We start from the raw sequence: 56907 nt of genomic DNA on the forward strand, positions 1-56907 counted from the left end.
CAGCGACTTCGAGAGCGAGAGCCCTGCGTTGTTGACCACGAGGTCGAGCCCGCCGAACGCGAGCAGTGTGGCCTCGACAGCGGCGGCGACTGCGCGCTCATCGGTGACGTCTGCTTTGATGCCGATCGCCACATCCGTGTTGCCCAGTTCGGCGGCAGCGGCCTGCGCCTTCTCGAGGTCGAGGTCGGCGATGACGACGCACGCGCCCTCGGCGGCGAGTCGGGTGGCGATCGCCTTGCCGATTCCGGATGCCGCACCAGTGACGAGCGCGATGCGTGAGGCGAGCGGCTTCGGCTTGGGTAGCCGCTGCAGCTTGGCCTCCTCGAGTGCCCAGTACTCGATGCGGAACTTCTCCGCCTCGTCGATCGGGGCGTACGTCGAGAGGGCTTCCGCCCCGCGCATCACGTTGATGGCGTTGATGTAGAACTCGCCGGCGACTCGGGCGGTCTGCTTGTTCGCGCCGTAGGAGAACATCCCGACGCCGGGGATCAGCACGATGGCCGGGTCCGCACCGCGGATGGCGGGGGAGTCGGGTGTCGCGTGGCGGTCGTAGTACGCCTGGTAGTCGGCCCGGTACTGCTCGTGCAGCTCCTCGAGTCGCGCGACTGAGTCCTCGATCGATGCGTCCGCGGGGAGGTCGAGCACGAGCGGCTTGATCTTGGTGCGCAGGAAGTGGTCGGGGCAGCTGGTGCCGAGGGCGGCGAGCCGGGGTGCTCCGCGGCGGCCAGGAAGTCGAGCACGACGTCCGCATCGCTGAAGTGGCCGACCTGCGGGCGATCGGTCGACGCGATTGCGCGCAGGTGCGGAGCGAGGGCGGCCGCTTTCGCGCGCCGCTCATCCTGAGGCAGAGGCTCGCAACCGGCCAAGCCGGGACCGAAAGGTTCGGGGCGCCCGTGCTCGGCGATGTACGCGGCGGCGGTCTCGATGATCCACAGCGAGTTGGCCTCGGCCTCCTCGCTGGTGTCGCCCCACGCGGTGATGCCGTGGCCGCCGAGGACGGTGCCGATGGCATCCGGATTCGCCGCCTTGATCGCAGCGATGTCGAGGCCGAGCTGGAAGCCGGGGCGACGCCATGGAACCCAGACGACCTTGCCGCCGAACGCCTCAGCGGTCAAACGCTCGCCGTCGGCTGCCGTCGCAATCGCGATGCCGGAGTCGGGATGCAGGTGGTCGACGTGGGCCGCATCCACCAGGCCGTGCATGGCCGTGTCGATCGACGGAGCCGCACCGCCCTTGCCGTGCAGGGTGTAGTCGAAGGCAGCCACCATCTCGTCTTCGCGGTCGACGCCCGGATAGACGTCAACGAGTGCACGGAGGCGGTCGAGACGGAGCACGGCCAGGCCGCCCTCCTTCAGCGTGCCGAGGTCGCCGCCGGAGCCCTTGACCCACAGCAGTTCGACCGGCTCACCGGTGACCGGGTCGGTCTCGGAGCCCTTGGCCGACGTGTTGCCGCCGGCGTAGTTCGTGTTCTTCGGGTCTGCGCCCAGGCGGTTGGAGCGCGCGATCAGCGCGGCAACGGTCGGGTTGGTCATCAGGCTCCCCATCCGGCTTGGGTTCCGCCGACGCGGTCGGCTTCGATCTTCTCCTGGTATCCCGAGGCCTTGTACGAGGCCATCGGGTCGGCGGGCAGGCCGCGCGACTCACGCCAGGCGGCGAGGTCGGGGCGAACGTCGGTGTAGAACGCGTCCATCAGGATGCCGTTGGCGCCGAGAACGTCGCCTTCGGCCTGGGCGGCGGCCAGCGCATCCTGGTCGATCAGCAGTGCACGGGCGGTCATCTCCTGAACGTTCAGCACCGAGCGGATCTGGCCCGGGATCTTCTTCTCGATGTTGTGGCACTGGTCGAGCATGAAGGCGACGCCCGAGTCGGGGCCGTAGCCGCCGCCGCGGATCACCTCGCTCAGGATGCGGAACAGCTGGAACGGGTCGGCCGCGCCCACGATGAGGTCGTCGTCGGCATAGAACCGCGAGTTGAAGTCGAAGGAGCCGAGCTTTCCGAGGCGCAGCAGCTGCATCACGATGAACTCGATGTTCGTGCCTGGGGCGTGGTGTCCGGTGTCGAGGCAGACCATCGCCTTGTCGCCGAGCGCGGCGACCTGGGCGTAGCTGGTTCCCCAGTCGGGAACATCCGTGTGGTAGAACGCCGGCTCGAAGAACTTGTACTCGAGCACGAGCCGCTGGTCGTCGCCGAGGCGGGCGTAGATCTGCTGCAGCGAGTCGGTGAGGCGGTCCTGCCGGGCGCGCATGTCATCCTGCCCCGGGTAGTTCGTGCCGTCGGCGAGCCAGATCTTGAGGTCGCGCGAGCCGGTCTCGTTCATTACGTCGATGCACGCGAAGTGGTGGTCGATCGCCTTCTGACGGATGCGCGGGTCGGAGTGCGTGACCGAGCCCAGCTTGTAGTCGTCGTCCTGGAACGTGTTCGAGTTGATCGTCCCGAGCTCGACGCCGTTGTCTTCGGCGTGCTTCTTCAGATCGGAGTACGAGTCGACCAGGTCCCACGGGATGTGCAGGGCGACGGACGGGGCGAGGCCGGTGTGCTTCTGCACCTGGGCGGCATCCGAGATCTTCTCGTAGGGATCGCGCGGGGTCCCGGCCGAGCCGAACACCTTGAAGCGGGTTCCGGAGTTTCCGAACGCCCAGGAGGGGAGTTCGATCGCCTGCTGTTCGAGCAGAGGGGCGATGGATGAGAAGGCAGTCATGATTCGTCCGTCATTCGTTTCGTGGTGGTGAGCTGGTCCTCGAGATGGAAGATCTCGGGGAGGAGATCGAAGCCCTCGTCGGGTGCCGACCCGTCGAGCCCTTCGAAGAACTGGTTCATCTCGGCCTGCCAGCGGGCGTTCACATCGGTGAGCGCCATCCGGGCCTGCGCCTCGGCGATGCTGTCGGTGGCCTCGACGTAGCCGATGAGCAGGCCGTCATCGGCGAGGAAGAGGGAGTAGTTGTCCCAGCCCGTCCCTTCAAGGGCAGCGAGCATCTCGGGCCAGACGGCGGCGTGACGCTCGCGGTACTCGGCGAGGCGGTCTGGCCGCACCTGTAGCCGGAAGCACGCGCGTTGCATGGGATGTCCTTAGGGGGTCGGTGTCGGTCGGGCAGGTTCTGGCTAGAAGTTGAACTTGTCGATGTTGTCCTTGTTGAAGACGAACGGGTCGCCGAGGAGGACGGTGGCGTTGTCGCCGACCTTGAAGGTGCCGAGCTTGCCTGCTTCGAAGGAGTCGCCCTTCTTTCCGGTGATGGTTCCGTCGATCAGAGCCTTGGCCGTGAACGCGGCCAGGTAGCCGAGGTCTTCGGGGTTCCACAGGGCGAACTCGTCGACCGTTCCGTCTTTGACGAATTCACGCATCTGGTTCGGCGTGCCGAGACCGGTGAGCTTGACCTTGCCCTTGAACGCCGAGGTCGACAGATATCGCGCGGCGGCGGCGATACCGACCGTCGTCGGCGACACGATGCCCTTGAGGTCCGGGTGGGACTGGAGCAGCGCCGCCGTCTTGTCGAACGAGGTCTGGTCGTCGTCGTTGCCGTACACGGTGTCGACGAGCTTGACGTTCGGGTGGTTCGCCTCGAGGTCCTTCTTCATCAGGTCGATCCAGGCGTTCTGGTTGGTCGCATTGGCGGAGGCCGACAGGATGGCGATCTCGCCGCTGTCGCCGATCTCCTTGGTGATCGTGTCGACCTGCACCTTGGCGATGCCCTCCGCGGTCGCCTGGTTGACGAACACGTCGCGGAACTTCGGGTCGGTGTCTGAGTCGAAGGTGACGATCTTGACGTTGGAGGCCTTGGCTTGAGTCAGGGCGCTGCCGAGAGCGGTCGGGTCGTTGGCCGAGAGCACGATCGCACCGACGCCCTGCTGGGTGAGTGTGTTGATGTAGCTCACCTGAGCGTCGGCGGTGGCGGTCGATGGGCCGACCTGGTTGTACGTGCCACCGAACGATTTGACGGCCGTCTGGCCACCCTTGTCCGAGGTGTCGAAGTACGGGTTGCCGAGGTTCTTGGGCAGGAAGGTGATCTTGTAGTTCTTGTCTCCGCCGGAGGTCGATCCGCCGCCGGAGCCGCTGCTCGAGCACCCCGTCGCGACGAGGGCGAGGGCGACGATGCCGGCGCCGATTCCGAGGGCGCGTTTGAGCGCCTTCCGGCTGGTGGTGTGAGGCAACATCTTTGTTCCTTTCGATGGATGACTGCTGGTGCTGCTTGTGGTGCTGAGTCGTGGTGGGACTGCTTGCGGAGGGCCCCGAGCCGGTCAGGTTCGAGATCGCCGACGGGATGCGCGACTCGCACGTATCCAGCCGACGACGCGGGGGGACAGGACGGACACGATGAGGAGCACGCCCGTGATGATGTTGATGGCGTCCGAGCTCACGTTGGCGAGCCGGAGCGCGCTCTGCAGCACTCCGATGAGCAGCACGCCCGCGATGACCCCGTGCAGCGCGCCCTTGCCGCCGAAGATCGAGACACCGCCGAGCAGGACTGCCGCGATCACGGAGAGCTCCAGGCCGATCGCGTTGTCGCCGCGGGCGCTGCCGTAGCGCAGCGTCCAATAGATTCCTGCGAGCGCCGAGACGAGTCCGGTGAGCAAGAAGGCGATGAACTTCGTGCGGTTGACGTTGACGCCCGAGAACGCAGCCGTGTCCTTGCTCAGGCCGAGCGCGAACAAGCCGCGTCCGTACGGCGTGAAGTGGAGGAGAACCGCGAAGACGATGATCAGCACCAGGACGAGGACCATCACGAGGGGTATGCCGGTCTGGCCTATCCGCGACTGCACGAGCGTCTGCCAGAAGAGCGGGAAGTCGGTGATCGCCGTCGTGCCGAGCAGCCCGACGGCAATGCCGCGATAGAGGGCGAGTGTGCCGATGGTCACCGCGAGCGATGGGAGACCGACGACTGTGACGAGGAATCCGTTGATCGCTCCCGCGACAAGCCCGACGACGAGGCAGACGACCATCGCCGCCTCGATCGGCCAGCCTGCTTTGGTGAGCACACCCAGGGTCACGCTGCTGAGACCGAGCGTGCTGGCGACCGAGAGGTCGATCTCGCCGCTCACGATCACGAGCGTCATCGGCAACGCGATGAGCAGGATGGGCGTGGCGTCGAGCAGCAGGAATCCGAGCGTCGTCGTCGTGCCGAAGTTGGGAACGACAAGACTGGCGACGATGGCCACGACGATGAGCCCGGCGATCACGGCGGACTCGCGGGAGAGCAGCCAGCGCTGCCAGGCCGGCCGCCCGTAGTCCACGTAGACGCGAGCCGCCGCGGGGCTTACTTCTTTGGAGACGTCGATGCTGGTCACTTCTCGACCTCCCTCTCGGCCACGAGCCTTCTGGACAGCCGGAGCGCTAGTACGCGGTCGAGCACGATGGCGCCGATGATGAGCACGCCGACCACGGCCTGCTGCCAGAAGTCCTGGATGCCGAGGATGGGCAGCGCCCGGTTGATCGTGAGCAACAGCATCGCGCCGATCGCGGCGCCGTACACCGAACCGCTGCCGCCGAAGATGGCGACACCACCGATCACGGCCGCGCCGACGGCCTGTAGTTCGAGGCCGGTTCCGGTCTGCGAGTTGGTGGTTCCGTAGCGGGCCGAGAACAGCACGCCGGCAAGACCTGCGAGGGCTCCGCAGAGCACGAAGGCGACCAGGATGCGCTGGGTCACCTTCAAGCCGTACAGCTCGGCCGCCTCCGGGTCGGACCCGATCGCATACAGTTCGCGGCCGCCGCGCTTGTTGCGCATGTACCAGCCCGCGATGAGCACGACGACGAGCGCCAAGATCGTGAGGTACGGGATGCCCAGGAACGAGTTGGTGCCGAGGTTGAGGAAGTCGCTCGGCAGATCGCTGGCGTTGATCCTGTTTCCTCCCGCCCAGAGCACGTTGATCCCTCGATACACGTACAGGGTTCCGAGGGTGATGACGAGAGCGGGCACCTTGCCGAAGGCGACGAGCGCACCGTTGATCAGGCCGAGGAAACCTCCTGCGAGAGCGCCGATGAGGAAGACGGCGATGATCGGGATGCCCGGCACGTCGATGAAGAGGCGTCCCGTCAAGTAGGCCGTGAGCCCGACGACCGAGCCGACGGACAGGTCGACGCTCCGGGTGATGATCACCATCGCCTGCCCGACGGCGACGAGCACCAGGATCGACGGCGTCAGCAGCAGATCGCGCCAGCCGTCGGTGCTGAACAAGAAGCTCGGGTTCACCGCCGTGGTGATCGCGATGACCGCGATCAGCGCGATCAGGATGCCGGTCTCCCTCGCCCCGAAGAACGTGCGGAGGCCGCGGGCGACGACGTTCGTGCGCGGGTCGTCGGTCTGGAGCGTGGTCATTTCGTCGCTCCTTCCGCCTCATGGGTGGCGGCGTACATGACGTTCTCCGCCGTCGCCTCCGCTCGGCTGAACTCCGCGGTGATGCGGCCCTCACGCACCACGAGGATGCGGTCGGCCATGCCGAGCACTTCCGGCAGCTCCGAGGAGATCATGAGGATGCCGATCCCGCGGCCCGCCAGCTCGGACGTGAGGCGGTGCACTTCTGCTTTCGTGCCGACATCGATACCTCGAGTGGGCTCGTCGATGATGAGTACGCGCGGGTCCGTGGCGAGCCACTTGCCTAACACGACCTTCTGCTGATTGCCGCCGCTCAGCGTGCCTGCGAGCGTGTCGAGTGCAGCAGTCTTCACCTGCAGTCGTGCAGACCATTCCCGTGCGGCACTGTTCTCGCTCGCATTTCGGATGAACCCGAACTTCGCCAGCTTCTTGCGGATCGCGAGGGTGGTGTTGCGGGCGACAGACGTCTCGAGGATGAGTCCCTGGCGCCTGCGATCCTCGGGAACGAGCGCGAGCCCGGCTGACATGGCCGCGGCCGGGTTGCGTTTCGGGATGCTCCTCCCGTCGACGCGCACGGAACCGGTCTGGTATCCGTCGACGCCGAAGACGGCGCGAGCGATCTCGCTGCGGCCCGCGCCCACCAGTCCGGCCAGGGCGACGATCTCGCCGGACCGCACCGAGAAGCTGATGTCGTGGAACACGCCCGACAACGAGATTCCTTCGACGACGAGCAGCTCTTCGCCGATCGTGGCTTCCTGCTTGGGAAAGAGGTCCGTGACGTCACGGCCGACCATGCGCCGGACGATCTCGTCCTCGGAGACGTCGCGTGTGGCATCCGTGGAGATGTATGCCCCGTCGCGCATGACCGTGATGGTGTCGCAGAGCGCGAACACCTCGTCGAACCGGTGCGAGATGAAGACGATGCCGCGACCTTCGTCGCGCAGGCTGCGCGCCACCGAGAACAAGCGATCGACCTCGACGCCGGAGAGAGCGGCGGTCGGCTCGTCCATGATCAGAAGGCGCGCATCAAGGGAGATGGCCTTGGCGATCTCGATGATCTGCTGATCGGCGATCGACAGGCCCTCCGCGAGACGATCCGGATCGATGGAGACGGCCAGGCGGGAGAAGATCGCGCGGGCCTCGGCCTTCATCTTCTTGCGATCGATGCGTCCGAGACGATCGGTGGGCTGCCGGCCCATGAAGATGTTCTCGGTGACCGAGAGGTCGGGGAACAACGTGGGCTCCTGGTAGATCACGGCGATCCCGGCGGCCTTCGCAGCGGCGGTGCTCGAGAAGTCGACGGATTCGCCGCGAAAGAGCAGCTCCCCGGAGTCGCGTTGGTAGAGCCCGGCGACGATCTTGACGAGAGTGGATTTACCGGCGCCGTTCTCGCCGACCAGCGCGTGGATCGACGCCTGGCGCACCGTGAGATCGGCCGACTTGAGCGCGACGACGCTGCCGAAGGACTTGGCCACCTTGCGGAGCTCGAGCACCGCTGGCGAGAGCGCTGTCGAGGGGGCTTCGGGCGGCTCCGCCTTGCTTCCACCGATGGGTGTTTGGTCTGTCGACATTGACGAAACCTGAGCCTCCCCGTCGAGGGCCGTCGCATGCCGGCCGTGCTGAAACGTTTTAATTGAACTGACCTGCCAGCACTCTATGACCGACGATCGCTGCCGTCAAGACTGCATTAAAACGATTCAGATATCAATTCTTGACGTACACTGTCGTTCATGCGGCGGCCCTGCCGCGACCAGAACCTGGAAGGTGGTGGCCATGCCCTCGGTGAGCGTACGCGACGTCGCTGCTCTTGCAGGCGTATCGGTCGGCACCGTCTCGAATGTGCTCAACCGGCCCGAGAAAGTCGCAGAGACCACGGTCGACAAGGTGCATTCCGCCATCGAGAAACTCGGGTTCGTGCGCAATGATGCAGCCCGCCAACTGCGAGCCGGCCGGAGCCGCGCCCTCGGTCTCATCATCCTCGATGTCGCCAACCCCTTCTTCACCGACCTCGCTCGCGGCGCGGAGGCGAGGGCCGCTGCCGAGGGCCTGTCGATCATCCTGGGCAACAGTGACGAGAAAGCGGAGCGGGAGTCCGCCTATCTCGACCTCTTCGAGGAACAGCGGATGCACGGCGTGCTCGTGTCCCCGTTCGGCAACATCATCCCGAGGTTGCGTCGATTGCGCGAGCGGGGCATCCCTGCCGTCCTGGTCGACCGCACGAGCGCGGACTCGACCTTCAGCTCGGTGTCCGTCGACGACGAGGCCGGCGGGGAACTGGCGGCCGCACACCTGCTCGACACCGGCCGCCGCCGCATCGCCTACGTCGGTGGACCGACCGAGATCCGCCAGGTCGTCGACCGGTTGGAGGGTGCCCGCCGGGCCGTGGCCGCGCATCCGGGAGCCACGCTCGAAGTGGTGCCTGTGGGAGCCCTCACGGTCGCCGAAGGGCGCGAAGCCGGACGCTCGCTCGCCGCCCGGCCGCCCGAGTCGCGCCCCGACGGGATCTTCGCAGCGAACGACCTGCTCGCCATGGGACTGCTGCAGGCGATGGAGCAGGCGTCGATGCACGTTCCCGACGAGGTCGGGTTGATCGGCTACGACGACATCGGGTTCGCGAGCGCGGCTGTCGTGCCGCTCTCGTCCATCCGGCAGCCCAGCGTGCTCATCGGCGAGACGGCGGTGGAGATCCTGCTCGAAGAGGCCGAGGACCCAACGCTGCCCCCGCGCCAGATCGTCTACCAGCCCGAGCTCGTCGTGCGTCAGAGCACCGGCGCGGCAGTGTCCGCGGGCGTCACGACTTTATAACCGGCTCCGGATCAGAGGGCCGTGACATCCACGAAGCGGGTCAGTTTCGCCGGTCCCTCCAGATAAGTGCCCAAGTGCGAGGCTCCGTCCCCGGCACGCCAGGCGCGGTAGGCGTTGTCGTGCTCGATGGACTCCCAGTGCTCGATCGCGATGGCGTGGGCGGGGTCGTCGACATCGGTGATGATCTCGACCCCGATGCATCCGTCGAAGGTGCGGGTCTGCTTCAGCACTTCGACGAGAGCGGTCGGTCCGTCTTCGAGATGATCCGGTGCGAACCGCAGGTCGAACAGTGAGGTGACGGACATCCGTCTCTCCTTCCGCGTCGACTCCGTCACCGGGCGGCGGCGGACGTCATCGGCACCGTAGCACCCGCATCCGGGTTCAGGATGCGCGGGCCGCTGTCGCCTCGGTGTCTGCGAGCTCTTCGCGCACCTCTTCGCGGGCGTCGAAGGTCAGTCGTGGCCGCCAGGCCTGCATACGGAAGCGGAGGTTGCGGTACTTGATGAGGTAGAAGACGCCGACCAGTGCAGCAGCGAAGCCCGAGGCGGCCCCGACGCCGAGCGCCCAGCGCGGGCCGAACGTGTCGGCCACCCAACCGACGATCGGAGCGCCGATCGGGGTTCCGCCCATGAAGATCGCCATGTAGATGGCCATCACGCGGCCGCGGAGCTGCGGGTCGGTGCTCATTTGCACGGTTCCGTTCGCCGTGGTCATGAGCGTCTGCGAGGAGACGCCGATGATGATCAGCGCGAGGGCGAACAGCCAGTACTCGGGCATGACGGCGGCGATCGCGCATCCCACACCGAAGAAGGCAGCGCCGGCGAACAGCAAGGCGACTCGAGGTCGCTCTCTGCGTGCCGAGAGCAGCGCGCCGACCACTGAGCCGATGGCCATGATCGAGGAGAGCAGCCCGAACTCGCCCGCGCCCTTGTGGAAGACGCTGACCGACATCGTCGAGATGAAGATCGGGAAGTTGAGGCCGAAGGTGCCGATGAGGAACACCATCACCAGGATGACCATGATGTCGGGGCGGCGCCGAACGTAGCGGAAGCCCTCGACCAGGCCGCCGCGCTTCTTGCTCGCGCGCTCCGAACGGTAGAGCTTCTCGGTGCGCAGGAACTTGAGCGAGAGCAGCACCGCGCCGAAGGTCGCCGCGTTGATGAGGAACACCCAACCGGCGCCGACCACCGCGACGAGCAGACCGGCCACGGCGGGCCCGATCAGGCGCGCGGCGTTGAACGAAGCCGAGTTGAGCGCGACGGCGTTCGAGAGATTGGGGCCGGCGACGAGTTCGGAGACGAACGTCTGGCGGGCAGGCGCGTCGAAGGCGGCGACGCAACCGAGCAACAGCGCGAACACGTAGACGTGCCAGAGCTGGACGACCCCCGTGACGGTCAGGATCCCGAGGCCGAGACCCAAGGCGCCCATGGCCCCCTGGGTGAACATCAGCAACTTGCGGCGATCGAGGCGGTCGGCGGCCCAGCCGGTGACCGGAAGGAGCAGAAGGGCAGGCGCGAACTGGAGCGCCATCACGAAACCGACCGCAGCCGCGTTGTTGTGGGTGAGCTGGGTGAGCACGATCCAGTCCTGGGCCGTGCGCTGCATCCAGGTGCCGACATTGGAGACGATCGCACCGCCCGCCCAGATGCGGTAGTTCACTCCGGAGAGCGACCGGAACATCGCGCTCAAGAGTCGGCCAGCTCTCGCATGATCGCCGCGGCCTCGGCGAGCGTGTCGCGCTGCTCCTTGGTGAGCGTGCGGAGGCGCTTGTGCAGCCACGCGTCTCTGCGACGGCGAGTTTCGGCGATCAGCTCTCGCCCCGCATCCGTCGCGACCACCACGACCTTGCGGCCGTCGTCGGGGTCGGGGGTGCGCTGCACATAGCCGGCGGCCTCGAGGTGGTTGACCGTGCGGTTCATCGACGGCGGCTTGACCCGCTCGTGGTCGCTGAGCTGCCCGATGGTGCCGGCGCCCTCGCGCACGACGAAGGCGAGGGCCGAGGTCTGGGTGTCGCTGAGCTCGTGGTCGGCCTTCTCGGCGCGCAAGCGGCGCGAGAGGCGGGCGACGGCGATCCTGAGCGTTGTGCTGAGATCGTGAGTGGTGAGCTGTGGCATACATAGTTAGCCTATCAAATTAGCCACGCTAAATAAATCCCGGTGAGCGATGCGGTGGGCCAGAATGAGCGCGTGCCTACCTTCACGGACGCCCAGGGAATCGCGATCACCTACGACCACTGGCCGGTGGACACTCCGCGGGCCGTCGTCCAGGTCGCGCACGGCGTCGGCGAACACGGTGGCCGGTACCGTGCGCTCGTCGATCACCTCAACGCCGCGGGATACACGGTGTACGTCGACGACCACCGCGGGCACGGCAGAACGGGCATGGCGCAGTGGAGCGATGCCGAGAAACTCGGCCGGCTCGGCGAGGGCGGTGTGCGTGCGGCTGTGGCCGGGATGCACGAGTTCAGCCGCCTGATCCGGCGCGAGAATGCCGACCTCCCGCTCGTGCTCTTCGGTCACAGCTGGGGTTCGCTCGCCGCGCAGATGATCCTCAACGAGCACTCGGACGAGTACGACGCCGCGGTGCCTTCGGGCACGGCTTACCGGATGCTCGGCTCGATGAACAGCGGCTACAACCTCAACAAGCGCTTCGCACACCTCGGCACAACCGGCGCGGAATGGCTGAGCCGCGACCCGGCCGTCGCGCAGGCGTTCGTCGACGACCCGCTCACGACCCTCACCCCGCTGCCGAAACTGTTCGGGCCGGTCGACGCCGCCCGCCTGCTCGGGCGGCCCGCCCGACGGCTCGCCCGCGATCTGCCGTTGCTGATCCAGGTCGGCGGAGACGATCCGCTCGGCGGTGAGGCCAGTGCTCGGCGGCTCGAGCGCGCGTATCGGGAACGGTCGGGGCTGACGGATGTGACGACGATCGTGTATCCGGGTGCCCGGCATGAGGTCTACAACGAGACCAATCGGGCGGAGGTCATGGCCGATCTGACGGACTGGTTGGGGCGGAGGATCGCGGAGCGCGTCTGAGTTTGCGCTGGGTGACCCGGCGTCAGTGCAGCCGGCCGTCGTACGCGACCCGGTTGCGTTCGATCGACGGGTAGTGCTCGATCGCCCAGGTGGCGAGGGCGAGGGAGGGTTCGATCAGGGTCGCCCCGACCGTGGTGAGTTCGTACTGAACCCGGGGCGGAACCTCTGCGTGCACGGTCCTCGTGACCAGGCCGTCGCGCTCGAGCTGACGCAGAGTCAGCGTCAGCATCCGCTGTGAGATGCCCGGGATGTGCTGCTGCAGCTCGCCGAAGCGCAGCGTGCCGTGCTGCAGGGTCACGATCACGAGCAGCGACCACTTGTCGCCGATGCGGGTGAGCACGTCGCGCACGGCGCGGCCGTGATCGGCGTCGGCGTGGGACTCGCACGCGCGCTCGTACGGGCTCGCGGTCAGGGGGTCGTGCGCATCCGTCGACGTGGTCATCGTGGCTCCCGTGTGGTTCCCGTCGTGCTTCCCGCGGTGATTCGCGTGGTGGTTACGAACACCGATGTGCCTTTTGTGCGAGTCGTCTGAGTGACGCATCATGTGGTTACGAACAAATCGTAACCATCGCACCTGGGAGAGTCCACCGTCATGCTCATCGCCTTCTGGATCGTCACCGGTCTCGCCGCACTCGTCTTCCTCGCCGCGGGGCTGACCAAGCTGGCGCGCCCCCAGGAGGCGCTCGCCGCATCCGGAATGGCCTGGGCAGGCGACTTCTCCGGCCCGAGCGTGAAGCTCATCGGGTTGGCCGAGGTGCTGGGCGGGCTGGGGCTCGTGCTGCCGCCGCTCACCGGGATTGCGCCCATCCTGAGCCCGATCGCCGCCGTGGCGCTCGTGATCGTGATGATCGGGGCCGTGGTCGTGCACGTGCGTCGCAAGGAGGCAGCTGTTCCCGCGATCGTGCTCGGAGTGCTCGCGCTCACTGCGGCCGTGCTCGGCTTCGTGGCCCTTCTCGGCTGAAACCTGCGGCGGGCGAATTAGGCTGGAGTCATGCACGGTGAATACAAGGTGCCCGGCGGCAAACTGGTCGTCGTAGACCTCGACGTCGTCGACGGCAAGCTGGCTGACTTCCACCTCGCGGGAGACTTCTTCCTCGAACCCGACTCGGCTCTCGAAGCGATCGACGGGGCCGTCAACGGGCTCTCGGCCGAGTCGAGTGCAGCGGACATCGCCGCGGCTGTCAGGGGCGCGCTGCCCGAGGGCGCGATCCTGCTCGGGTTCTCGCCGGAGGGGGTGGCGGTCGCGATCCGGCGATCGCTGGCGCGGGCGACCAGCTGGCGCGACTACGACTGGCAGATCGTGCACTCGAAGGCCGTGCATCCGGTGCAGCAGATGGCTCTGGACGAGGTGCTCGCGACCGAGGTCGGCGAGGGGCGCCGCCAGCCCACCCTGCGCATCTGGGAGTGGGATGAGCCGGCCGTCGTGATCGGCAGCTTCCAGTCGCGCAAGAACGAGGTCGACGCGGAGAACGCGAAGAAGTACGGCTTCGACGTCGTGCGCCGCATCTCGGGCGGCGGGGCGATGTTCATGGAGGCGGGATCCGTCATCACGTACTCGATCTACGCACCGTCGGACCTCGTGCAGGGGATGAGCTTCGCCGACAGCTATGCGTTTCTCGACGAGTGGGTACTCGTCGCCCTCAAGTCGCTCGGCATCGACGCGTTCTATCAGCCTCTCAACGACATCACGAGTCCGAAGGGCAAGATCGGCGGTGCGGCGCAGAAGCGACTCGGCTCCGGCGCTGTGCTGCATCACGTGACCATGAGCTACGACATGGACGGCGAGAAGATGACGGAGGTGCTCCGGATCGGCCGCGAGAAGATCAGCGACAAGGGCATCGCCAGCGCCGCCAAGCGCGTGGACCCGCTGCGCAGCCAGACCGGCCTCACCCGCGCGGAGATCATCGACCGGATGAAGCAGACCTTCACCCAACTCTACGGAGCGACCCCCGGCGACATCACCCCCGAGGAGTACGCCGCCGCCGACAAACTCGTAGCCGAAAAGTTCGGCACCGAGGAGTGGCTCAACCGCGTCCCTTAGCGCTCCGCGCCCACGCGCTCTCGCTTCGCTCGCTCGCGCATAACGCAATCGACTCCGGCCAAAATCCCGCTTCAGCGCTCGTCGAAGCGGCATTTTGACCGGAGTCGATTGCGTTATGCGCGAGCGCGGGCGCGAGCGAGCAGCGAGCGGCGCGAGCGGCGCGAGGGGCTTGCGCGAGGGGCGGGGGCGGCTGATAGGTTAGGGGAGGCTTACTAAGGTAAGCCTTACCTAATCCATTGGACCAATTCAGCGGGACGGCGCCTAGGCCGGTCCGCTCACAGGAGCGCCCATGAGACCATCGAGTCCGCCGTCAGAAACCCGTTCATCACCGACCCGCGGCATCAGGATGCTCGCAGCCGTGTTGGCCACGGCTCTCGTCAGCCTCGGCCTCACCGCCGTCGCGGCGACCCCAGCAATGGCGGCAGGCCTGGCGGTCTCCGCACCCGAGGTTCCGGCAGCCGGCGGCACGATCACCGTGACCGGAAGCGGTCTCGCGGCGGACGGCGTCGGCATCTATATCGGCCTCGGCCCGGCCGGACTCCCGGGCTTCTACATGGGCTCGGCAAGCCTGATCCCGTCCGAGACGGTATGGATCGCGACCGGCGTAACCGAGGTCTCCAGCGGGAGCGCACGCCAAACGCCGATGAACCCTGACGGCACCTTCTCGGTGTCGATCACCGTCCCCGCCTCGACGGGCGCCTCGTATGCGCTGTACACGTCCAAGGCGCACGGCCAGGGTTTCAGCGACCCGTCCCAGAACACGACCACCGCGCTGAGCTACGCAGCTCCGGAGCCTCCGGCGCCCGCCGCGACGACTACGACGCTCGCCGCATCGCCCGCGACCGCGGAGGAGGGCACATCCGTCACGCTGACCGCCACGGTCTCACCGAACGCCGCCGGAACAGTCGTCTTCACCGATGGAGCAACAACTCTCGGCAGCGCCGCGGTATCCAACCGCACGGCCGTGCTGTCGACATCGACTCTGAGCGTCGGCGCGCATCCTGTGATCGCCACGTTCACGCCCGATGACACGGTCGCGTTCGACGGCAGCGCTTCCTCCGCGACCACCGTCACCATCACCGCGAAAGCAGTCGAGCCCGCCCACGCCTCGGTCTCGGTCTCGCCGGCCACCGGCATCGACCCGGCCGGCGCATCCCTCACCGTGAGCGGGTCATCGTTCAAGCAGACCGGCGCCGCCGTCTTCGGTGTCTATGTCGGGATCGGCCCGAAGTCGGTTCTCGACGATCCGACCTGGTTCGTGAACGCGGGCTACTTCGCCAACGTCAAGTGGGTGAGCACGATCGGAGCAGACGGCACGTTCTCGAGTACGCTCACGGGCGTGAAGGCCGTGTTCACCTCGAACGGCACCCAGGTCGACTGCACCGTCGTCGAGTGCGGAATCTTCACGATGGCCGCCCACGGCTCTGCCGACCGAACGCAGGACACCTTCACCCCGGTCTCCTTCGCGACGGCTAACACCGGTCCCGTCTCGACCCTGCTCACCGTGAAGACCTCCGCGCCGTCCGCCACACCGGGCGCGGGCGTCGACGTGACTGTCACGGTCTCCCCGGCGGCGGCCGGAACGGTGACGATCTACGACGGTGTCGCATCCGTCGCACCCTCGGCTTCGGCGCGTCTGGTCTCAGCCTTCGCCGCACCGACCCCGCTCGCGTCGAACCTGCGCCTCGTGAACGGGTCGGTCACCACCCACCTCGACGGATTCGAGCTCGGCTCCCGCACGCTCACGGCCAGCTTCACGCCGGATGACCCCACCGCGTTCGCGCCGGCCGTCGCCGCGCCCGTCGTGCTGACCGTGACCCCGGACGCAGTCGTCGACCCCGGCACCAGCACCACGGCGCCCGCCGTCAGCCCGGTCGCCGCGACGACGGAGCCGGTCTGCGTCGCCCGTTCGGTGAGCGGCGCGACGCTCGCCTGGGGCGTCAAGTCGAGCTTCCGCAACTACATCTCCGGCGGCATCGCCAACGGGTCGTGGACGCTCGCCGGCGTCACCTACGCCAACGGCGCATACTCGTGGAGCAGCGGAAAGGGCAGCTACAACACCACCGCCGACAAGGGCACAATCCGGTTCCCCGGAAGCGTCTCGTTCACGGGACACGAGGGCGTGCTCAACCTGGCGATCTCGAACATCGCGCTCCGGATCTCCAGCGCGACCAGCGCGACGATCGTGGCCGATGTGCACTCGACCGACATGAGCGGCACTCCGAGCGATTTCAAGGGCGTCTCCTTCGCCACGGTCGCGCTGAGCGGCGGATCCTCGGGTAGCACGCTCCGCGCATCCGGTGCCCCGGTCACGCTCACGGCCGACGGGGCCAAGGCATTCGCCGGCTTCTACAACGCCGGTGACGCGCTCGATCCCGTGTCCTTCTCGGCTCCGCTCGGCGCCGAGGTCGAGTGCGACAGCACCACGGCGACGGGTCTCGCGACCACCGGCGGCGGTGACGTCGGCGGCTGGCCGCTGGTCGGCGGCCTGCTGATCCTGGTCGGAATCGCGGCCGTCGTCGTGCGCCGTCGGGGCACCGCCGAGGTCGCGAGCGTCGTCGCACGGTGACCGAGTCCACATCCACCCGGCCCGCGGGCGGCGCGAACAGCGCTGTCCGCGGGCCGCGGCGTGCCCGCTTCACCGCATTCGCAGCCGTGGTCGCCGCGTCGCTTCTGCTCTCCGGATGCGGCATCGGCGTCGAGAACGCCACAGCGCCCACCGCGTCGAGCTCCTCCTCGACTTCGGTGGCTCCGGATGCGCGCGCCGGTCTCGAGAACCCGCGCACGATCGCCGGTCCCTCCACCGCGGCCACGGTTGCCGACGTCGCACCGATCGCGAAGGACCCGACCCCGAAGCTGCCGGTCACGATGACGGATGCCGGTGGCGCGAGCGTCACGGTCACCGACGCATCCCGCATCCTGGCGCTCGACATCTACGGCACGCTCGCCGAGACCGTCGTCGGCCTCGGTCTGGGCGATCGGCTGGTCGGCCGGGGCTCCTCGAACACGCTCGACTCGATGAAGGATCTGCCGCTCGTCACCCAGAACGGACACGAGCTGAACGGCGAGGCGATTCTCGCGCTGCGGCCGACGCTCGTGCTCACCGACACAACGCTGGGGCCGCGTGAGGTGCAGGATCAGCTGCGCGCATCCGGAGTCACCGTCGTGTTCTTCGACCCGAAACGCAGCATCTCGACCATCGGCAGCCAGGTCGAGACCGTTGCCCAGGCCGTGGGGCTCGACGCGCTCGGGCGCAAGCTCGCGGCGCGCATCGCGACCGAGCTCGACGCGGCGAAGGCGAAGATCGCCGAGGTCGCTCCGGCAGACGAAGCCGAGAAGCCGCGCATCGCATTCCTCTATGTCCGGGGAACGGCGGGCGTCTTCTTCCTCTTCGGCAAGGGGATGGGGCCGGACGACCTGATCGACGCGGTCGGCGGTGTCGACGTGGCGACCGCCGCAGGCATTACGGGCAGCAAACCGGCGAACAGCGAAGCGCTGCTGGCGACGAATCCGGATGTGTTCCTGATGATGACCGACGGCCTCGCCTCGACCGGTGGAATCGACGGGCTGCTCAAGCGACCGGGCGTCGCCGACACCGCTGCGGGTCAGCACCGCCGCATCGTCGACATGGCCGACGGTCAGGTGCTGTCGTTCGGTCCGGCCACCCCGGCCGTGCTGCTCTCGCTCGCCGACGCGATCTACCGCGCGGGTGTCGCGCGATGACCGCGCGTGCCGAGACGGAGGCGTCGCAACGCACCGCCCGACCCAGACCGGTCGTGCTCGGCGGTTCCGCCGTGATCCGCGCACACCGCCGTCGCATCCCGGTGATCCTCGGGATGCTCGCACTGCTCGCCGCCGTGCTGCTCACCTCATCCGCCCTCGGCCAGTTCTCGGTCCCGCCCGCGGAGATCCTCGCCTCGTTCGCGCGCAAGCTCGGACTCGCCCCTGCCGCCTCGGGCGCTGCCGCATATGCAGACGGCGCGCTGTGGAATATCCGGTTCCCCCGGCTGGTGCTCGGTGTCGTGGTCGGGGCGGCGCTGGGCGTGGCCGGCGCGCTCATGCAGGGTGTCTTCGCGAATCCGCTCGCTGAGCCGGCGGTCGTCGGTGTGTCGGCGGGATGCGCTGTCGGCGCGTGCACGGTGATCGTGTTCGACCTGCAGTGGCTCGGCCCGGCCACGGTTCCCGCCGCCGCGTTCGTGATGGGCGTGCTCACGACCATCCTCGTCTACGCGCTGTCCCGCGCCCGCGGCCGAACCCAGGTGCTGATGCTGGTGCTCACCGGCATCGCGGTGAACGCCGTCGCCAACGCGATCATCGCGTTCCTCGTCTTCAGCGCCGACACCGCGAGCCGCGAGCAGGTCACGTTCTGGCAGCTCGGCTCCCTCAACGGAGCGACCTGGACGGCCGTCGCCGTCACCGTTCCGCTGCTGGTGGTCGGCGTCTCGGGGGCCTGGATGCTCGCCCGCCGCCTCGACGCTCTCGCACTCGGTGAGCGCAGCGCCCGGCATCTCGGGGTCGACGTCGAACGTGTGCGACTCTGGGCGGTGCTCATCGTCGCGCTGCTCACCGCTGCGGCGGTCAGCTACGCGGGCATCATCGCGTTCGTCGGCCTGATCATCCCGCACCTGCTGCGGCTGCTGATCGGCCCCGCGCACGGCGCGCTCATCCCTGCCAGTGCGATCGGCGGCGCACTGCTCATCAGCGGTTCCGATCTTGTCGCCCGAACCGCCATCCCTTTCGCCGACCTCCCGATCGGGACGTTCACGGCCCTGGTCGGCGGCCCGGTGTTCTTCGTGCTGCTGCGGCGGACCGTCGGCGCCAAGGACGGTCGCGCATGAGCGAGACGACAACGCGCACCCGCGGCGCCCGGATGCGCGGTGTCGACCTCAGCATCGGCGGCAGCAGGCTACTCCACGGCGTCGATCTGGCCGTCGAGCCCGGCGAATTGGTTGCCCTGATCGGCCCGAACGGCGCGGGTAAGTCCACGGCGCTCTCCGTGCTGGCTGGGGATGTGCGCCCTGACGCGGGCGAGGTGCAGCTCGACGACAGGGATGCGTCGAGCATCCGGATCTCCGAGCTCGGACGCCTGCGCAGCGTACTGCTTCAACAGAAGGGCGTCGCATTCTCTTACCCGGTCCGCGATGTCGTCGCCATGGGCAGGATGCCCTGGGCGCGCACCCCGCAGAGCGCAGTGGACGACCAGATCGTCGCCGATGCTCTCGCCCGCACCGACGTCGAGCACCTGGCCGACCGTGACGTGACGACGCTGTCGGGGGCGAGCTCGCGCGCGTCGCGCTCGCGCGCGTCATCGCGCAGCAGTGCCGTGTCGTGCTGCTCGACGAGCCGACGGATGCGCTCGACATCGGCCACCAGGAGCAGGTGCTGACGCTCGCAGCCGGTCTCGCGGCCGACGGATGCGCGGTGCTGGCCGTGCTGCACGACCTCGGCCTGGCCGCCGCGTACGCCGACCGCGTCGTGCTCGTCGCGGACGGGCGCGTGGTCGCCGACGGTGCGCCGCGGGAGGTGCTCACCGGCGAGCGGCTGACCGAGGTCTACGCGCATCCCATCGAGGTCTTCGACCACCCTCGCACTGGCGCCCTGCTCGTGCTCCCGGTGCGGTCATCAGCCGAGTCGCGTACCCTTTACCCGTGAATTGGTGGATCGTCGGCGGCATCGTGGCGTTCGTCGTGCTCGCTATCGTGGCGACGAAACTCGGCTGGGTCGACCTCTCGAACAAGACGAAGCGCACGGGCGGCTCATCAGGCGGCGTCGTCGGCATTCTCGACGAAGTGTTCGCTCCGACACGTCACGAGGCCCAGGTCGAGCTCGACCGGCAGACGATGCTGCCGGCGCCCGCACCGCTCGCGGGCGACGGCGACAAGGGCATCTGGGACGGCAAGATCCAGATCGATGTCGGCTCCGCCGGACGCGGTCAGCGGGTCGAGGGGCGCGAGGACTCGCTTGCCGAATGGTCCGATCCCGACCGCGCTTCCAAGTCCTGATAGTCAGGATGCTCGCCCAGCCAATGCCGCACGTACGGGCATGACGCCACCACGCGCAGGTCGGTGTTGTCCCGGATGTCGTCGAGCGCCTGCTGCACGAGGGTCGAGGCGAGCCCGTGCTCACGCTCGTCCGTGTCGACCTCCGTGTGGATGAAGTCGATCGCGCCGTTGCCCAGCTCGTACTGCGCGATGCCGATCCGTTCTCCGTCGCGGAGCAACGCGTAGCGGGAGGCGTCCGGTTCTTTCACCACGGTGAGACTCATCCCGCCAGGGTAACCCGGCGCACGCGAACACCCGTGCGCCGCGCACCCGGCGCACAAACGCCGCCCTCCCGCACTGCGAGAATAGAAGCATGCCCGACGACGCCACAGCAGCGGATGCTGTCCCCGCTGCCCTCTGGCATCCGGATGCCCCGAGTCAGGTCGTGCACGCCGACAACCTGGAGGTGGTTGCGGCGCTGCCTGACGCATCCTTCACCCTGATCTACCTCGACCCGCCGTTCAACACGGGACGCTCGCAGGCGCGGCGGAGCACCACCTCGGTGCGGTCGGAGGGCGGCGCAGGATCGGTCACCGGATTCAAGGGCCGCAGCTACGAGCGGATCAAGGGCGACCTGCTCAGCTACGACGACCGGTTCGACGACTATTGGGAGTTCCTCGAGCCGCGGCTCATCGAGGCCTGGCGCGTGCTCGCCGACGACGGAACGCTGTATCTCCACCTCGACTACCGCGAGGCGCACTACGCCAAAGTGCTTCTGGATGCGCTGTTCGGCCGTGAGTGCTTTCTCAACGAGCTGATCTGGGCGTACGACTACGGCGCGAAGTCGAAGAACCGCTGGCCGACCAAGCACGACACGATCCTGGTCTACGTGAAGAACCCCGATCGGTACTTCTTCGACTCGTCAGCTGTCGACCGCGAGCCGTACATGGCACCGGGACTGGTCACCGCCGAGAAGGCCGAGCTCGGCAAGCTGCCGACGGACGTGTGGTGGCACACCATCGTGTCGCCGACCGGCCGCGAGAAGACGGGCTATCCCACGCAGAAGCCCGAGGGAATCCTGCGCCGCATCGTGCAGGCTTCGAGTCGCGAAGGGGACTGGGTGCTCGACTTCTTCGCGGGCAGCGGCACGACCGGCGCGGTCGCGGCGGCCCTCGGGAGGCGATTCCTGCTCGTCGACCGGAATCCTGAGGCGATCGCCGTGATGCGCTCGCGGTTCGCGGACTCGGCGGTCGACTTCGTCGACTGAGTCGGCTGAGCCCACCTGAGCGGGGCATGCGGCCTTTCCCAGGTGCCGTGTGGAAGGGTTGGTGCTTATGCGAACCGCTCCCGCATCCGCACTCCGAGCATTGCCCTTCCTGTGGGGCGCGCTCGGGTCCGCGCTTGCTTTCGTGGTGATCTACCTGGTGTTCGTGCGCAGCTACATGGGCCAGGTCGTCGACGAGACCGCCTTCACCGGCGCCGATCGGTGGAAGGGCGACTCACTTGCCTTCGCCCATGCCTTCCTGAACGCGCTCCCCGTCGTCTCGGTCGTTCTCGCGTGCATCGTGGCCGTCGTGATCGTGCTGGTGCGTCGCAACTGGCGGGTGTTCTTCGTCGCCGTCGCCGCCGCCGCCCTGGCCAACGGCAGCACGCAGCTGCTCAAGTACACCATCCTGAGCAGGCCGGAGAAGGGGGTGGATGCGGGGCTCAGCAACTCGCTCCCGTCCGGTCATACGACCGTCGCCGCCTCTGCCGCTCTTGTCGTGTTCCTTCTGGCCAGTCCGCGCCTGCGTCCACTCGCCGCGGTCGTCGGTTCGCTCTTCGCGATCGCCGCGGGCGCTTCCACGCTTGTCGAGCAGTGGCACCGGCCGAGCGATGTGATCGCCGGTCTGCTCGTCGTCTCGTTCTGGGGATCCCTGGCGGGCGTCGTCTTGGCGTGGATCCGCGCACGCACGGTGTCCGACCCGCCCAACTCCCGGCTGTGGGCGCTCGTCTGCATCGCCGTCGTCTGCGGAATCGGGGGAGCCGCTGCTCTCGCCGTCACCTACTTCGCAGCCACAAACGGCACGACGCACTTCTTCATCGCCTACGCCGGAGGCATCGCCGCGATCGCGGCCGTCGGCTTCACTCTCGCCGTGGTCGGAAACCGGCTGTTCCGCGCGCTCGCGTAGCGCCCCGTGCGCTTCCGAGCTGGTCGGATGGCGAGATCCTTGCGGTCGGCGTCCTCCCTCCCGCTGGTGACCCCTGGACATTCCCCGTTGAGTTGCTTCATGGACGATCACACGAACATCCCTCACCGTTCGTCAGACGGCAGCGCCGGCGATGCGGACTACGGGTCGATCGGCGCCGGCTACTCGAAGTACCGGCAACCCGAACCGGCCTTCGCCGAAGCGATCGATGCTGCGCTCGGCGACGTGGCGACGCTTCTGAATGTCGGCGCGGGTTCAGGCTCGTATGAGCCCATCGGTCTCGATGTCACACCCGTGGAACCCAGTGCTGCCATGCGCGCGCAACGCCCGCCGAATGCGGCCCCCGCGATCGACGCCGTCGCAGAGCACCTGCCGTTCCCGGACCTCGCTTTCGACGCGTCGCTCGCATCCTTCACCGTGCATCAGTGGCAGGACCTCGGGGCAGGTCTCCGCGAGATGAGGCGGGTCACACGTGGCCCCGTCGTGATCTTGACCTGCGACCCCGCGGCGCTCAGCCGATCTTGGCTCAACGAGTACGCTCCCGAGGTCATCGAGACCGAAGCCCAGCGTTACCCGGCCATCACCGACATCCAGGATGCACTCGGCGGCACCGTGCGCGTGACCACCCTGCCTATTCCGTTGCACTGCGTGGACGGCTTCTCAGAGGCGTACTACGGCCGACCCGAAGCACTCCTCGACCCCGGCGCGCGACGGGCGAACTCGGCGTGGAGCTTCGTCGACACGCGCGTCGAGGAACGGTTCACGCGCGCACTCCGCGCCGATCTCGAAACGGGATCCTGGGATGCGCGACACGGCCATCTGCGAACTCAGGCGACCTTCGACGGATCGCTGCGGATCATCGTGGCTACGAGCTCTGGCGAACGATCAACTCGGTCGGGAGAAGCGTGACGCGGTCGACGGGCTCGCCCTCGATCCGCTTCACCAGCACCTGCGCCATCCGCTCGCCCATGCCGATCGACGGCTGGTGCACGGTGGTGAGCGGCGGGGTGGCGGTGATGCCGAAGTAGTCGTCGTCGTAGCCGACGACGGCGATGTCGCCGGGGATGCTGCGCCCCGTCTCGAGGATCGCCGAGTAAGCGCCCGCTGCCATCTGGTCGTTGGTCGCGAAGAGGCCGTCGATCAGGCGGCCGGTGGCGAGCAGGCGACGCATGGCCTCCATCCCGGAGAGGGGCGAGAAGTCGCCGTACTCGATGAGGCTGCAGTCGAGACCGTGGGCCTCCATGGCCCGGCGCCATCCCGTCAACCGGTCGACGCCGGCGGGCATGTCCTGGGGGCCGGTGATGAGGGCGATGTTGTGGCGGCCGCGCTCGATGAGGTGCTCGGTGGCTCCGGCGGCGCCGGAGATGTTGTCCACATCCACGAAGTACGAGTTGTGCTCGGCGTCGCTGAGCGGCCGCCCGCCGAAGACCATCGGCAGCGAGCTGCCGAGCTGCGCGTATGAGTGGTCGCCCGAGTGGTGCGAGACCACGAGCGCACCGTCGACGTTGCCGCCCATCAGATAGCGACGCGTCTTGTCGGGGTTGATCTCCGACGAGATCACCATGTTGAGCGTGTAGTCGGTGTCTGCGAGGTGCAGGGCGACGCCTTGGACGATGGATGCGAAGAACGGGTCGGCGAAGACCTTCGCCGTCGACTCGGGAACGACCAGGGCGATCACGAGCGTGCGCCGCGACGCCAGTGAGCGGGCAGCACGGTTCGGCACGTAGTTCAGGTCGGCGATCGCCTTGGTGACGTTCTCGATGACCTCCGGCGTAACCTTGGTGGAGCCGTTGACGACGCGTGAGACCGTCGCCCGGGACACGCCCGCCAGCGCCGCGACCGCCTCGAGGGTGGGCACGGGCGGATGCGCCGACTGCTCCGTCGTCATCGCCTCACCTTTCTCACGGTCGTCCCATGCTAAACGCGCCCGGCGGACGCGATTTCCGCCGGCTCGAGCGATGAGTCGGCGTCGGCCTCGACGGCCTCCGAGATCAACCGCGCGAAGGCCCGGCCGCTCTCCTTCACAATCCGCTCCTGCGTCGAGTAGTCAACCCGCACGATCCCGAACCGCTTCTCGTAGCCCCAGGCCCACTCGAAGTTGTCGAGGAACGACCAGACGAAGTATCCCCGCACATCGGCGCCCTCGGTGATCGCCTCGCGCACCGCGTTCACATGATTCAGGATGTAGCGCTCGCGTTCAGGATCCCGCACGCGTCCATCCGAGTCGACCGTGTCATCGTAGGCCGCACCGTTCTCGGTGATGTAGAGCGGCGGCAGCGTCGGGTACTCCTCGCTGAGGCGCACCAGGAGGGAGCGCAGGCCGTCGGGGTTCACTTCCCACCCCATCGACGTGACCGGAAGATGCCGCGACGGGAATGTGACGTATTCGCTCCCCACGAACGGCGAAGCCTTCGGGCGGTCGGTGGGCGTCAGCCCCGGCGGAGTGTCAGCCGGCAGCGGATGCGCGCTGACGTTGTCGTCGTGGTAGTGGTTCACGCCGAGGAAGTCGATCGGCTGAGCGATCGTCGCCAGGTCGCCATCGTGCACGAGCGACTCGAAGTCGTAGGCCGCGACATCCTGAAGTACGTCGGCGGGGTAGCTGCCGAGAAGGAGGGGCTCGAGGAACATCCTGTTCCACAGGCCGTCGATGCGGCGGGCGGCCTCGCGGTCGGCTGCGTCGGACGGGTCGTTCGGCACCGCGTTGGTCAGGTTCAGCGTGATGCCGAACCTGAGCGGAGCCGATTCGGTACCGGCACGCTCACGCAGCGACTGCACAGCGAGGCCGTGAGCGAGGTGCTGGTGGTGCAGGGCCGCAAGCGCGGCGCGCGGCTCGCGGCGGCCGGGAGCGTGCTCGCCGGCCGCGTATGCGATCAGCGACGAGCAGAGCGGCTCGTTGAACGTGGTCCAGTGCGTCACCCGGTCGCCGAGCGCGTCGAACACGACCTCGGCGTAGTCACGGAATCGGTATGCGGTGTCGCGGTTCGCCCAGCCGCCCGCATCCTCGAGCACCTGAGGGAGATCCCAGTGGTACAGCGTGAGCCAGGGCAGGATGCCCGCGTCGAGCAGCTCATCGACGAGCCGGCTGTAGAAGTCGAGCCCCGCCGGATTCACGTGGCGATCGCCCGGGACGACGCGCGCCCACGAGGTGGAGAACCGGTACGACTGCAGACCGAGGTCCTTCATCAGGGCGACGTCGGCGGGCATCCGGTGATAGTGGTCCACAGCGACCTCGGGGGTGTCCCCGCCGGCGATCGCGTTCGGCACGCGGGCGAAGTGATCCCAGATGGAGTCCTCTTTGCCGTCCTCGTGGGCCGCACCCTCGATCTGTGCCGCTGCGGTGGCGGATCCCCAGAGAAAGCCTCGGGGCCAGCCGGCCGGGGTCGTGGTCGGAGAGGGGGTCATTCTTAGCCTTTCACCGCGCCGGCCATGATGCCGGAGACCAGCTGCCGGCCGGCGAGCACGAAGAGGATGAGCAGAGGGATGGTCGCGAGCACGGCGCCGGCGAGCACGATCGAGTAGTCGACGTACTTCGCGGACTGCAGTTGACTGAGCGCCACCTGCAGGGTCGGGTTCTGCGGTACGACGAGCAGCGGCCAGAGGTAGTCGGTCCAGGCCGTCATGAACGTGAAGAGGCCGAGGATCGCCATCGCCGGGCGGGCAGCGGGAACACCGACGTGCCAGAACGTGCGGATCATGCTCGCGCCATCGACACGGGCCGCCTCGATGAGCTCCTCCGGGATCACGTCGACGAGGTACTGCCGCATGAAGAAGACACCGAACGCGGTGACCAGGGTCGGGATGATTACGGCGCCGAGCGTCCCGGTCCACCCGAACTGCTTCATCACCATGAACAGCGGGATGATGCCGAGCTGGGTGGGTACCGCGAGCGTCGCGATCACGAAGACCATCAGCCCCTCACGCCCACGGAACTTCAGCTTCGCGAACGCATAGCCGGCGAGCGTCGAGAACGACACCACCGAGAGCGTGATGACGGATGCGACGATGATCGAGTTGCCGAGGGCCAGCCAGAACGGGACGGTGTCGAGCACCTGTCCGACGTTGGTCCAGAACTGCCCGCCGGGCAGCAGGGGCGGCCAGGTCGAGGTGAGCACACTGCTCTCGCTCGATCCGGCAACGAACGACCACCACAGCGGGTATGCGCCGCCGACGAAGATGACGATCAGGATGCCGTAGGTCAGGAACCCGGGGCGGCGGTCGATCCCGAGGGCGCGGCGCTTCGTGCGCGGCTGCTTCGGGGCGCGGGCGGTCTCGCTCACGCGGGGCGCGGTGGCGGTCATGCTCTCTTCTCCTCGGCTGCTGCCGCGAGGGCGAGTTCGCCCTCGGTCTTGGCGTTCACGGCGTCGGAACCGGTTCCGGTCCCGCTGCCCGACTGGTGCTGCTTGATCTTGCGCGCTGTCCGTTTCTTGAGCGCCCGGCTCTCGGTCGAGGCGATGCGCCGCGAGATCAAGAAGTTCAGTACGCCGAAGAGCACGATGATCAGGAACAGCAGCCAGGCGATGGCAGAGGCCTTGCCGAAGTTCTGGCGGTTGAACGCCATATCCCACAGGTAGAGCACGGTCGTCTGGTATTGCCGCTGTGGTCCGCCGGGCACTGCACTCGACGGGTTGAACAGCTTCGGCTCGGTGAAGATCTGCAGTCCGCCGATCGTCGCCGTGATGATGACGAAGATCATCGTGGGCCGGATGCTCGGCAGCGTGATCGAGAAGAACCGACGGAACTGCCCGGCGCCGTCGAGGGCGGCCGATTCGTGGATGTCGCGCGGCACGGCCTGCATGGCCGCGAGCAGGATCAGCGCGTTGTAGCCGGTCCAGCGCCAGTTGACCATCGTCGCGATGGCGATGTGCGAGGGGAAGGTCTCCGTCTTCCAGGCCACGGGATCGAGGTGGAAGAACTGGAGCAGGTTGTTGATCATCCCGTACTTCTCGTCGAACGCGCTGGAGAAGATGAGGGTGACGGCGACCGGAGTGACGACGTAGGGGAGGAGCACGCTCATCCGCCAGAAGGTCTTGCTCCGGATGTTCTGGTCGAGGATCGCGGCGATGAACACGGCCGCGATGAGCTGGGGGATCGCCGACAGCAGGAAGATGCTCACGGTGTTGAACAGCGAGTTCCAGAAGAACGGGTCGGTGAGCTCGGCGATGTAGTTGCCGAAGCCGACCCACTCGCCGGGACCGGTGAGGAGGTTCCACTTGTTCAGGGAGACGACGAATGTGTAGATGAGGGGGAAGAGCCCCACGAGCCCGAAGAGGATGAAGAAGGGCGCGATGTAGAAGTACGGCGACGCCTTCACGTCGAAGCGGTTGAGCTTCTGCCGAAAGGTGAGGTCGGCGCGGGAGTCGCGGTCGACGCGTCGCCGGTCGGTGTGGCGGTCGCTGCCGCCGCGGCCGGGCTGCTCGGGGGCTGCGCCGGTAGCGGATGGCGTGGTGACGGTGGTCATGATCTCTCCGGGGTGCGGGTCTCCGGATGCGCTGGTCGCGCATCCGGAGACCCGATCGGGTTTGTCTTACTTGTTGACGACGAGCTGGTTGAGGAGCGTCATTGCGTTGCTCCACGCCTGGTCGCCGTTCGCCTTGCCGGAGTCGAGCTGCTGCACCGACGGGCCGAACACCTGGGACTGGATGACCGAGTCGTCCGGGCCCTTGTACTGGGCGACGACGCCCTTCGCGCGCTCAGCCAGGATCTGACCGAGGGGTGCGTTGTTGAAGAACTTCGTCAGGTCGCTCTCACCGGTGACGCCGGGGTCGCTCTGCGCCTCGGTGACCGACGGGAACGTGCCCGCAGCCTGGAACGTGGCGACCTGCGACTTGGCGGTGGTCAGCCAAGCGGCGAGGGCTGCCGCCTCCTTCGGGTGCTTCGACTGCTTCGGCACGGTCAGGAACGATCCACCCCAGTTGGCTGCACCACCCGGGAACACGTTGGCGAAGTCCCAACCGGTCGATGCGTCTCCGCCCCCGGCCTTGACCTGGCCCTGCACGACGCCGAGCATCCAGCCCGGGCAGACGAACGTGGCGAACGAGCCGTCGGTGAAGGCCTTGCCCTTGCCCCAGTCCCACTGGGTCTGGTTGGACGACAGACCGGCTGCGGCACCCGCGGCCAGCTGGCTCCAGAGACCCTTGAGGTCCGAATTGTTCTCGATGTTCAGCTTGCCGTTGGAGGTGTAGTACCCCTCCTTCTGCTGGTTGACCATGGCGTTCCAGAGGAAGCCGGACTGGTCGTAGAACGCCTTGCCGGTGGCGGCGTGGTACTGCTCGCCGACCTTGAAGAAGTCCTCCCAGGTGGCGTCGGCGCCGCCGAAGAGCGCCGCGACGCCCTCACGGTCGCTCGGCATGCCGGCGGCGGCGAGGAGCTTGCCGTTGTAGCAGAGGCCCTCCGGACCGATGTCGGTGCCGTAGCCGATGACGCGGCCGTCCTTGTCGGTTGCCTGCTTCAGCTTCCAGTCGACCCAGCGGCTGTCGATCTTCGACGCCCCGTAGTCCTTCAGATCGTTGAACTGGTCGGAGACCTGCATGACCTTGCTGAGCCAGCCTTCTTCGACGGCCTGCACGTCGGGCAGTCCGCTTCCGGCGGCCTGCTTGGTCTGCCAGTCGGTCAAGGCGTTGTCACCGGTGTCGATGTTGGTGGCCTTGATCTTGATCTCCGGGTGCTCCTTCTCGTACTGCGAGTAGAGCTTGTCGAATCCCATCGTGCCGAACGTGGTGACGGTCAAGGTGATCGGGTTCGAGCTGCTACCGCTGTCCCCGCCGCTGGATGAACATCCTGCTGCGAGGAGAGCGAAGGATGCTGCGCCGGCGACGGCTGCAACAACCTTGGTGCGTCGTGAGAATTTCACGGTCACTCCCTTGTGCGTGGTTTTATGTGCGTGGTCTTGTGTTTACTCGGAGAGAGCGCTCTCACGGTTGGCCGTGAGAGCGCTCTCACGAGTTCGGTCAAACCATATGCATGCATCGCGGCCGCTGTCAACACGACCCCGTTTCGCGCGCTTCTCACATCCCTCTCGCGCACCCCTCCGAGACCTCCGTCGAGTCGCGCCAAATCGACGTTCCCGGGGCCTCGGAACGTCGATTTGGCGCGTCTCACCGGGCCTTCGCATCCGGAAACGACGACGGCCGCCGACTCCGGAAAGAAGTCGGCGGCCGTCAGGGCCGTGATCGAATCGTGACCTAGTCGGTCGCGGGATTCGACTTCGGACGCTGCGCTCGCAGCGACGCCGTGTCGGCGCCGGGCTCGATCAGCGCGCCGAAATCGTCGGCCGCACGGTGGGCGAAAATGCCGGTGTTGAGTTCGGCGTCATCGTCATCGGCTGCGGAGCCGAGAACGCTGCTGACGGAGATCCGCTCGCGCTCGGTCTGGGCGTCCGCCTCGGCCTTGTCGTCGGCCGCCTCCTGCAGAGCCGACTTGGCTCGCAGCGGTGGCGTCTTGAAGAACAGCGTCAGGATGAACGCGATCAGCACCACCAACAGAGCCACCCAGTAGACGGTCACCGCCGAGGCGTTGAAGCCCTCGAGGAAGGGCTTCGTGAGTCGCGGGTCGGCGCCGTTCAGGAACGACGTGTCGTTGAGCCCTGCGCCGCCGGCGGCGGAGCCGGAGCCCTGCTCGAGCTGCTTCTGTAGCGCGGGCACCGCGCGGTCGACGACAGCCTTGCGCTGTGCCTCGTTGGAGAAGTCGACACCCTGTGCCTGCGCGGTCACACCGGTGACGATCCTGTTGTAGACGGTGTCCATGATCTGCTTGTTCTCGGGAGCGCTGGCGACCGACGGGGTCAGTGCAGCATCCAGAGCGTTCGTCAACGTCGTCGTGTTGGTCAGCGAGTTCGTGAGGTTGGTCGGGAAGACCGTGAACAGCAGCGAGAGCAGTACCGCGGTACCGAGCGTTCCACCGATCTGACGGAAGAACGTGGAGGCGCTGGTCGCGACACCCATGTCCTTCAGGCCGACCGAGTTCTGGCTGGCGATGGTCAGCGTCTGCATCAGCTGGCCGAGGCCGAGGCCGATGAGCAGCATCGCACCGGCGATGAACCAGTACGAGACGTCGTACTTCAGGAACGTCAGGTAGAAGAACCCGCCGGCCAGCAGGGCCGTGCCGAGGATCGGGAACATGCGGTACCGACCGGTGCGGGCGATGATCTGGCCGCTGGCGATCGACGAGATCATCAGACCCAGGATCATCGGCAGGAGCTGTAGACCACTCTCCGTCGGGTTGGAGCCGAGCACGAGCTGCAGGTACAGCGGCAGGGTCAGCATTGCACCGAACATCCCGAAACCGACGAACACACCGATGATGGTGGCCATCGAGAACGTCGAGGAACGGAACAGCTTGAGCGGGATGAGCGCGTCGTCCTTCATCGCCATCTCGATGAAGATGAAGGCCAGGATGCCGATCCCGCCGATCACGTAGCAGGCGATGGCACCGGCGCTGCCCCAGCCCCAGTCCCTACCCTCTTCTGCGATGAGCAGCAGGGGAACGAGTGCGACGATGACCGCCGATGCGCCCCACCAGTCGATCCGCACTGAGCCCGGTGTGCGCTTCGGCAGGTGCAGGAAGCGGAGCACGATGAGGAGAGCAGCGACGCCGATCGGCACGTTGATGAGGAAGACCCAGCGCCATCCGGCGATCCAGAGGATCTGGTCCGCACCGGCGAACAGGCCGCCGACCAGCGGGCCGACGAGGCTCGAGATACCGAACACGGCAAGGAAGTAGCCCTGGTATTTGGCTCGCTCTCGTGGCGCGAGCATGTCGCCCATGATCGCGAGCGGCATGGACATCAGACCACCGGCACCGAGGCCCTGGATGGCGCGGAACACCGCGAGCTCGATCATCGAGGTCGAGAAGGTCGCCAGGATGGAACCGACCACGAAGATCACGATGGCCAGGATGAAGAGCGGACGCCGGCCGAAGATGTCGGAGAGTTTGCCGTAAATGGGCGTCGAGATCGTGGAGACGATCAGGTATGCAGTGGTGACCCAGGCCTGCTGGCTGAGTCCGTGGAGGTCGTCGCCGATCGTGCGGATGGCGGTTCCCACCACGGTCTGGTCGAGAGCGGAAAGGAACATTCCGGCCATGAGGCCGAAGATGACGAACAGGATCTGCCGGTGCGACATGATCGCGTTCGTCGGGGCGGCCGGGGCCGGGGATGCTTGGCTTGACATGAGTCTCCGAGTCGAGAGTCGAAAAAGGGGACACCCGAGCCACGGGCGTCACACCGGTGTGGGTAAAAGGAAATTTGCGGAGAGTGCAAAGTTACACCTTATGCGACCCTTTCAACAGCGGTCGCCGATTGCTCTCGTGCACTGTTCGCTCACGGCGAACATTCCTGAGAGTGCCCATATGTTGCCTGGGTTTATGCGCATGCATCGAGCTGATCCGCGACTCTCGCATGCCACTCAGGTACCGCCGATTTCGCTGGCGTAATCTTGAGCCCGATTCGACTCAGATCCCGCACGAGAACCCCGAAGGTCCCATGCTTCCCACCGTACGATTCTCCCGGCCGCGCCGGTATCTCGCACTTGCGGCGGGTATCGCGGCGACAGCGCTTCTGCTCACAGGATGCGCGAGCCAGCCCTCGCCGGCAGCCACCGCCGCAGAGGGAGCGAGCAACAGCACCGAGAAGGCCGCCGAGCCGACGACGATCAAGTCGGTCTCGCCGGCCACCGGAAGCATCTCGGGCGGCACGGTGACCATCGCGGGGACGAACCTGGCAGGGGTCAAAGCCGTCGACATCGGCGGCCAGGCCGCGGTCGTGCAGAAGGCGACCGAAGCGCAGGTCGTTGTCACGGCTCCGGCCGCAGTGAACTTCCAGCCCGCCACGGTCGCCGTCTCGGTCACCGCCGACAACGGCAAGACGGTGGCCAGCGAGAACGCTTACTCCTACCAGGTACAGACTCCGGTCGACAAGCAGATGAACTATGCGCTCACCTACTGGAAGAACTACAACTCGGCAGAGTGGGGCAACCTCAATCCCGTGGGCGGGGACTGTGCCAACTTCGTGAGCCAGGGCCTGATCGCCCGCGGCTGGACGCAGACCGCCGCCTGGTACAACAAGAACGCTGCTGCCAAGTGGAGCCCGTCGTGGGGGTACGTGCCCGCGATGGACAACTACTTCCGCGCCAACGCCGCGTCCCTCGGCCTCACGGAGTATTCGTTCGACCAGCGGGACAAGATCAAGGTCGGCGACATCGTGATGTTCGATTGGAACAACAACAATTCGCTCGACCACGTTCAGGTCGTCTCTGCGGTTCAGAACGTCGGCGGCAAGATCGTCATCAAGATGGCGGGCCACAACGAGGACAGCGACTACCGCGACCTCGACGAGGCGATCACGGTCGACCACCCGGGCGGCACCGGCCACTTCTGGAGCCTCTCGAAGTAGCAGGCGGTTCCGGATGCGCGCTGCCGCATCCGGAAGCCAGGCGCAGCCGCCCCGCCAGAGGCTCGCCTGCCCGCGCTAGGCGCCCGCGAGCGCGTCGCCCACGATGCGCTTGGCCTCCTCCTGAACTTCGCGGAGGTTGTCGGCGCCGGCGAAGGACTCGGCGTAGATCTTGTACACGTTCTCCGTGCCGCTCGGCCGCGCCGCGAACCAGGCGGTGGCCGTTTCGACCTTGACCCCGCCGAGCGCAGCGTCGTTGCCGGGAGCCCGACTCAGCTTGGCGGTGATCGGCTCTCCCGCGAGCTCGGTGGCCTCGATCGCATCACCGTCGAGCTTGCCCAGTGCGGACTTCTCGGCCGGGCTCGCGGGAGCGTCGACACGCTCGTAAACCGGGTCGCCGAACTTCTCGGTCAGCTCCGCGTACAGCTGCGAGGGCGTCTTGCCCGTGACCGCGAGGATCTCGCTCGCGAGCAGAGCGAGCAGGATCCCGTCTTTGTCGGTCGTCCAGACCGAGCCATCGAGCCGCAGGAAGCTCGCGCCGGCGCTCTCTTCCCCGCCGAAGCCGACGGAGCCGTCGATGAGTCCCGGCACGAACCACTTGAAGCCGACCGGGACCTCCCAGAGCCGTCGAGCGAGCGACTCCGCGACCCGATCGATGATCGAGGAGGAGACGAGCGTTTTGCCGACGGCCGCATCCTGGCGCCACCCCGTGCGTGTGCGGTACAGGTAGTCGATCGCGACCGCGAGGTAGTGGTTGGGGTTCATCAACCCGCCGTCAGGCGTGACGATGCCGTGCCGATCGGCATCGGCGTCGTTGCCCGTGAGGATGTCGTAGTCGTCTTTGTGCTCGAGCACCGATGCCATCGCCGACGGGCTCGACGGATCCATGCGGATCTTGCCGTCCCAGTCGAGCGTCATGAAGCGCCACGTCGGGTCGACCGACGGGTTCACCACGGTGAGGTTCAGGTCGTATCGCTCCGCGATGGCCTGCCAGTAGTTGACGCTCGCGCCGCCCAACGGATCGGCGCCGATGCGGATGCCGCTGTCACGGATCGCCTTGACGTCGATGATGTTCTCGAGGTCATCGACGTATTTTCCGCGGAAGTCGTAGGTCTCGACCGCGCTCGGCTCGCTCATCCTGACGCCGCGCATCTCGTCGGCGATGATCTCGTTGGCGCGGTTCGCGATCCAGCTGGTGGCGTCGGTGTCGGCTGGCCCGCCGTGCGGGGGTTGTACTTGAAGCCGCCGTCGGTGGGCGGGTTGTGGCTGGGGGTGACGACGATGCCGTCGGCTTGGGACGAGTGGCCCGCCCGGTTGTAAGCGATGATCGCGTGCGAGACCGCCGGCGTCGGCACCCAGTCGTCGAATTCGTCGACGAGCACGCGCACCTCGTTGCCGACCAGTACGGCCAGCGCCGATGTCATCGCGAACTCGCTGAGCAGGTGCGTGTCCGCGCCGATGAAGAGGGGGCCGTCGATGCCCTGCGATGCCCGGTATTCGACGATCGCCTGCGTGGTCGCCAAGATGTGGTTCTCGTTGAACGCGGTGTTGAGGGAGCTGCCACGGTGACCGGATGTGCCGAACACCACCCGCTGCTCCGGGATGTTCACATCGGGTTTCAGGTCGTAGTACGCGTTGCGAAGCGCATCGACATCGATCAGGTCGGACTCCTGGGCGGGGGTGCCAGCTCGTTCGTTCATGGCTCCATACTTCCACTCGACGCCGGTCTGGCCACAGGGGGTTCGAAGGATGTGCAGAAGTTGTTCGTTCCGCGAACGGTGGAGGAGCCTGGCTAAGCTGATCGGCATGTCCGAAGCTGCCGAGCCCATCGCCGACCTGCCCTCCGCCGTCGACGAGGTCTACAGCTTCCTCGGCCCCTCCGGTACCTTCACCGAGGCCGCACTCGCGCAGGTGCCAGAAGCCGCAGGCAAGCAGTGGCGCGCGGTCAACAACGTGGGTGAAGCGCTTGCCGACGTCGTCTCGGGACGCAGCGTCGCGGCGATGATCGCCATCGAGAACTCCATCGAGGGCGGCGTCTCCGTGGCTCAGGATGCGCTCGCCACCGTCCCCGGGCTCCGCATCGTCGGCGAGTACCTCGTTCCGGTCAACTTCGTGCTGGTCGCACGGCCGGGAACGACGATGGCCGACGTCAAGCTGATCAACGCGCATCCGGTGGCCTACGCCCAGTGCCATCTCTGGCTCGACGCGAACCTGCCCGACCACGGGCACCTGCCCGCTTCGAGCAATGTCGCCGCGGCTGCATCGCTGTTCGAGGGCAGCACCGCGGATGCGGCGATCGCCCCACCCGGAATCGTCGATCACCACGACGTGGTCGTGCTCGCCGAGAACATCGGCGACAACCCGAACGCCGTCACCCGGTTCGTGCTGGTCAGCCGGGAACGCACCGTTCCCGCCGCCACCGGAGCGGACAAGACGAGCCTCATCGCCGAGCTGCCCGACGACCGTCCCGGCAGCCTCCTCGACCTGCTCGAGCAGTTCTCGACACGCGGGGTGAACCTGAGCCTCATCGAGTCGCGTCCGATCGGCGACGCCCTCGGCCGCTACCGGTTCGTGATCGATGCCGACGGTCACATCCACGACGAGCGAGTGGCGGATGCGCTGCTCGGCCTCCGGCGGTTCAGCCCGGCGGTCATCTTCCTCGGCTCATACCCGCGAGCCGACGGTGTAGCGGTGGACTACGACCACCGCTATCGCAGTGAGGTATTCACCGAGGCGCGCGACTGGCTCGCATCCCTCACGATGCCGGAGGCTGGCAGCACGGGCGCCGATACCGGCAAGGGCACCGGCGCCGATGGCCGCGACGTGCTGGAGTAGGCTGCGAGCCAGGAGCGAGGAGGCGCCATGATCCTGGATGAGTCGGGCCGGGAGCCGGGGGATGCTCGCGGAGCGGGGGATGCGCGCGAGCCATCCTCAGGGAGTGGTTCGGCGGAGGCGTTCGACCCCAAATACGCTCCTGAGTTCCAGCGTGGATACCAGCCTCGCCCGGGGAGCGTCCGCGCACTCGCGTGCGGGATGACGTGCCCCCCACCGACACGGCGCCCTTCCGGCGACCGGGCGCTGGCGAGGCCCCGACGGTCGCCCATTACGCGTTGACGGACCGAGACGTTCGAACGGACTATGCGGAAGCGCCGGAGGAGCCGGAGGACGTCGACCCGCTCATGGTCCACTTCGCGGAGCTCGCGGAAGACGACAAGCAGACGGATGCGGCACTCGCGACCATCTCGACGGCCGACGAGCCCGCCACCCTCGTCGTCGGGAGCATCCTCGACCGGGTCGACGTCTCGCCGAAGCGCAATCCGTACTTCCTCGCCCTCTGGATCCTCGGCGGCGGATTCATCGTTCTCGGCATCGTTCTCTATGCCGTCTCCGTCTACACCTCGTACACGTCCAGTTCGACCGAGCTGGATCTGACGACCCTCGTCTTCAGCCAGATCGGCTGGATGCTCGCCGCTCCGCTCGTCAGCGTCGGCCTGGCGACGATCGTCGCGCTCGTGCTGCTGTCGGCATTGCGCGCGCGGCCCGCGCCAACGAGCGCCGAGCGGGACTGATCGTGCGGAAGACGTTCCGCGTGCTGGTGATCTTCGCGATCGTCTGCACGGCCATCGCGATCTTGAGCGCTCTGGTGCCCGCCTTCGTACCCTCTGGCTCGCGCAACTTCTTCTACCCGGCCCCGGGCAGTTTCGTCGCGGGACTGGCGGACCTCGTGCGCGGCCCCGCCGTCACGTTCGCCCTCGCGGGCGCGGTCGGTGCCGTCTTCGTGCGCGCACTCACATGGCAGCGTTCTCCGGGTTCCCGCGGCTCGCGCCGCCGCTGACGCACCCGATCATCGCGTCTTGAAGTACCGGAACAGGTGCTTCTCCCGAACAAGCGAGACGGCCAGCATGGCGCCGAGGAGCGCTATCGGACCGGCTTCGAGAACTTTGACACCGAGCTCTATGAGTGCGCGAGGGTCGCCCGCGTTCGCGATTCCGACCAGGATCGACAGCATCGGTGCGACCAGCAGTACGCCCGCCGTCGTCCACGCTCCCGTCTCAATAAGGATCTGGAGCGCCTGCGCTTTCGGCGTCACGCGGGAATGGCGAGCGGCGGCGAGTTCCAGACGACGACGCCACACCGAGAAGAAGCCGAGGGCGAACGTCGCGACGCCGCCTACGGCCGGGGCGAATCGTGTCACTCGCTCGCCGTAGCGGCCGGCGCCGTCAAAGGTGGATCCCAGGGATGCGTTCAGTTGTTGCAGTCGAGGAGTAGGCCCGCGCGCGCCTGCGACGACTGCGCCGGGCTTCAGCGTGGTGGACATGAGCGAGCGGAACGACTCTGCGACGGGCCACGTCTCCAGCCAGCACTCGTCGAACGGGGCGCGACTATCGGCCGGAACCAGCACCGAATACCCGAGGCCGGGACGTCGACCGTCCTCTGCGTATCCGAAGACTTCGAGGCGCGGCGAACCGGCGGCCAATCGAAGATGTTTCCCCGTCGTCAGGCCAAGAGTCTTGGCGAGCTCGCTGGAGACCAGCACATTGCCGGCCGCGGACGGCTTCCCGAGGGCTCGAAACCGCCCGAATGCCGGCGAGACCTCGAACGTCGGCACCTGTTCGTCCGGCAGTTCGGGGATGGTGAGACCCGCATCCCGCTGCCGGATCGCACCTGCGGCGATGACGCCGTGCACCGTGCCCAATGCGTCACAGGCTGCGCCGTTGATGCCGCCTTCCATCGTGTAGATCAGGGTCGAGCCGCCCGAGTCTCGGTATCGCTGAGCCTCATGGTCGAGCGAGGCGACACTCGCGATATCCGCAACAGCGAGGGGTAGCAGGACGAGGACGAGTGCGAACGTGAGGGAAGCGAACCTGGTCGTGCCCGTGGCGATATTGAGCGCCGCCTCGCGCAGGATGCTGGTCGGTCTCATGCCGAGCGGCCGAGCTCGATGAGGTCGGTGCATGCCTCGCGTGTCCGGGCGTCGTGGGTGGCGACGACGACGATCGTCCCGTCATCCGCGATGGTTGCGATTGCGTCGTTCACCGACTGCCCGGTGCGGTTGTCGAGCTGCGCTGTGGGCTCGTCGACGAGCAGAACGTCGGGTCGGGATGCCATGCCCCGCGCGAGCATCAGGCGTTGCGCCTCGCCACCCGAAAGCTCGCGGAACGGCGCTGCAGAAACGCTTGCCAATCCGACCTTCGCCAGCCGCTCCAGCGCCTGGGCCCGAGCCGCGGCGTGCCTCATCCCCCGTGCCAGCAACGGAAGCGCTACGTGATCCAGCGCAGTCCGGTTTGCGACACCATGTGGATTCTGAAACACCCACGCAATCGACCGGATGTTAACCCGGCTGATCGCACCGGACGTCGGGTCGAGCCAGCCGGCGATGAGACTAAGCAGTGTGCTTTTGCCTGAGCCCGATGGACCCGTCAGTGCGTAGATCCTGTTCGGCACCAGGATGAAGTCGACCCCTGCGAAGAGGGCTGGTGAGTCCCCGAAGCGGTGGGTTACATTCCGACCGATGACCAGCTTCTGCTCTGGGGCCGCCGTCACTTGCACGCGCGATCGGGATCTGGACTAAGGCTCACGCGTTTTAGTGCCTTACCCGTGCTCGGCACCACGAAGGTCTGCCCCAGCTGCGAACCCGCGATCGTGACAGCCATTGGCTGGCCATCCCCGAGGACGCATCCGTTGCCGCCGTCGACACCGAACAGCGCGGAGGCCGGAACGGACCACACCGAGAGAGGTTCGGCGAGCTGATAGGTCACCGCGATGACAGTGCCGTCGCTGGGCGCGGTTTCTTTCGTGGGCGGCGCTGCGTCGGCGGGAGGGCTCCCAGGCGCGCGTTCCGGTACGCCGTCGACAGCGCTATCTTGTCGAGCTCGCGCGGATCGGTCACCGCACCGGTCGCGTCGACAGGGATGGCTTGGTCGTCGATCGCGACTACCCGCGCGCCAGGCATCACGTTGATGGGGCTCGGTTCGATTCGGGCGGCCGAGATCCCCTGAGGAAGCTTCGACAGGGTTGCTCCCGCTGTCACCTGATCTCCAACGCCCAACTCGCAACTCTGCGCCGAGACGGATGGTGCAGGCAGCCAGGTGTACTGACCCACCTCCAGAGACTGTCGCGCTGTCCGGGAACCATTGCGTCGTGCCAGTTCATTCGTCGCCGCAAGAGTCGACCTTTCGGACACTCCGTTCTCCGCGACCGCAATACCGAGGCGCCCGAGTTCCGTCTGCAGGGATTTGACGTCCTGCCCCTTATCGCCGATCGCGAGGTCGCGCCAGAGTGGCTGGGCCGAGGCCAAGTAGATGATCGGTTCATCGTTCACCGAGAAGCTGGAAGTCCCAGACGTTGCCTCGCCGCCGGGAACACAGGTGGTCGCGGTGATGACGCCGGAGACGTTCGAGGTGAGGTCGTGCGCCGTCGACGTCGTCACGACGAGATTGACGTTCTGCCCATCCGCGGTGTCCGTTTTCGTAGCGGGAGCCGTCTTCGCAGTCACCTCGGGGGCAAGTTCGTCGGGGACACGCGCAGGCGCCAGGAGAGCACCCAGCGCTATACCAGCGGCCAGGATGCACGCCACGCTCACGGCAGCGAATGCGGGGATTCCCCGTGGCGCGCGACGCATCAATGTGCCGACGTGAGGCCGAGCGGATTGCTGATGCAGATACCGAATCCCCCGAGTTCTCGTCGAAGGGGAACGTCATCGTCTCAAGATCGTGCGCATATTTGCTCGCGGTGTACGACGGGGGAGCGACCTTCTTCTTGATCAGGCAAGCGACGACTATCTCGTTCATGTCGAGGTTCTGCGGGTTCATCAAGAGGGCACCTCGCAGCGAGGAGATCTCGGCGAAGTCTGCGTTGCACGTCGCATCCGCGGCGTTGGCAGCGTCTACGTCCGCATCGGTGGGTACATCCGAGATCGTCATCTCCCCGGTCGGCCCGTCGATATGAACCTTGAATCCCTTGTTCGTCATGCACTTGACGTAGATGCCACTGATCGCGGCATAGTCCTGATCGGTAATGGACTCTTTAGACAAGATCCGGTGCGCGAGATCACTCGTAGTCTTCCGGTATGCCTCCGCGAACCTGGCCGCGTACGGCCCGGTGAAGTTCGGTACGGGTTCGTCGGTCGACGGGCGGGCGCTATGCGCCGCTGTCATTGAGTTGGATGCGCTCACCTCGCTACAGGCAGTCAGCGTGGTCGCGACGGCAACTGCCGCCGCGACCACGGTCATGCTTCGCCCTGTTCTCAAGGTCGGCCCGACTCAACTCTTGAAGCCGTAGTAGGGGTCCTTCGCGCCAACCGCGCAAGAGTTCTGGGTCGACCAATTGTTCTTCCCAACCCAGGGCGCGTAAATGGCCTTGCCGTTGACTTTGTTGTAGTGCCTGACCTGTCCGTACGAGTCCCCGTAGTTGAAGGCCCGATACAACTCCACCTTCACATGCGGCATGATGACGGCGCTGGCAGGCATGATGTCTCCCCGTTTCCGGATCGCGCAGTCGCGATCTCGGTACGAGGCTACGGTTCGAATTGGAGATACTTAATGCTTATATTATATTTCACACGCCAGACTTTTACCCGTTCGGCACCCTGACCTTGAGGCCGCCGGGGTCGACTGTCAGCTGCACTTCGGTCACCGTTCCGACCCCATCCCCGTCGAGTTCGAAGGGTTCGAGCACGTCGACGGTCAGGCGTACCGTGCTGCCGCGCAAGTAGCTCAGCTCGGTGCGCACGGCGCGGTCGGTGATACGGATGATCCGCTGTCCGAGGGCGGACTTGCGCAGCACCCGGTTCTCCCAGGTCACCTTTCGCCAGATCATGAGCCAGCCGAAGATCGACTTGGGCTGCAGGATGGCGATGTCGAACATCCCATCGTCGACGAGGGCATCCGGGATGAGCTCGATGTTGCCAGGCAGGCTGCCGCAGTTGGCGACCAGGATGGTGCTGACGTGCGCCAGACGTGTCGGACCGCCGTCGAGGGAGTAGCCGACGCGCACCTTCTTGGACTTCGGGAGCGCGCGGAATCCCGCGTCGACGTAGGCGAGCCAGCCCACCCGCTTCTTCAGCTGGGGGCGTGCGTTCGCCATCATCGCCGCGTCGATCCCGAGACCGGCCATCACCAGGAAGGCGCGGTCGACGGATGCGCCACTCTCGTCGGTTGTTGTGGCGATGCCGATGTCGATTGCCCGAGTCCTGCCCTGGAAGGCGATCGCGCAAGCGTCGTCGAGGCTGGTGAGTGGGATGCCGATATTGCGGGCGAGAAGGTTGCCGGTGCCCGACGGGACGATGGCGAGGGCCGCATCCTGATCCCGGAGGGCTTCGGCCACGGCGCGTACTGTTCCATCGCCTCCGGCAGCCAGAACGAGGGTCGCACCGGCGTCCAGGGCTTCGCGCGTCTGTGACTGCCCTTCGTTCTCGACTGTCGTGGACAGCCAAAGCACGTCCGCGATTCCGGCGTTCGTCGCGGCAGCGTCGACAGCCGCTCTGACGCGGGTTTCGTCGACCTTGATCGGGTTGTAGACGACCGCGACCCGGGCGGGTGCGGCGCGGTCGGGTTCGGTCACCCCGCTCACGCTACTCGGTCCCTGTGGATAACCCGAATGCGAAGTGCCGTGGTCGATAAGCTGTCCGAGTGATCGATCCAGTTATCCTCCGCGAAAACCCTGACCTCATCAAGCGTTCGCAGGTGGCCCGAGGTGACTCCACCACCTTGGTCGACGAGGCGCTGGAGGCCGATCGCGAACGCCGCTCCACCATCACGCGCTTCGAGGAGCTGCGCGCAGAGCAGAATCTGTTCGGCAAGCAGGTCGCGGCGGCGCCCAAGGAGCAGAAGAAGGAACTGGTCGCTCAGGCGCAGAGTCTCGCCGCACGCGTGAAAGAGGCGCAGCAGGTCGCGAACGAGGCGGATGCGCGCTTCGAGGAGCTGGTGCGCGGCATCGGCAACGTGATCATCGACGGCGTTCCGGCTGGCGGCGAAGACGACTTCGTCACCCTTCGCACGGTCGGGGAGAAGCCTGCGTTCGACTTCGAGCCGCGCGATCACCTCGAACTCGGCGAACTGCTCGGCGCCATCGATATGACCCGGGGCGCGAAGGTCTCGGGGGCCCGCTTCTACTTCTTGCGCGGCGTTGGCGCGCGCCTGGAGATCGCCCTGATGAACATGGCGCTCGATCGCGCGCTCGCCGCTGGCTTCACGCCGATGATCACCCCGACCCTCGTGAAGCCGGAGATCATGCAGGGCACGGGATTCCTCGGAGCCCATGCCGACGAGGTGTACCGCATCGAGGGCGAAGACCTCTACCTCACCGGCACGAGCGAGGTCGCGCTCGCCGGGTACCACGCCGACGAGATCCTCGATGTGACCGAACCGCTCCGCTATGCGGGGTGGTCGACGTGTTACCGCAAAGAGGCCGGCTCGGGCGGGAAAGACACCCGCGGCATCATTCGGGTGCACCAGTTCAACAAACTCGAGATGTTCGTGCACACGTTGCCCGACCAGGCGGAGGCTGAGCACGCTCGCCTGGTGCAATTGCAGGAAGACATGCTCCAGGATCTCGGGCTCAGCTACCGAGTGATCGACACCGCCGCGGGCGACCTCGGGTCGAGCGCTGCGCGCAAGTTCGACATCGAGGCCTGGGTGCCCACGCAGGACAACTACCGTGAGCTGACCTCGACGTCCAACTGCACGACGTTCCAGGCGCGCCGCCTCGACATCCGGTACCGCACCGAGAGCGGCAAGACCGCTCCGGTCGCGACTCTCAATGGAACGCTCGCGACCACGCGCTGGATCGTGGCCATTCTCGAGACGCACCAGCAGGCCGACGGGTCGGTGATCGTGCCCGAGCCGCTGCGGGCGTACCTCGGCGGGCTCGCCGTGCTGGAGCCGATCGCCCGGTGAGCGACTCCGACCGCCTGCTGATCGCGCTCGACGTCGACGGCACGCTCATCCACGAGGACGAGACCATCGGCCAGGCCGTGCTCGAAGCCGTCACCCGGGTGCGCGAAGCGGGGCACGAAGTCATGCTCGCGACCGGACGCAGCTGGGAGACGGCGCGCGGGATCCACGAGCGGTTCGGCCTCACGAGTGAATACGTCGTGTGCGCGAACGGTGCCCTCACGATGCGGCGCGACGAAACCGCCGAGGGCGGTTACCGACGCGAGTTCATCGAGTCGTTCGACCCGACCGAGGTGCTCGAGACGATCCGGCCGTACCTGCCGAGCGGCAGTTTCATGGTCGAGGATGCGACCGGGTTCCGTCGCTACACCGCCGGGATGAGCGAATGGGAGCTGGCGAACGGGACGGAGGTCTCCTTCGAGGAGCTCAGCGCGCATCCGGCGACCCGAGTCGTGGTGATCTCGCCGCAGCACGATGAGGAGCAGTTCCTGTCGATCGTCGAGCGGATGGGGCTGCACAAGGTCAGCTACGCCATCGGCTGGACAGCCTGGCTCGACATCGCTCCCGACGGCGTGAACAAGGCGACCGCGCTGGAGCGAGTGCGTGCGGCGACGGGCATCCCGCGGTCCCGCGTGATCGCGGTCGGTGATGGGCGCAACGACATCGACATGCTGCTCTGGGCGGGCGCCGAGGGCCGCGCGGTGGCGATGGGGCAGGCTCCGGATGAGGTCAAAGCCGTCGCGACGCAGGTCACAGATCCGCTGGTCGAAGACGGTCTCGCCGAGGTTCTCAATTCGTTGTGACCAGCACTTCTGCGTGTCTGTCCAGAGGTTTTCCAGGGTGGTTTGAGACGCTTGAAGTCCGTGCCCACTCACGGGCGCCCATCCTGTAACCCTCCGAGCCGCACTGGCCGGAGTGCGCGATGAAAGGAAGTGAATGAGCGAGTTGCCTACCCGTACGCAGATGCGTGCGAAAGAAACGTCAGCAGGTCCGACGATCGCACGCCACGGACGACTCAAGCAGCACCGCCCCTTCCGCTTCATCGCCATGATCTTCGCGGCCGTCATCGGCGTCGTCGCGGTGAGCAGCGCATCCGTCGCTGCCTATGCGATCTGGGATGTGTCGACCAGCCTCAAGCCGTCGGTCAAACTCGTCGACGCCAAGGGTGACCCCCTGCCTGCTGCGCCGCAGGTCGGCGCCATGGACGGCGCGTTCAATGTGCTGCTGGCAGGTAGCGACTCGGGCGGCGGCAATGCCGCATACGGCAACCGCGGCGAGGTGCTGAACGACGTGACGATGCTGCTGCACGTCTCGGCCGATCACAAGAACGCGACCGTCATCAGCTTTCCGCGCGATCTCTACGTCGCGATCCCTTCCTGCCCCGACCCCAAGGGCGGCAACTTCGGCGCGATGAGCCGGCAGAAGATCAACAACACCCTGTCTTACGGTGGGCTCGCGTGCACCGTTCTCACGGTGGAGAAGCTGACCGGGATGGACATCCCGTACGCCGGCGTCATCGAGTTCGACGGCGTGATCGAGATGTCGAATGCCGTCGGCGGCGTGCCGGTCTGTGTCGCGGGCGACATCAAGGACCCGTACACGGGCCTCGACGTCAAGGCGGGTCAGAACACGCTCGAGGGCCAGCAGGCGCTCGCGTTCCTCCGCACCCGCCACGGCGTCGGCGACGGATCGGACCTCGGCCGCATCAGCAACCAGCAGGTGTTCCTCTCCTCGCTCGTGCGTACGATCAAGAGCGCAGACACCCTCGCCAACCCGGTGAAGGTCTACGGGATGGCCAAGGCGGCCACGAGCAGCATGACCCTCTCGGAGAGCCTCAACAACGTCGGAACGATCGCTTCCATGGCCGTCGCGCTCAAGAACATCGACCTCAACAAGGTCGTGTTCGTGCAGTACCCGAACCACTACGTCGAGGGCGGCGGAGGCGTCGAGCCGACCACCTCCGCGGCGACGGCACTGTTCAACGCGCTCAAGAACGACCAGTCGATCGCGCTGACGGGCGACGCCGGCGTCGGTTCGACGGTCGACCCGAACGCACCGGCGACAGGTACCCCCGCAACCGGTACGCCGACCGCACCTGCAACCGGTGCTCCGGCGACGGGCACGCCGACCGACGGCTCGTCGAGCGGTTCGAGCGACGGCTCGACGGATGCGGGCGGCACGGTCGACCTCCCATCGAACGTCCACGGTCAGACGGCGAGCGAGTACACCTGCTCGAAGCCGTTCGGCGGCTGACGCCCAGCATCGTCTCGTCCGTTAGAATCGGGCGACGCCGGTTCGCACCGGCACGCCGGTTCGCGCCGGCACGCCGGTTCGCGCCGGCATCTGGAGGGCTGTCCGAGCGGCCGATGGAGCCAGTCTTGAAAACTGGTGGGCAGAAATGTCTCGTGGGTTCGAATCCCACGCCCTCCGCTTCGTAGGCGGGGTCTGAATCCCTGCGGAATGCTCAGATCCAGGCGCTCGCACTCGGGTGGTCATACGCCATAAGCCTCGTTCGTGCTGATGGCAGCCGAGTAGAGCTCGGCTTCGCGTCGTTTCGAGGGCGCGTTTGGTTTGGCAAGTTTTGGCTTTTTGGCACGCTTTGGCAGTTGACGAGGGTCGATCCGCTTGCTTATTGTCGTGCCGAAACGATTGGCCAAATCGTTTTACCAAGATATTCTGCCCACAGCAGCCGATGGGCCGCCGCCGCTAACTGGGGTTGCAGTATGCCGTCCGCATCCCCGCGGTCCGGCCTGCCATCCGGTTAGTGCACAAACGAACGTACGGGAGTGGGCTGACCTGTCAAGGGGTAGCCTGATGGCCTCGGCTCGGGCCCGGGCCCGGACGCTGCTCGGCGAGTGAGTTCGTCTTGGTGGATGTTCGATGGCGCCCCGTCTGCGCACATTTTGCGCACAATCGGGTGAAACCGAAGGAGATTGAGCGGGGTTCTGAACCACCCAATTTCGTTGATTTCCCGCGGTTTTTGCGTCATCGGCAACTCACTGCTGGACCCCGGATAGAGTTCGAATCCCATGCCTTCGGCGATGTCACCGTCCGCGCGCTTTCCTCCCCATTTCGGGTGTGTTTTCGTTGCAAGTTCTATGCAGAATCTGTGAACTCTTATAGAAATGCCCCATCGCCGATCGGGCGGCGCTTTTACTTCGTGGGGGAAGTGATGAGGTCGATGCGGGTTCGCAGATCCGGCACATGGTTCGCAGTGGTCGCTCACGTGGTGGCATTGGCGCTTGTCGGGACGCTCGCCGTCGCGGTTCCCACTGAGGCCCACGCTGACACCGGCGGTCAGTACACGTTTGAGAACCCACCCGTCGCCGATCTCGGGCTCGAGGTGGGTGGATACAACGAAGCCGGACCCGTTGCCTGGAGTACGACTCCGAAGCTCGTCGTGAACGCGTATGACGATGCAACGACCGGCGACTTCGCGTCGCCCGATGCGCCGGACTACACCTTCCATGTCGAGGTCTGGCCCGTCGATGAAGGCGCCGCGATGTTGTCGACGATGGAGCTTTCCGGGCAACGAACTGATGACAGCTTTCCCGAATGGTCAACAGCGTCCGGTACGGTCCCGAGCGATGTCATGCAGGTGGATGGTCAGTATCGTCTGCGTGTCGAGACTGTATGGCCGGACGCGTTGGCCGGGATAGCTTCCAGCAGCGGTTGGAGCGATTGGGTCACGATCAGCGTTATCCTGCCGCCCGAGCAACCCCGGCTGGTATCACCGGAAGACGGAGCCGTAATCGGGCAGACCCCGACGTTCGTCGCATCGACGGCGCAGCCGGATCTGGTGCACTGGGCTCTTGTCGCGATCGTGACTGTGGACACGGATCTGCCGGTTCGGTCCGACTGGGTGCCGGTAGCTGCCGACGGACAAATCATCTATAAGCCCCAGGGTCTGGCGGGCACGTACCGGTGGCACGTGTATGTGCAGTCGGACACGGGAGTCTCCGAGTGGTCAGCCGAGCGAACGGTCACGGTCCAAGCGGTTCCGCAGCGGATCGACTGGGCGCAGGCATGGCAGGTCCGTCGGGGCGTCGCCGTTATGTGGGCGGGCGCAGTCGCCTCCGCCTCCACTCCTGTGTTGGACTACACGATTACCGCCCAGCCGGGCAACCACACCCTGACTGTTCCGGCCGATGCCGGCCCGAGTGCGACACTAACTCCGCTCCCGGAGGGAACCTATACAGTAACGGTGACCGCGCGGAACATCGTCGGCTCGAGCCTCGCCAGCGCTCCGATGCGCGTCACCGTGAATCCCTCCTACGCGACCGCGCCTCAGGCGCTCACTGTCGCCCTGGATCGGAACGACGCGACTTTGTCCTGGCTTCCCCCGCCGACGATGGTGGGCGTCCGATACTCGACTACACAGTCCGCATCAGCGGCTATGACACTCACACATACGACGAGATCAACACGACGGACCTAAACGTCGAACTCCACGACCTTCAGTTCGCGTCGCGTTACTGGGTGACGGTCGTCGCCAACAACGCGATCGGATACGGCGAAGGAGCCAGCACCCTCGTCTTCCCGTCCCGGGAACCGGACGCGCCAACGAACGTTACTGTGCGCCTCGGCGATGGATCCCTCGACGTCTACTGGGACCAGCCCGAATTTGATGGTGGCAGTCAGGTAACGAGCTACACCGTCACCGCGCAGCCGGGCGGCAAGACGAAGACCATTGCAGCCGACTACTGGTCTCAAAACGCTCTCACATTCGACGGCCTCGACAACGGAACGGACTATTCGATCAGCGTCCATGCGACGAACGCCAACGGCGATGGTGCAGAGTCTGATCCCATCCAACCGCGGGCACCTTCCGCGGAAGAAGCAGACCAGGACGGCGACGGCCTTCCCGACATCCTTGAAGAGCGCGCGGGAACCGAGAAAACCGTTGCAGATACCGACCACGACGGTCTCAGCGACGCGATAGAAGTCCTTCAATTCACCGCCAAACTCTCCCCGACATCGTTTGACTCCGACGGAGACGGCATCGGAGACGCAGATGGAGACGTCGACAGTGATGGGATCAGCAACAGCAACGAACTCGCGGGTGGGACGGCGCCAAACAATCCCGATATGGACGGTGACGGGGTTCTGGATGGCCAGGAAATCGAGCACGGCACCGACCCCTCGAAAGGCGACTCTGATGCGGATGGGCTCTCGGACGGGCTTGAGCAGAAGCTCTCTTTGAATCCGCTCTCGGGCGATAGCAACGCCGACGGGGTTCCCGACGCCGAGGCGCCGGCCCAACTGCCGATGGAGGCCGTCGGCGCGACGGCCACGATCTCCTCGCTCGCGGCCGTCACAGCAGAATTCTCACTCGAGTCGACTGAGGATGTGCGGATCCCGGGTGTTCTGTCGAGAACGGCGACCATCGTCCCGCCGGCCGACTTCGACAATTCCTCACCCTCTGCGGTCGCCGCGTTGAAGCTTGAGACGACCAGCGCTGAGGTCTCAGCCGCGACTCCACTCCAGGTCCTCGCGTATGACACGGAGCGGAATGTGTGGGATGCGGCGGCCAACCCGGCGGTCTACTCCGCCGTTGATTCGACGATCTCCATCCAATCGCCGTCGTTGGGCGTGCGATATGCGGTCGTGGACCTTGACGAATGGAAGCGACACGCACGCGTCTGTGACAGCGCTTCATCCGGCAACGCGCCACTCAACGTTTCGATCATCATGGACGAGACACCGAGCGTCCAAGCAGCTGACGTCACCGGTGAGCGTTTCAACGCTCTCCACACGGTCATCGACTCCCTGCAGCGCGGTGACGCCATCACCGTAAACGACTTCCGAATCGTCATCGCAGACTTCGCTCCCGGCTGGGCGGCGCTGCCGCTGGTATCCGATCCTGTCGAGACCGGAGACTCCTCGCACGTGGGATCCAAGGCTCAGGCGAACGCCTTCGTGGACGAGATGGCAGCCCGCGCGGCCAGCGAATGGGGCATCGGAGGCGATCCATTCATGGCTACCTTGGCATCGAACTTCGAAGCTTCCGCGTCCGGAGCAGCTCTTGCGGCGAATGGCTTCAGGGACCTCGCCAGCAGTGGGAAGGCCACGGCCAACCCCTATCAGCTGGGACAGAACCCGAATCCGGCAGTTACCTGTCGCATTGACACCACGGTTATTGTCACTGACGGTGCGGAGCAGCCGGTCTCGTATGACGGTGTGTGGGAGGGTCCCGGAGAAGCACCTGCACACCTCCCGTTCGTGGACCGGAGCGACCGGCCCGTGCATGTACTGGCCGTCGGCTCGCAAAACGCCAATGGCGGCGGCTGGCTGCAGGAGGTCGCTGATCAAACGGGCGGTACCTTCACGTACGTGCCGAGCATGAGCGTGATTGCCTTCAATCGGCAGATCCCGCATGGACAGATCGACGAGGCGCAGAAGCTCCGAGATGACGACCACGATGGCCTGAGCAACTGGATCGAGCTTCACGGCATTACGCCGGCATCGTTGAAGGGGCCGCTCGGGCTCGGCGTGAATGACGTCTTCTACAGCGACCCGGAAAACGCCGACACAGACGGCGACGGCATGGACGATAGCCAGGAGGTCGGCGAACCCCTGACCTCGGCGCAGCTCGGGGGTGGACTTCGGGAGACCCGATCACCATCTACAACGTCGTCTCCGATCCCTCACGCTCGGACGGTGACGGCGATGGCGTCGGTGACTCCGAGGAAGTCGAATCCAATCTCAATCCGCTCGATGCCGATATGGACGCGGACGGACTCGACGACTCCGCCGAACGCGACTGGGGAACCTTCCCGATGCTGGCGGACACCGACAGCGATGGCTTCAGTGACGGGTTCGAGGTAGAGCACGCGGATTCCGGTCTCGACCCTGTGAACCGCAACGAGATGCTCCCGCAAGTTCAGTGGCTCACAGACTTCGCGCTCGGAGCGTTCTGCGGAGACAACAACGTGTGCCGCCGAGACTCCTTCCCATGGCTCGTGGGCAACATCCTGAGCAGCATCGCGGTTTACGGCGATGTGCGCGACTTTGTCGCGAACATCCTCGAAGGCAACATCTTCAACGCCGGACTCGTCGCTGTCGGCTTCATCCCTTTAATTGGGGATGCAACGGGCGCGGCAGCCAAGATCGTTCGCGCGATGTCGCACCTCCACGGAGAGGATGCACGTGCTGCGGTGAGGCTGCTTCTCCAAGTCATGCATGCAGACGACAGCGCCTTCATTGACGTGATGCGGCAGTTCGAACCCGGGCTAATCGGCAGGCTCGAAGCGCGCGGCATGAACGACGCCGGTATGGCGCGGATCATTGTGAGCAACAGCACGGATTACCTCAAGCGCCTCCTGGACTCCAGCGCGCTCTTGGCGAAACCTCCGTACCCGCACGGCTTGCCGACGTTCATGAACACAGGTGCCGATGGGGAGCGCTTCCTCCGCGAGTTCACGGGAGTGCCGCAATACAAACACACCTTGATCCCTGCTCCTGGAAAGGGCGACGGCGTGGTCTTGGGTGGCCGGTTTCCGGACGCGATCGTGACCACCGGCCTATTGCGGCATCTTCATGAAGTGAAGGTTGGTTACGTTCGGGGCATCTTCGCGTTCACACAACTGAGGAAGGATCGCGCCCTGCTCGCGGCGAACACAGCCGATTCGGTGACGTGGCACTTCCTGGCGAGCAATCGAACCGGCAAGATCGGGCCTTCTCTTGAACTCCTCAAAGAGCTCGAAAGAACCGGCACGCCCTTCTACATTCACTTCCCATAGGCTTTCGGACGATGCACTTCATGGAGATTTCTCGCGCTGACGCCGACCGCTTCAGGGACTTCGTCGCCGGGCGTCAGGCTGCTCGCCTCGTCGACCTCGCTCACTGGATGGCGGCAACCGATGGGCCGATCGAGTCGATGGATGCCACTGTCGACAGTTTGGTACCGCTCTGGGAATGGTTTGTCCAGTTTGTGGACGCTGGCTGTCCGGGTGTCCCGCGCGATGCTCGCTGGGCGGTCGGTGAGGCGATCGGGGTCGCCCCCGGGAGCGAAGAGTCCGAACGGGCGATCTTCGCGGGCGAGAGCATCGAGCACTACGTGTATCTCGTATGCGCGAAGGCTCTACCGGAGACCAACTGGCGCGTCTACGATTGGCACCCGAACAAGCGCGTGATCCACCGGAATATGACAGGGATCTACCTCGGCCCGAGCCGCGCATTCGTCCCGATCCAGGACATCGTCCCCCGGCTTTCAGCGAGTGTGGTCGACGGCACCCCGCTGACGCGGGCGCGGTCGAGACTCAGGGAAGTTGTGCTCCTGAACGGCGGCGAGTGGTTGGTTGAAGCGACCAGGGATGAGCTCCGTGGCCCATCTGTGCTCGCCCCTCTGCTGACAAAGCCGACCGTTCCGTGCGGCGCCGACGTCCGGCGGCCTCCGGCCTTCAACTCCCAGACGTTCGAAGTGAACGAGCCCGATGGCGAAGTCGGCGGCGAGTACATCCTTGCTCGCGGGTCTGCCGACGAGCTAGATGATCCGCGCCGCCTACGTCCACTACCGGTTGACCGAGTCGCCGCGGCCCTGGCCGAGCTACGGTTCGAGGCTGAGAGCGGGCCGCTAGAGGATGCTCTTCGGCAGGACGATGCTACCGTCCTCAGCGAGTTGGGCGCGGCCGTCACTACGTCGGTAGTGTCGGGCGAGTTACGCGCACTCCTACTCGAGCCAGCCGGCGCGGACAGCTCCAGATGGGCCCAGATCGTCGAGGGCTTCACCCAGCTGGCCCGCGCTCTCGGCGCAGCGCTCCACACCGACGAGTCATAAGCGACAGAGTCGTAATTGTGTCGGTTCTGCGCCGCACGGACGGATCGAATCCGATTTCGGGCAGACCCGGTACGCCAGGCGCCGGTTGGCCGATCATGATCTCCGCGCGCGAACTAATTTGCGCACATTTTGCGCACAATCGGGCGCGATCGGGGGACATCGAGCTGGCCTCCAAGAGGCTCAACTTCGTTGATTTCCCGCGGATTCTGCGTCGAAATCAATCCGTCGCTGAGCCAAGGATAGAGTTCGAATCCCACGCCCTCCGCCCTTTTGAATGGCCCGGCATCCCAATGATTTACTGGGGCTTCGGGCCATCGCCATTCTTCGAAGCATCAAGATCCGGTCAGCGTCGCTCGGAGGCTTTCGGGGATAGAGGAGAGTGACTGACGTGGAGGAAGACCAGCGCAGAGCAGGCGAGTCGAACGCGAAACCGAGGAAGTATCGCTACCCATATGGGCCGCTCTACATGCGTCTAGTGACGCCAGGCCTTGCCATCGTGGTCGGTATGTTCTTCGTGACAACTCGGGTGGGCAGCATCAATAAGCCTGGGGAGGAGAGCGCGACCGTCTTGGTGTGGATCGGGGTCGTGCTGATTGTGGTCGGTATCGCTGGAATCTTCCTTGCTCGATGGATGGCAAAACGCGACTTGTAACTGCCCCCCACCGCTACGCATTCGCAGGCTGCTTCGCAAGCAACGGATCAAATGCAACCGGTAGGAGTCGACAGATTGCCGTGACTGATGCTCATTTCGCGTGACGAACAGAGCCCGATCATGGTCGAACCGTCACTAACCCCTTGAGGACGTCGGGACAGACACTGCTCGAGTTCGTCTCGGCTGATGGTTCGCTGGCGCCACGTTTGCGCACATTTTGCGCACAATCGGGTGAAACCGCTGCTGATCGGTGACCCTACTTCGCGGTCGCCTCGAGTTCGTCGAAGTCGTCGACGCCTGCCGCTGCCGCTTCGGCACGGCGTGCGCGCACCGACGGTGCGACCAGCGCGGCGAGGATACCGAGTACTCCGACGCCTGCCGAGACCCAGAAGCCGATTGTGAAGGCGTCGTCGGTCGGGGCACCTTGCGGCGAGACGTTCGAGGAGATGATGGCGGCGATGACGGCCGTGCCGATGCTGCTACCGACGGTTCGGATGACGGTGTTGGCGCTGATCGCCTCACCGGTCTGCGTTGCGGGAACGCTTTCGACAATCGCATTGGAGGTCGCGGCGAGTGCGAAGCCGATACCGATACCGGTGAGTACGCCCGACAGGATGATCTGCCAGTCGTCGGAGTGGCCGAGCGCCGGGATGAGGAAGGCGACGGTGACCGAGATGCCACCGAGGATCATCGGGATCTTCGGACCGACGCGGCGGATCAGGATACCGGCGACGACACCGGAGATAACCATCGCGACCACGGTGGGAAGCAGGTAGAGACCCGCTTCGCTGACGCTCTTGCCGAACCCGTAGCCAAGGACGGTCGGAAGCTGCAGCAGGGTCGGGACGAGAATGAAGGTGCCGAACATCGCGAAACCGAATGCGAGCGCGACGACGTGGGCGGTCCAGACGCCGCGGTGCTTGAAGAGTCGGACGTCGATCAGCGGGTTCTTCACGCGCAGTTCCACGAAGACGAACGCGATGAGCGCGACGGCACCCAGCACGAGCAAGCCGACGGTCTTGCCGTCGCCCCAGCCCCACTTCTCCCCTTCGCTGATCGCAAGCAGAACGGCAACGAGACCGACCGAGAGAATTGCGGTGCCGACTACATCGAGACGACCGGGCGTGCGCACCGGGGATTCCGGGATGCCGAAGATGGCGCCGAGCAAGGCGATCGCGACGAGCACCGCGGGAAGCCAGAACAGCCAGTGCCACGACAGGGCTTCGACGATCGGGCCTGCGGCGACGATGCCGACGCCGGCGCCGATGCCGAAGATGGCGGACAGCAGACCGATGGTGACGCTGACGCGTTCGCGCGGCAGTTCGTCACGCACGATACCGATCGACAGGGGCATCACGGCACCGGCGGCACCCTGCAGGACGCGCGCGATAATCAGGACGCCGAGGTTGGGTGCGAGGGCCGCGAGCACGGTGCCGACCAGCAGCAGCACGAGCACGACGATGATGATCTTGCGTTTGCCGACCATGTCACCGAGGCGACCGAGGATCGGGGTCAGCACTGCAGCCGAGAGCAGGTATGCGGTCAGCACCCAGCTCGCATCGGCCGTCGCGACACCCAGATCTTTTCCGATCGTGCCCAGTGCCGGTGCCACAAGCGACTGCAGCACCGCGAACGACAGACCGCCGAGCGAGAGGAACAGGATGATCGCGGTGCTGTTCGGACGTTTGGCGCCATGACCAGCCTGGGCCGGTATCGAGCCGGTGGCGGGACTCTGGGCGGTGGCGGACATTGACTCTCCTCGCGATGTAAGCAGTTGCTGACTTGACGAGTATTCCTTAACGTATGACAAGTGTCAACCGTTGTTTACTTACAGGGCGACGGTTACAGTGGCGTGTGGGAAGTGGAGACATGAGCAGTGTGGCGAAGGAGTCCACCGGAGTACTCGCAGAGTCGGCGCTGTGCGCAGACGACGAGTTGGTCCGGTCAGGGCGGGACGCCGCCGCGACCCAGCGGGCACTGGTCAGGGCGGCGCGCCGCAGATTTGCCACGTCGGGATATCGGGCCACGACCGTGCGGCAGATCGCAGCCGACGCGGGCGTGAACGTCGCCTTGATCAACCGCTATTTCACGTCCAAGGAGGGTCTCTTCGAGGCGTGCGTGCAGCGCACCTCCGACGAACTCGACACGCAGACGTCGCCCCGCGCATCCGATCTCGATGACGTGATCGAACGCCTCGTCGCCCGCGTCGTGAACGCACCCGACGGCGACGACCCGCTCCAACTTCTCTTGCTGGTGCGTTCCTCCGGTGACGAGAATGCGGACCGCATCCGTCGCAGGACCTTGGAGCACTTCGCGGAGAGGCTCGCTGCGGCTGCCGGCTGGAACCCCGACGACGCCGCGGCTGCCCCGATTCTCCTCCGCGCCCAGATCGCCATCGCGACGATGCAAGGCATCGTCATGCTCCGCGCGTCCACCTCGATGCAGCCGATCGCCTCCGCCGGTGCAGACGAGCTCGCCGATCCCCTCGGTGAGATCTTCCGCAGCCTGTTGGCGGGACCGGACAACTAGCGAGGCGTCCCACCCTGCTGCGGTTCTCCGCCACCGCGAACGCTGACCGCTTGTGGCAGACGGCTACTGCGATGGCAGAGCTGTAAGCGGCCGCCACCCTACGGATGGAGCACTACTTTGACGCAGCCGTCCTCCTTGTCGCGGAAGAGGTCGTACATCGCCGCTGCGTCGGCGAGTGCTGCGTGGTGGGTGACGAGGTCCTCGGTACCCAGGGGGTCGGCCGCGTCCTCGACGAGGGGCAGGATGTCCTCGCGCCAGGATTGCACGTTGCACTGACCCATTCGCAGAGAGATCTGTTTGTCGAACATGTTCATCAAAGGCAGCGGGTCGGCGACGCCGGCGTACACACCGCTGAGCGAGACAGTGCCGCCGCGGCGCACGCTGTCGAGGGCGAGCATCATCGCTGACAGGCGATCCACCCCGACAGTCGTCATCAGCTTCTTCGCTACCGGGTCCGGAAGCAGGCCGACCGCGGACTGGACCAGCGCAGTGCCCGGGTTGCCGTGGGCCTCCATACCGACCGCGTCGACCACCGCATCCGGACCCCGCCCATCCGTCGCCTCGCGTAACCACTCCGCAGCGTCGTCGCTGAGATCGAAGGTGTCGACCCCGTGGCGCTCTGCCATCGCTCTCCGTTCAGGCACGGGATCGACGGCGACCACGCGATGACCGCGTTGTACGGCGATGCGGCTCGCGAACTGACCGACCGGCCCGAGCCCGATGACACCCAGTACGCCGCCTTCTGGCAGATTCGCATATTCGACGCCTTGCCAAGCGGTCGGCAGGATGTCGCTGAGGAAAAGATAGCGTTCGTCCGGGAGCTCCTGACCGACCTTCAACGCGTTGAAGTCGGCCAGCGGTACCCGGAGTCGTTCCGCTTGCCCGCCTGGGACCGACCCGTACAGTTCCGTGTACCCGTAGAGGCTCGCGCCCGTTCCGTGGTCGCGGTTCTGCGTCGTCTCGCACTGCGTCGTAAGCCCCTGCGCGCACATGTAACACTCCCCGCAGGCGATCACGAAGGGGATCACGACGCGGTCGCCGACGCCGATCGTTCGCACGGCCGAGCCGACCTCCTCCACGATTCCCATCGGCTCGTGGCCGAGGACGTCACCGGCGGCGAGGAAGGGGCCGAGCACGTCGTACAGGTGCAGATCGGAGCCGCAGATCGCGGACGATGTGATGCGGATGACGACGTCGGTCGGCTGTTCGATTCGCGGTTCGGCCACGTCCACGACCGCGACCTTCTTCGTTGCCTGCCAAGTCAATGCTTTCATGAACCGCTTTGTACCCTCGGAGCGGAAGCGGCGGAAGGGGGTTCCGCCGGAAGACGGACGATTGGATGATTGGTGATGACGAATGCCCCCGTGGAAAAGGAGCGCACTTGACCAACGCCGACCCGGACGATGGACAAACGCCCGAGGACAAGAGACACGATCAGCTCACCACTGCGCCGAAATCGACCGACGCCGACGCGCGGCCGCGCATCGAGACGACGACGTCAGGTTCTCGTATCCGCATCGACATCCGCGACGACGCGAACGCGCGTCCGGGCGCACCCGACTGAAGACTGTCGCGCGCCAAACTATTCGCTGTTGGCCCCCGGTGCGCGGAGCTCGATGCTGAGCTGGTCGGCGTCCAATGACTTGAGCGCCCAGGTCAGTGCGCCAGACGAGTAGGTTCCCGTCTTCTGCAGTTCTAGAAGTCGGGTGCGTTGAGCCTCGATCATCGTGAGCCGGAAGGCTAGGAACTTCTCCTGATCCGGCGACGGATCCGGTACGTTCTCACCCGCGGAGGCGTCGGCGTCGGCGTTGCGCGCGAAGAGCGCGCGTCGGTCTATGCCGCTCTTCTCGAGGGCCGCTCGAGCTGTCTCGCCGAGCTCTTGTGACAGGCGGTTGCGCTCCTTGATGTCGGCTTGAACACCGGTGAGGCCGAGCCAGCGCGCTAGCGGAGCGAGCGTTCCGCCCTGGATCACAAGCGATGCCGTGGCCACGAAGAAGGCGATGAGAATGAGGAACGAGCGGTGCGGTGTGCCCGTGGGGAGGGTTTGGGCGGCGGCCAGTGTCACGACGCCCCGCATGCCGGCCCAAACGACGATCGTGCCCTCGCGAAACCCGAGCGGCTGGCTCTGCATATAGTCGACGTCAGCGAGGAAGCGCGCCGCGCGTGTGCGAAAGCGCTTGGCCTGGTCCGCATTCCAGCGGAGGATCTGTCGTTCCCTGCCGGAAGCCTCGGCGTCGGAGGTCTCCTCCGTGCCAGTGAGCTGATCGACCCGTGCCTGAAGGGTCTCGACGTCCTTCTTGCGTTCCGCCGA

53 protein-coding genes, 1 tRNA gene and 2 pseudogenes (2 of these 56 cut by a window edge) are annotated in these 56907 nt (G+C 66.2%); 28 read left to right on the forward strand and 28 right to left on the reverse strand.

Annotated features, from left to right (window positions below; translation table 11 throughout):
- The 7 genes and pseudogenes from ACQ86A_RS02665 to ACQ86A_RS02695 form a co-directional block, all read right to left on the reverse strand.
- Window positions 1-1532: pseudogene (locus tag ACQ86A_RS02665) on the reverse strand (bifunctional aldolase/short-chain dehydrogenase); it reaches 504 nt to the left of the window's first position.
- Window positions 1532-2698, reverse strand: a complete 1167-nt coding sequence (gene rhaI / locus ACQ86A_RS02670) for an L-rhamnose isomerase (protein WP_431279080.1) — start codon at window positions 2696-2698, stop codon at window positions 1532-1534. The pseudogene ACQ86A_RS02665 and the gene rhaI overlap by 1 nt, the downstream one beginning before the upstream one ends.
- Complete coding sequence (locus ACQ86A_RS02675; protein ID WP_431279081.1) at window positions 2695-3057, reverse strand: L-rhamnose mutarotase; 363 nt, start codon at window positions 3055-3057, stop codon at window positions 2695-2697. Before ACQ86A_RS02675 ends, rhaI begins: the two co-directional genes overlap by 4 nt.
- A 42-nt stretch (window positions 3058-3099) precedes the next feature.
- Window positions 3100-4149 (reverse strand): rhamnose ABC transporter substrate-binding protein, encoded by a 1050-nt coding sequence (gene rhaS, locus ACQ86A_RS02680; protein WP_431279082.1) that lies wholly within the window; start codon window positions 4147-4149, stop codon window positions 3100-3102.
- A gap of 84 nt (window positions 4150-4233) precedes the next feature.
- Entirely contained in the window at window positions 4234-5280 is a 1047-nt protein-coding gene (locus ACQ86A_RS02685) for an ABC transporter permease (protein ID WP_431279083.1), read from the reverse strand.
- Window positions 5277-6311: an ABC transporter permease gene (locus ACQ86A_RS02690; RefSeq protein WP_431279084.1), complete on the reverse strand. Its 1035-nt coding sequence runs from the start codon at window positions 6309-6311 to the stop codon at window positions 5277-5279. Before ACQ86A_RS02690 ends, ACQ86A_RS02685 begins: the two co-directional genes overlap by 4 nt.
- Window positions 6308-7879 (reverse strand): sugar ABC transporter ATP-binding protein, encoded by a 1572-nt coding sequence (locus ACQ86A_RS02695; protein ID WP_431279085.1) that lies wholly within the window; start codon window positions 7877-7879, stop codon window positions 6308-6310. Before ACQ86A_RS02695 ends, ACQ86A_RS02690 begins: the two co-directional genes overlap by 4 nt.
- Window positions 7880-8081: 202 nt before the next feature.
- Between ACQ86A_RS02695 and ACQ86A_RS02700 the strand changes: the two genes are divergently transcribed.
- Complete coding sequence (locus ACQ86A_RS02700; protein ID WP_431279086.1) at window positions 8082-9113, forward strand: LacI family DNA-binding transcriptional regulator; 1032 nt, start codon at window positions 8082-8084, stop codon at window positions 9111-9113.
- 11 nt (window positions 9114-9124) lie between these two features.
- On the opposite strand, the gene ACQ86A_RS02705 is transcribed toward ACQ86A_RS02700, so the two are convergent.
- From ACQ86A_RS02705 to ACQ86A_RS02715, 3 genes are all read right to left on the reverse strand, one after another.
- Entirely contained in the window at window positions 9125-9418 is a 294-nt protein-coding gene (locus ACQ86A_RS02705; RefSeq protein ID WP_431279087.1) for a putative quinol monooxygenase, read from the reverse strand.
- Window positions 9419-9494: 76 nt separating this feature from the next.
- The gene (locus tag ACQ86A_RS02710) at window positions 9495-10793 is read right to left on the reverse strand and encodes an MFS transporter (protein ID WP_431279088.1); all 1299 of its coding nucleotides are present in this window, start codon (window positions 10791-10793) and stop codon (window positions 9495-9497) included.
- A 5-nt stretch (window positions 10794-10798) separates the two neighbouring features.
- Window positions 10799-11227 carry a MarR family winged helix-turn-helix transcriptional regulator gene (locus ACQ86A_RS02715; RefSeq protein WP_431279089.1) on the reverse strand — a complete coding sequence of 143 codons (429 nt, stop codon included), beginning with the start codon at window positions 11225-11227 and terminating at the stop codon, window positions 10799-10801.
- A gap of 72 nt (window positions 11228-11299) precedes the next feature.
- On the opposite strand from ACQ86A_RS02715, the gene ACQ86A_RS02720 reads away from it, so the two are divergent.
- The gene (locus ACQ86A_RS02720; RefSeq protein WP_431279090.1) at window positions 11300-12148 is read left to right on the forward strand and encodes an alpha/beta fold hydrolase; all 849 of its coding nucleotides are present in this window, start codon (window positions 11300-11302) and stop codon (window positions 12146-12148) included.
- 22 nt (window positions 12149-12170) lie between these two features.
- On the opposite strand, the gene ACQ86A_RS02725 is transcribed toward ACQ86A_RS02720, so the two are convergent.
- Window positions 12171-12590 (reverse strand): winged helix-turn-helix transcriptional regulator, encoded by a 420-nt coding sequence (locus ACQ86A_RS02725; protein ID WP_431279091.1) that lies wholly within the window; start codon window positions 12588-12590, stop codon window positions 12171-12173.
- Window positions 12591-12740: 150 nt separating this feature from the next.
- On the opposite strand from ACQ86A_RS02725, the gene ACQ86A_RS02730 reads away from it, so the two are divergent.
- The 8 genes from ACQ86A_RS02730 to ACQ86A_RS02765 all read left to right on the forward strand — a co-directional run bounded on the left by ACQ86A_RS02730 (window position 12741) and on the right by ACQ86A_RS02765 (window position 20191).
- Entirely contained in the window at window positions 12741-13109 is a 369-nt protein-coding gene (locus ACQ86A_RS02730) for a DoxX family protein (RefSeq protein WP_431279092.1), read from the forward strand.
- A gap of 30 nt (window positions 13110-13139) precedes the next feature.
- Window positions 13140-14189 carry a lipoate--protein ligase family protein gene (locus ACQ86A_RS02735; RefSeq protein WP_431279093.1) on the forward strand — a complete coding sequence of 350 codons (1050 nt, stop codon included), beginning with the start codon at window positions 13140-13142 and terminating at the stop codon, window positions 14187-14189.
- Between the two features lie 289 nt (window positions 14190-14478).
- Window positions 14479-16758, forward strand: coding sequence for an HtaA domain-containing protein (locus ACQ86A_RS02740; RefSeq protein ID WP_431279094.1), 2280 nt, complete (start codon window positions 14479-14481; stop codon window positions 16756-16758).
- On the forward strand, window positions 16755-17912 hold the full coding sequence (locus tag ACQ86A_RS02745; RefSeq protein ID WP_431279095.1) for a heme/hemin ABC transporter substrate-binding protein: 1158 nt from the start codon (window positions 16755-16757) through the stop codon (window positions 17910-17912). Before ACQ86A_RS02740 ends, ACQ86A_RS02745 begins: the two co-directional genes overlap by 4 nt.
- Window positions 17909-19027 carry a FecCD family ABC transporter permease gene (locus tag ACQ86A_RS02750; RefSeq protein ID WP_431279096.1) on the forward strand — a complete coding sequence of 373 codons (1119 nt, stop codon included), beginning with the start codon at window positions 17909-17911 and terminating at the stop codon, window positions 19025-19027. Before ACQ86A_RS02745 ends, ACQ86A_RS02750 begins: the two co-directional genes overlap by 4 nt.
- Entirely contained in the window at window positions 19024-19575 is a 552-nt protein-coding gene (locus tag ACQ86A_RS02755) for an ATP-binding cassette domain-containing protein (RefSeq protein WP_431279097.1), read from the forward strand. The genes ACQ86A_RS02750 and ACQ86A_RS02755 overlap by 4 nt, the downstream gene beginning before the upstream one ends.
- Window positions 19518-19841 (forward strand): hypothetical protein, encoded by a 324-nt coding sequence (locus tag ACQ86A_RS02760; protein WP_431279098.1) that lies wholly within the window; start codon window positions 19518-19520, stop codon window positions 19839-19841. Before ACQ86A_RS02755 ends, ACQ86A_RS02760 begins: the two co-directional genes overlap by 58 nt.
- The gene (locus ACQ86A_RS02765) at window positions 19838-20191 is read left to right on the forward strand and encodes a hypothetical protein (protein WP_431279099.1); all 354 of its coding nucleotides are present in this window, start codon (window positions 19838-19840) and stop codon (window positions 20189-20191) included. Before ACQ86A_RS02760 ends, ACQ86A_RS02765 begins: the two co-directional genes overlap by 4 nt.
- Here the strand turns inward: ACQ86A_RS02765 and ACQ86A_RS02770 are convergent.
- The gene (locus tag ACQ86A_RS02770) at window positions 20122-20454 is read right to left on the reverse strand and encodes a GNAT family N-acetyltransferase (RefSeq protein WP_431279100.1); all 333 of its coding nucleotides are present in this window, start codon (window positions 20452-20454) and stop codon (window positions 20122-20124) included. The genes ACQ86A_RS02765 and ACQ86A_RS02770 overlap by 70 nt on opposite strands.
- Before the next feature lie 89 nt (window positions 20455-20543).
- Between ACQ86A_RS02770 and ACQ86A_RS02775 the strand changes: the two genes are divergently transcribed.
- From ACQ86A_RS02775 to ACQ86A_RS02785, 3 genes are all read left to right on the forward strand, one after another.
- Window positions 20544-21437, forward strand: coding sequence for a DNA-methyltransferase (locus ACQ86A_RS02775; protein WP_431279101.1), 894 nt, complete (start codon window positions 20544-20546; stop codon window positions 21435-21437).
- Between the two features lie 67 nt (window positions 21438-21504).
- A complete protein-coding gene (locus ACQ86A_RS02780) occupies window positions 21505-22341 on the forward strand; it encodes a phosphatase PAP2 family protein (RefSeq protein ID WP_431279102.1) in 837 nt (278 codons plus the stop codon).
- Window positions 22342-22440: 99 nt separating this feature from the next.
- A complete protein-coding gene (locus tag ACQ86A_RS02785; RefSeq protein WP_431279103.1) occupies window positions 22441-23268 on the forward strand; it encodes a class I SAM-dependent methyltransferase in 828 nt (275 codons plus the stop codon).
- Here ACQ86A_RS02785 and ACQ86A_RS02790 read toward each other — a convergent pair.
- The 6 genes from ACQ86A_RS02790 to ACQ86A_RS02815 form a co-directional block, all read right to left on the reverse strand.
- Entirely contained in the window at window positions 23225-24247 is a 1023-nt protein-coding gene (locus ACQ86A_RS02790; protein ID WP_431279104.1) for a LacI family DNA-binding transcriptional regulator, read from the reverse strand. The genes ACQ86A_RS02785 and ACQ86A_RS02790 overlap by 44 nt on opposite strands.
- A 29-nt stretch (window positions 24248-24276) precedes the next feature.
- On the reverse strand, window positions 24277-25761 hold the full coding sequence (locus ACQ86A_RS02795) for a GH1 family beta-glucosidase (RefSeq protein WP_431279105.1): 1485 nt from the start codon (window positions 25759-25761) through the stop codon (window positions 24277-24279).
- Window positions 25762-25763: 2 nt separating this feature from the next.
- Entirely contained in the window at window positions 25764-26657 is an 894-nt protein-coding gene (locus ACQ86A_RS02800) for a carbohydrate ABC transporter permease (protein WP_431279106.1), read from the reverse strand.
- On the reverse strand, window positions 26654-27817 hold the full coding sequence (locus ACQ86A_RS02805) for a carbohydrate ABC transporter permease (RefSeq protein ID WP_431279107.1): 1164 nt from the start codon (window positions 27815-27817) through the stop codon (window positions 26654-26656). The genes ACQ86A_RS02800 and ACQ86A_RS02805 overlap by 4 nt, the downstream gene beginning before the upstream one ends.
- A gap of 66 nt (window positions 27818-27883) precedes the next feature.
- Entirely contained in the window at window positions 27884-29209 is a 1326-nt protein-coding gene (locus tag ACQ86A_RS02810; RefSeq protein WP_431279108.1) for an ABC transporter substrate-binding protein, read from the reverse strand.
- A gap of 331 nt (window positions 29210-29540) precedes the next feature.
- Window positions 29541-31526, reverse strand: a complete 1986-nt coding sequence (locus ACQ86A_RS02815; protein ID WP_431279109.1) for an MDR family MFS transporter — start codon at window positions 31524-31526, stop codon at window positions 29541-29543.
- 311 nt (window positions 31527-31837) lie between these two features.
- On the opposite strand from ACQ86A_RS02815, the gene ACQ86A_RS02820 reads away from it, so the two are divergent.
- Window positions 31838-32746, forward strand: coding sequence for an amidase domain-containing protein (locus ACQ86A_RS02820; RefSeq protein ID WP_431279110.1), 909 nt, complete (start codon window positions 31838-31840; stop codon window positions 32744-32746).
- Window positions 32747-32821: 75 nt separating this feature from the next.
- On the opposite strand, the pseudogene pgm reads toward ACQ86A_RS02820, so the two are convergent.
- Window positions 32822-34443, reverse strand: a pseudogene (gene pgm, locus ACQ86A_RS02825) (phosphoglucomutase (alpha-D-glucose-1,6-bisphosphate-dependent)).
- A 106-nt stretch (window positions 34444-34549) separates the two neighbouring features.
- Between pgm and pheA the strand changes: the two are divergent.
- From pheA to ACQ86A_RS02840, 3 genes are all read left to right on the forward strand, one after another.
- Window positions 34550-35578 (forward strand): prephenate dehydratase, encoded by a 1029-nt coding sequence (pheA, locus tag ACQ86A_RS02830; RefSeq protein WP_431279111.1) that lies wholly within the window; start codon window positions 34550-34552, stop codon window positions 35576-35578.
- Window positions 35579-35781: 203 nt separating this feature from the next.
- Window positions 35782-36312, forward strand: a complete 531-nt coding sequence (locus ACQ86A_RS02835) for a hypothetical protein (RefSeq protein WP_431279112.1) — start codon at window positions 35782-35784, stop codon at window positions 36310-36312.
- A 2-nt stretch (window positions 36313-36314) separates the two neighbouring features.
- Window positions 36315-36578 (forward strand): hypothetical protein, encoded by a 264-nt coding sequence (locus ACQ86A_RS02840; protein ID WP_431279113.1) that lies wholly within the window; start codon window positions 36315-36317, stop codon window positions 36576-36578.
- A gap of 9 nt (window positions 36579-36587) precedes the next feature.
- On the opposite strand, the gene ACQ86A_RS02845 is transcribed toward ACQ86A_RS02840, so the two are convergent.
- The 6 genes from ACQ86A_RS02845 to ACQ86A_RS02870 form a co-directional block, all read right to left on the reverse strand.
- Window positions 36588-37667: a hypothetical protein gene (locus ACQ86A_RS02845; protein WP_431279114.1), complete on the reverse strand. Its 1080-nt coding sequence runs from the start codon at window positions 37665-37667 to the stop codon at window positions 36588-36590.
- On the reverse strand, window positions 37664-38293 hold the full coding sequence (locus tag ACQ86A_RS02850) for an ATP-binding cassette domain-containing protein (RefSeq protein ID WP_431279115.1): 630 nt from the start codon (window positions 38291-38293) through the stop codon (window positions 37664-37666). The genes ACQ86A_RS02845 and ACQ86A_RS02850 overlap by 4 nt, the downstream gene beginning before the upstream one ends.
- A gap of 205 nt (window positions 38294-38498) precedes the next feature.
- Window positions 38499-39065 (reverse strand): hypothetical protein, encoded by a 567-nt coding sequence (locus tag ACQ86A_RS02855; protein ID WP_431279116.1) that lies wholly within the window; start codon window positions 39063-39065, stop codon window positions 38499-38501.
- Window positions 39055-39975, reverse strand: coding sequence for a hypothetical protein (locus ACQ86A_RS02860; protein ID WP_431279117.1), 921 nt, complete (start codon window positions 39973-39975; stop codon window positions 39055-39057). The genes ACQ86A_RS02855 and ACQ86A_RS02860 overlap by 11 nt, the downstream gene beginning before the upstream one ends.
- Before the next feature lie 30 nt (window positions 39976-40005).
- The gene (locus tag ACQ86A_RS02865; protein WP_431279118.1) at window positions 40006-40212 is read right to left on the reverse strand and encodes a hypothetical protein; all 207 of its coding nucleotides are present in this window, start codon (window positions 40210-40212) and stop codon (window positions 40006-40008) included.
- Between the two features lie 103 nt (window positions 40213-40315).
- On the reverse strand, window positions 40316-41305 hold the full coding sequence (locus ACQ86A_RS02870; protein ID WP_431279119.1) for a diacylglycerol/lipid kinase family protein: 990 nt from the start codon (window positions 41303-41305) through the stop codon (window positions 40316-40318).
- A 68-nt stretch (window positions 41306-41373) separates the two neighbouring features.
- On the opposite strand from ACQ86A_RS02870, the gene serS reads away from it, so the two are divergent.
- The 9 genes from serS to ACQ86A_RS02915 all read left to right on the forward strand — a co-directional run bounded on the left by serS (window position 41374) and on the right by ACQ86A_RS02915 (window position 52067).
- The gene (gene serS, locus ACQ86A_RS02875) at window positions 41374-42639 is read left to right on the forward strand and encodes a serine--tRNA ligase (RefSeq protein WP_431279120.1); all 1266 of its coding nucleotides are present in this window, start codon (window positions 41374-41376) and stop codon (window positions 42637-42639) included.
- Window positions 42636-43439 carry an HAD family hydrolase gene (locus ACQ86A_RS02880; protein WP_431279121.1) on the forward strand — a complete coding sequence of 268 codons (804 nt, stop codon included), beginning with the start codon at window positions 42636-42638 and terminating at the stop codon, window positions 43437-43439. Before serS ends, ACQ86A_RS02880 begins: the two co-directional genes overlap by 4 nt.
- A gap of 133 nt (window positions 43440-43572) precedes the next feature.
- Window positions 43573-44889 (forward strand): LCP family protein, encoded by a 1317-nt coding sequence (locus ACQ86A_RS02885; protein WP_431279122.1) that lies wholly within the window; start codon window positions 43573-43575, stop codon window positions 44887-44889.
- 92 nt (window positions 44890-44981) lie between these two features.
- Window positions 44982-45066, forward strand: a tRNA-Ser gene (locus ACQ86A_RS02890).
- A gap of 487 nt (window positions 45067-45553) precedes the next feature.
- On the forward strand, window positions 45554-47074 hold the full coding sequence (locus tag ACQ86A_RS02895; protein WP_431279123.1) for a hypothetical protein: 1521 nt from the start codon (window positions 45554-45556) through the stop codon (window positions 47072-47074).
- Between the two features lie 41 nt (window positions 47075-47115).
- On the forward strand, window positions 47116-49464 hold the full coding sequence (locus ACQ86A_RS02900) for a fibronectin type III domain-containing protein (RefSeq protein ID WP_431279124.1): 2349 nt from the start codon (window positions 47116-47118) through the stop codon (window positions 49462-49464).
- Entirely contained in the window at window positions 49416-50378 is a 963-nt protein-coding gene (locus ACQ86A_RS02905) for a hypothetical protein (RefSeq protein WP_431279125.1), read from the forward strand. The genes ACQ86A_RS02900 and ACQ86A_RS02905 overlap by 49 nt, the downstream gene beginning before the upstream one ends.
- A gap of 11 nt (window positions 50379-50389) precedes the next feature.
- Window positions 50390-51415 carry a hypothetical protein gene (locus ACQ86A_RS02910; RefSeq protein WP_431279126.1) on the forward strand — a complete coding sequence of 342 codons (1026 nt, stop codon included), beginning with the start codon at window positions 50390-50392 and terminating at the stop codon, window positions 51413-51415.
- A gap of 379 nt (window positions 51416-51794) precedes the next feature.
- Entirely contained in the window at window positions 51795-52067 is a 273-nt protein-coding gene (locus ACQ86A_RS02915; protein ID WP_431279127.1) for a hypothetical protein, read from the forward strand.
- 256 nt (window positions 52068-52323) lie between these two features.
- On the opposite strand, the gene ACQ86A_RS02920 is transcribed toward ACQ86A_RS02915, so the two are convergent.
- The gene (locus tag ACQ86A_RS02920; RefSeq protein WP_431279128.1) at window positions 52324-53817 is read right to left on the reverse strand and encodes an MFS transporter; all 1494 of its coding nucleotides are present in this window, start codon (window positions 53815-53817) and stop codon (window positions 52324-52326) included.
- A gap of 119 nt (window positions 53818-53936) precedes the next feature.
- Here ACQ86A_RS02920 and ACQ86A_RS02925 point away from each other — a divergent pair, with 119 nt between their 5' ends.
- Complete coding sequence (locus ACQ86A_RS02925; protein ID WP_431279129.1) at window positions 53937-54596, forward strand: TetR/AcrR family transcriptional regulator; 660 nt, start codon at window positions 53937-53939, stop codon at window positions 54594-54596.
- A 98-nt stretch (window positions 54597-54694) separates the two neighbouring features.
- On the opposite strand, the gene ACQ86A_RS02930 is transcribed toward ACQ86A_RS02925, so the two are convergent.
- On the reverse strand, window positions 54695-55870 hold the full coding sequence (locus tag ACQ86A_RS02930) for an alcohol dehydrogenase catalytic domain-containing protein (protein WP_431279130.1): 1176 nt from the start codon (window positions 55868-55870) through the stop codon (window positions 54695-54697).
- A 107-nt stretch (window positions 55871-55977) separates the two neighbouring features.
- Here ACQ86A_RS02930 and ACQ86A_RS02935 point away from each other — a divergent pair, with 107 nt between their 5' ends.
- Window positions 55978-56160 carry a multidrug transporter gene (locus ACQ86A_RS02935; RefSeq protein ID WP_431279131.1) on the forward strand — a complete coding sequence of 61 codons (183 nt, stop codon included), beginning with the start codon at window positions 55978-55980 and terminating at the stop codon, window positions 56158-56160.
- A gap of 18 nt (window positions 56161-56178) precedes the next feature.
- On the opposite strand, the gene ACQ86A_RS02940 is transcribed toward ACQ86A_RS02935, so the two are convergent.
- Window positions 56179-56907, reverse strand: the end of a protein-coding gene (locus tag ACQ86A_RS02940) for a cation:proton antiporter (RefSeq protein WP_431279132.1). Its footprint extends 996 nt past the window's final position; only the last 729 of its 1725 coding nucleotides appear in the window; its start codon lies off the right edge, out of view; the stop codon is at window positions 56179-56181.

The organism is Leifsonia poae (assembly GCF_050632195.1).
Lineage (GTDB): Bacteria > Actinomycetota > Actinomycetes > Actinomycetales > Microbacteriaceae > Leifsonia > Leifsonia poae_C.

Bases quoted from the DNA above. Each gene is read 5' to 3' on its own strand.
- rhaI (WP_431279080.1), bottom strand. From the start codon at position 2,698: ATGACTGCCTTCTCATCCATCGCCCCTCTGCTCGAACAGCAGGCGATC.
- ACQ86A_RS02675 (WP_431279081.1), bottom strand. From the start codon at position 3,057: ATGCAACGCGCGTGCTTCCGGCTACAGGTGCGGCCAGACCGCCTCGCC.
- rhaS (WP_431279082.1), bottom strand. From the start codon at position 4,149: ATGTTGCCTCACACCACCAGCCGGAAGGCGCTCAAACGCGCCCTCGGA.
- ACQ86A_RS02690 (WP_431279084.1), bottom strand. From the start codon at position 6,311: ATGACCACGCTCCAGACCGACGACCCGCGCACGAACGTCGTCGCCCGC.
- ACQ86A_RS02695 (WP_431279085.1), bottom strand. From the start codon at position 7,879: ATGTCGACAGACCAAACACCCATCGGTGGAAGCAAGGCGGAGCCGCCC.
- ACQ86A_RS02700 (WP_431279086.1), top strand. From the start codon at position 8,082: ATGCCCTCGGTGAGCGTACGCGACGTCGCTGCTCTTGCAGGCGTATCG.
- ACQ86A_RS02705 (WP_431279087.1), bottom strand. From the start codon at position 9,418: ATGTCCGTCACCTCACTGTTCGACCTGCGGTTCGCACCGGATCATCTC.
- ACQ86A_RS02710 (WP_431279088.1), bottom strand. From the start codon at position 10,793: ATGTTCCGGTCGCTCTCCGGAGTGAACTACCGCATCTGGGCGGGCGGT.
- ACQ86A_RS02715 (WP_431279089.1), bottom strand. From the start codon at position 11,227: ATGCCACAGCTCACCACTCACGATCTCAGCACAACGCTCAGGATCGCC.
- ACQ86A_RS02725 (WP_431279091.1), bottom strand. From the start codon at position 12,590: ATGACCACGTCGACGGATGCGCACGACCCCCTGACCGCGAGCCCGTAC.
- ACQ86A_RS02730 (WP_431279092.1), top strand. From the start codon at position 12,741: ATGCTCATCGCCTTCTGGATCGTCACCGGTCTCGCCGCACTCGTCTTC.
- ACQ86A_RS02735 (WP_431279093.1), top strand. From the start codon at position 13,140: ATGCACGGTGAATACAAGGTGCCCGGCGGCAAACTGGTCGTCGTAGAC.
- ACQ86A_RS02740 (WP_431279094.1), top strand. From the start codon at position 14,479: ATGAGACCATCGAGTCCGCCGTCAGAAACCCGTTCATCACCGACCCGC.
- ACQ86A_RS02750 (WP_431279096.1), top strand. From the start codon at position 17,909: ATGACCGCGCGTGCCGAGACGGAGGCGTCGCAACGCACCGCCCGACCC.
- ACQ86A_RS02755 (WP_431279097.1), top strand. From the start codon at position 19,024: ATGAGCGAGACGACAACGCGCACCCGCGGCGCCCGGATGCGCGGTGTC.
- ACQ86A_RS02770 (WP_431279100.1), bottom strand. From the start codon at position 20,454: ATGAGTCTCACCGTGGTGAAAGAACCGGACGCCTCCCGCTACGCGTTG.
- ACQ86A_RS02775 (WP_431279101.1), top strand. From the start codon at position 20,544: ATGCCCGACGACGCCACAGCAGCGGATGCTGTCCCCGCTGCCCTCTGG.
- ACQ86A_RS02780 (WP_431279102.1), top strand. From the start codon at position 21,505: ATGCGAACCGCTCCCGCATCCGCACTCCGAGCATTGCCCTTCCTGTGG.
- ACQ86A_RS02785 (WP_431279103.1), top strand. From the start codon at position 22,441: ATGGACGATCACACGAACATCCCTCACCGTTCGTCAGACGGCAGCGCC.
- ACQ86A_RS02790 (WP_431279104.1), bottom strand. From the start codon at position 24,247: ATGACGACGGAGCAGTCGGCGCATCCGCCCGTGCCCACCCTCGAGGCG.
- ACQ86A_RS02795 (WP_431279105.1), bottom strand. From the start codon at position 25,761: ATGACCCCCTCTCCGACCACGACCCCGGCCGGCTGGCCCCGAGGCTTT.
- ACQ86A_RS02800 (WP_431279106.1), bottom strand. From the start codon at position 26,657: ATGACCGCCACCGCGCCCCGCGTGAGCGAGACCGCCCGCGCCCCGAAG.
- ACQ86A_RS02805 (WP_431279107.1), bottom strand. From the start codon at position 27,817: ATGACCACCGTCACCACGCCATCCGCTACCGGCGCAGCCCCCGAGCAG.
- ACQ86A_RS02815 (WP_431279109.1), bottom strand. From the start codon at position 31,526: ATGTCAAGCCAAGCATCCCCGGCCCCGGCCGCCCCGACGAACGCGATC.
- ACQ86A_RS02820 (WP_431279110.1), top strand. From the start codon at position 31,838: ATGCTTCCCACCGTACGATTCTCCCGGCCGCGCCGGTATCTCGCACTT.
- pheA (WP_431279111.1), top strand. From the start codon at position 34,550: ATGTCCGAAGCTGCCGAGCCCATCGCCGACCTGCCCTCCGCCGTCGAC.
- ACQ86A_RS02845 (WP_431279114.1), bottom strand. From the start codon at position 37,667: ATGAGACCGACCAGCATCCTGCGCGAGGCGGCGCTCAATATCGCCACG.
- ACQ86A_RS02860 (WP_431279117.1), bottom strand. From the start codon at position 39,975: ATGACCGTGGTCGCGGCGGCAGTTGCCGTCGCGACCACGCTGACTGCC.
- ACQ86A_RS02865 (WP_431279118.1), bottom strand. From the start codon at position 40,212: ATGCCTGCCAGCGCCGTCATCATGCCGCATGTGAAGGTGGAGTTGTAT.
- ACQ86A_RS02885 (WP_431279122.1), top strand. From the start codon at position 43,573: ATGAGCGAGTTGCCTACCCGTACGCAGATGCGTGCGAAAGAAACGTCA.
- ACQ86A_RS02905 (WP_431279125.1), top strand. From the start codon at position 49,416: ATGCTGGCGGACACCGACAGCGATGGCTTCAGTGACGGGTTCGAGGTA.
- ACQ86A_RS02910 (WP_431279126.1), top strand. From the start codon at position 50,390: ATGCACTTCATGGAGATTTCTCGCGCTGACGCCGACCGCTTCAGGGAC.
- ACQ86A_RS02920 (WP_431279128.1), bottom strand. From the start codon at position 53,817: ATGTCCGCCACCGCCCAGAGTCCCGCCACCGGCTCGATACCGGCCCAG.
- ACQ86A_RS02925 (WP_431279129.1), top strand. From the start codon at position 53,937: ATGAGCAGTGTGGCGAAGGAGTCCACCGGAGTACTCGCAGAGTCGGCG.
- ACQ86A_RS02930 (WP_431279130.1), bottom strand. From the start codon at position 55,870: ATGAAAGCATTGACTTGGCAGGCAACGAAGAAGGTCGCGGTCGTGGAC.